The organism is Bradyrhizobium tropiciagri (genome assembly GCF_001189845.1).
GTDB lineage: Bacteria > Pseudomonadota > Alphaproteobacteria > Rhizobiales > Xanthobacteraceae > Bradyrhizobium > Bradyrhizobium tropiciagri.
This window is the reverse complement of record NZ_LFLZ01000038.1, coordinates 1-57,377: the sequence shown is the minus strand read 5'-3', so window position 1 is coordinate 57,377 and position 57,377 is coordinate 1. Positions and strand designations below refer to the sequence as shown.

The following is a 57,377-nucleotide window of genomic DNA, read 5'->3' as shown; positions in this document are numbered from 1 at the left end:
GGGCAAAGGAGAGTGCGCGCTCCGCCGGAACGAGCCGGCGGAGCGCGATCTTACCTCAGTGTTGCTCCTGCCGCTTCTCCTCTGCCGGATGACCTGCGGGTGCGGCATGCGGCGGCGCCTGAACGTGGGGCGCGGCCTGGACGTGGGGCGGGGCCTGCACGTGCGGCTCCGGCCGGGCCGCCTGCTGCGGATGCGCCTCGGCTGGCTGCGGATGCGCGGCCGGCGGCTGCGGAGCATGCGCCTCGGGGTGCGGCAACGCCTCAGGCCTTGCTGCCTGCTCAGGCCGCGCGGCCGGCTTCGCGGCTGGCTCGGGCCGCGGCTCCTCCTTGCGCACTTCCGGTGCGGCAGGCCGCGCTGCTTCCGTTGCAGGCCGCGGTTCGGCCTTGGGCGCGGCGGCAGGTGCTGCGCGCTTCTCTTCGACCGCGGGCTTGTTCACCTCGGCGGGTGGATGCGCGGCAACGCCCTTCTCGGGGACCGGAAGCGCGTGAGATCCGGCAGGTGCCGGTGCAGCAGGATGCGGCTCGACCTTCGTCTCGGGCGTGGGAGCTGCGTGCTTCTCCTCGACCGCAGGCTTGTTCTCCTGTGCGGTCGGATGCGCCGCGGGAACTTCCTTCCCCGGGACCGGGAGCGCGTGAGAGGCAGGCGGTGCATTCGCAGTCGCAGGCGCGGCTGGGGATCCAGGCCGCGCCGGCTCCCCGGCCGCCGGCTTAGCGGCGGTGGCAGGCACGGCCTCGCCGGCCGGACGCGCGCGGACCACGCCCGGTCCCTTCAACTCGCCAGGACGCGCGGTGGCGCCGACGGCGGGCACGCCGTTGTTGGCGCGCTTGAACAGGCTCGGATCCTGGCTTGCGGTCTCGACCTGCTTGCGTTGCAACGGCGTCGCCGCGAAATGCTGCTCCTTGGCGACCGCACGATCGGCAGCAGTCGGCCGCGCTTCGATACCGCCGGTGCCGCCATTGTAACTGACATTGTTGACGGTGGTCTGGTTGACCGTGACGTTCTTCTCGTAGACGTTGTTGATCTGCGCGCCCTGCAGATTGTTCACGGTGCGATTGTAGAAGAAGTTGCCGTGATCCCAGCGGCCGCCTTCATAGCCTGAACCACCGTAGCCGAAGCCGTAGTTGATGCCGCCGTAGAAGCCGACGCGATCACCCCAATAGCCCTGATGGAAAATGAAGCCGCCGCCGAACGCGCCCCAATAGCCAGGAGTCCACAGCAGCCCGACGCGCGGTGGCTGCACCCAGGTGCCCGGCACCCAGTAGTAATCGCCGCGATCATCGTCCCACGACCAATTGCCCGGCGACCACATGTAGCCGGGCCCAGGCACCGGCGGCTGATCGTACGTCGGCAGCGGCGGCGGCGGAGAGTCGACAGCAGAGACCGGCGCGCATGCCGCATCCTGCGCGATGGCTGGCACCGCGGTCACTGAGAACAGCGCCGTGGCAATCGCTGCACACGACACGGTCGAAAGGAGACGAGTTGTCATTGGGAGCCCTCTTCGATGAGCACGTTCAACGTGAGAACCGGAACAAAAGTTCCGTGCATCGGCAACGCACCGACACACTTCATCGCTAGCGCCTTGACCTTACACCAGCCTGAAACAGCTCGAAACACATCACGCAGCCATTCATCGCGGGTTCAGAGTGTGCAGTGACTCATCGTTGTGCGATTCAATGGAACATCGCGACGCTCGCCGGCATCATCGCGTGCACTCACCGCGTGCAAGATCATCGCTTTTCCAGAATGTGTCACGAATACGATTTTGGCGTTCGCACGATTGCAATGATTCGAGACTCGTCGCGCTGCTGAGTTTGCCGAGACGGTCGGCCAGCCAGCATCGGCGCGACGCGCGCCGGCACATCCCGTGGCAGTACCTCCGGGTGACTGCCAACAGCCGCGCTCCGCGATTGACACACCCCCGAAACGACCACACGATGCGGGCCGCGGCAGCCTCGAGCCCGCGGTTTTCCGCCGGCGCAAATGCACTGGGCTGCCATATGATGGATGTCATCGTTCCGCCATCTGTCGCCGGCGGCAATGCATGGCATACCTGATCTCGACCAGCCTGTGCCGCCCTGAGGTGCCACGATGAATATTGAAAAATATACCGATCGCGTCCGCGGCTTCATTCAGTCGGCACAATCGCTCGCGATGCGCGAGGGGCACCAGCAGTTCTCGACGCTCCACATCCTCAAGGTGCTGCTCGACGATCCCGAAGGCCTCGCGGCCGGCTTGATCGACCGGTCCGGCGGCAACTCGCGCGCGATCCTCAAGGCCACCGAAGAGGCGCTGGCGAAGGTGCCCAAAGTCAGCGGCGCCGGCTCCGGACAAATCTATCTGGCGCCGGAGACTGCGCGCGCCTTCGCCGCGGCGGAACAGGCCGCCGACAAGGCCGGCGACAGTTTTGTTTCGGTCGAACGCCTGCTGCAGGCCCTCGCCGCCGACAAGGACAGCGACGCCGGCAAGCTGCTCGCCAAGGGCGGCGTCAATCCGCAGAACCTGAATGCGGCGATCAACGCGCTGCGCAAGGGCCGCACTGCCGACAGCGCATCGGCCGAGAATGCCTATGATGCGCTGAAGAAATACGCCCGCGACCTCACCCAGGCGGCGCGCGACGGCAAGCTCGATCCGGTGATCGGCCGCGACGAGGAAATTCGCCGCACCATCCAGGTGCTGTCGCGCCGCACCAAGAACAATCCCGTCCTGATCGGCGAGCCCGGCGTCGGCAAGACCGCGATCGTCGAGGGCCTTGCGCTACGCATCGTCAATGGCGACGTGCCGGAAAGCCTGCAGGACAAGGCGCTGCTCGCGCTCGACCTCGGCGCGCTGATTGCCGGCGCAAAATATCGCGGCGAGTTCGAGGAACGGCTCAAGGCCGTGCTGCAGGAGGTGACATCAGCCGAGGGCGGCATCATCCTGTTCATCGACGAGATGCACACCCTGATCGGCGCCGGCAAGGGCGACGGCGCGATGGATGCGTCGAACCTGCTGAAGCCGGCACTCGCCCGCGGCGAGCTGCATTGCATCGGCGCCACCACGCTCGACGAATATCGCAAGCATGTCGAGAAGGACCCGGCGCTGGCCCGGCGTTTCCAGCCGGTGTTCGTCTCGGAGCCAACGGTCGAGGACACCATCTCGATCCTGCGCGGCTTGAAGGACAAATACGAGCAGCATCATGGCGTGCGCATCGCGGATTCGGCGCTGGTCGCCGCCGCCACGCTGTCGAACCGCTACATCACCGACCGTTTCCTGCCCGACAAGGCCATCGACCTGATGGACGAGGCCGCGGCACGGCTGAAGATGCAGGTCGATTCCAAACCTGAGGAACTCGATTCGCTCGACCGCGAGATCATTCGCCTCAAGATCGAGCAGGAGGCGCTCAAGAAAGAAACCGATCTCGGCTCCAAGAGCCGCCTGCAGACGCTCGAGAAGGATCTCGTCGATCTCGAGAAGAAATCGGCGGACATGACGTCGCGATGGCGCTCAGAGAAAAGCAAGCTCTCCGACGCGCAGAAGATGAAGGGTGAGCTCGAGCAGTTGCGCACCGAGCTCGCCAATGCGCAGCGCAAAGGCGAATTCCAGAAGGCGGGCGAGCTCGCCTATGGCCGCATTCCCGAGCTCGAGAAGAAGCTCGCGGCGGTCGAGGCCAGCGAGACCTCGTCAGCCAGCGAGACCGTGACCGCGGACAATATCGCGCAGGTGGTGTCGCGCTGGACCGGCGTGCCGGTCGACAAGATGCTGGAGGGCGAAAAGGACAAACTGCTGCGCATGGAGGAGATGCTCGGCAAGCGCGTCGTCGGCCAGGCCGAGGCCGTCCGCGCGGTGTCGACCGCGGTGCGCCGTGCCCGCGCCGGCCTGCAGGATCCGAACCGGCCGATCGGCTCGTTCATGTTCTTGGGTCCCACCGGCGTCGGCAAGACCGAGCTGGCAAAGGCGCTGGCCGAATATCTGTTCGACGACGAGACCGCGATGATCCGCCTCGACATGTCCGAATACATGGAGAAGCACTCGGTGTCGCGGCTGATCGGCGCGCCGCCCGGCTATGTCGGCTATGACGAGGGCGGCGCCTTGACCGAAGCGGTGCGGCGGCGGCCCTACCAGGTCGTGCTGTTCGACGAGATCGAGAAGGCCCACCCCGATGTCTTCAACGTGCTGCTGCAGGTGCTCGACGACGGCCGCCTCACCGACGGCCAGGGCCGCACCGTCGATTTCCGCAACACGCTGATCATCATGACCTCGAACATCGGCGCCGAATACCTCGTCAACCAGCCCGAGGGGCAGGGCACCAGCGCGGTGCGCGAACAGGTGATGAACATGGTGCGGGCGCATTTCCGCCCGGAATTCCTCAACCGCATCGACGAGATCATCCTGTTCCACCGGCTGCAGAAGAGCGACATGGGCCGCATCGTCGAGATCCAGTTCGCGCGGCTGCGCAGGCTGCTCGAGGATCGCAAGATCGATCTCGAGCTCGACCCGAAGGCGCGCGACTGGCTGGCCGAGAAGGGCTGGGACCCAGCCTATGGCGCCCGCCCGCTGAAGCGGGTGATCCAGCGCAGCGTGCAGGATCCGCTCGCCGAGATGATCCTTTCCGGTGACGTGCGCGACGGCTCGCAGGTCAAGCTCTCCGCGACCAAGGCCGGCCTCACCTTCAACGGCAAGAAACCCGAGAACGCGGCGGCCGACGAATTCGAGCCGGTCTGAAACAAGCCCCGGACTGCCAACGGCGCGCTGTCATCGCCGCGTCGTCCGGACGCATCATATGCAAGCTGAATATTCAAGCCGGATAGGCAAACTGACCTGCAACCAGGGAGAGCGCCATGACGCAGCAGAACATCAAGGACAACATGGAGGTCATCGGCGCCGACGGCGTGCATGTCGGCACCGTCGATCACGTCGAAGGCAACCGCATCAAGCTCAAGAAGAGCGAGAGCGACGGCTTCCACAAGGGCCACCACCACTATATCGAGCTCGGCTTCGTCGCCGGCGTCGAAGGCTCCAAGGTGCGGCTATCGGCCAACGCCGCGATTGCGGTGACACTCGAGGAGGAGAAATCCGGCAAGCCCGTCGATTGACGCGGGCGCGTTTGTACAAGAGTGAGCAATTCGAGCCCTTGTCAAGGTTCTGGTTGCGTGCTCCTCTGCCTTTGCCTGGACGTCGATCTGGCGTCCAGTAGCTATGTTTTTGCCCTCGTGGAATAGCCGCCCAGCAAGGAGACATGCGTGCCATCAGCCGTTCCGCAACCGGTCGCTGCGAAGCTGACGCGCGCGGCCATCTTCCTTGCGGTCACGATCAAGCCCGATCCGGAATATGATGCAGTGGTGCGGTCGCTCTGCGCCGATGTGGCCGCGCTGGTGCGCGCCGTCGGCTTCCGCGATCTCGAAGGACGGCTGTCCTGCGTCATGGGCATCGGCTCCGATGCGTGGGACCGGCTGTTCGGCGCGCCCAGGCCGCAAGGCTTGCACCCGTTCCGCGAGATCAACGGCGTTCACCACGCGGTTGCGACACCGGGCGACCTCTTGTTTCACATCCGCGCCGTGCCGATGGATCTGTGCTTTGAGCTGGCGACGCAGATCATGTCACGGCTCGGCGATGCTGTCGCCACCTCGGACGAGGTGCATGGCTTCAAGTATTTCGACGAGCGCGACCTGCTCGGCTTTGTCGACGGCACCGAGAACCCGCAGGACCAGGCGGCGCTGGAGGCCACGATCGTCGGCGACGAGGACGCGGCATTCGCCGGCGGCAGCTATGTGATCGTGCAAAAATACCTGCACGACATGAAGAAGTGGAACGAACTGCCGGTCGAGATGCAGGAGAAGATCATCGGCCGTACCAAGCTCTCCGATATCGAGCTCGACGATGCGGTGAAGCCGAGCTATGCCCACAACGCGCTGACGACGATCGTCGAGAACGGCGAGGAGCTCGACATCGTCCGCGACAACATGCCGTTCGGCAGCGTCAGCAAGGGCGAGTTCGGCACCTATTTCATCGGCTATGCAAAATCCCCGCACCGGATCGAGCAGATGCTCGAGAACATGTTCGTCGGCAAGCCGCCGGGCAATTACGACCGCCTGCTCGACTTCAGCCGCGCCGTGACCGGCACGTTGTACTTCGTGCCGTCGGCGACCTTCCTGGAGGATGTCACCAGCGAGGCGCCCGCAGCCGCGCCCGCTGAACCGTCCCCGGATGACGCCGGAGCCGACGAGACATCTGCACCAGGAATACCGCCGTCCGACGGCTCGCTCGGGATCGGCTCACTGAAAGGAGACGCTGGACATGAATAATCTTCATCGGGGACTCGCCCCCATCTCAGACGCGGCATGGGCCCAGATCGAAGAGGAAGCCTCGCGCACGTTGAAGCGCCATCTGGCGCGCGCCGTGTCGTCGACGTCGACGGTCCGAAGGGGACGGATTTCTCCGCGGTCGGCACCGGCCATCTCAAGAAGATTGCGACGCCCGGCGACGGGGTCGAGGCGACGCAGCGCGAGGTTCGCGCGCTGGTCGAGCTGCGCGTGCCGTTCGAGCTGTCGCGCCAGGCGATCGACGATGTCGAGCGCGGCTCGAATGATTCCGACTGGGATCCGCTCAAGCAAGCCGCGCGGAAGATCGCCTTCGCCGAGGATCGCGCGGTGTTCGATGGCTACGCCGCCGCCGGCATCCAGGGCATCCGTCAAGGCACCAGCAACCCGGTGCTGACGCTGCCGTCGAGCATCAAGAATTACCCCACCGTGGTCGCGCAGGCGGTCAGCCAGTTGCGGCTCGCCGGCGTCAACGGCCCCTATACGCTGCTGCTCGGCACCGAGCCCTACACTGCGATCGGCGGCGCGACCGACGACGGCTATCCGGTGCTGCAGCACATCCAGCGCCTGATCGACGGCAAGATCATCTGGGCTCCCGCGATCGCGGGCGGCGTCCTGCTCACCACCCGCGGCGGCGACTTCCAGCTCTCGATCGGCCAGGACCTGTCGATCGGCTATCTCAGCCACTCGGCGACCTCGGTCCAGCTCTATTTCCAGGAGACCATCACATTCCTGATGCTGACGAGCGAAGCGTCGGTAGTGCTGGCGCCGGAGGCGAAGAAACCCGCCTAGCCTGTCGGCGTTCACTCTTCCAGGAAGCTTCGGCCGTTGCCGGAGCTTCCGTTGAACTTCAACGGAGAGGACGCGCGCAATGGACTACGATCTCTACATCAACCCGAAGAAGGCATCGGTTGGCCTCTATGTTCGCAAGGGCGCCGGCCTTCCCGATCTCGCCGACGCCAAGGATTGGGTGTTCGACGGCACCTTCGGTCAGGCCAATCTGCCGGCGCAGCTCGTGAAGGAGATCGAGGCCAACGGCCACGCCTTCCGCGACATGGATTGAGCGCGGTTACTTCTCGCCGACCTTCACCGGGGCGGTCTCGGGCATCAGGCTCATCGCCACGATGCCGACCGCGGCCGCGAGCAAGAGATACCAGGACGGCGCCAGCGGATCTCCCGTCACGTGGAGCAGCCACGTGACCACGAGCTGCGCGGTGCCGCCGAACGTCGCGATCGCAACTGCGTAGATCGTGGCGAATACGCCGCCGCGAATGTTCTGCGGCAGCGCCTCGGTGAAGGCGGCATAGAACGCCGTGAACGGCAGCGAGCCGATGAACGACAGGATGCCGAAACCGAACAGCAGCGACCACGCGCCGGGGTCGCGGACGATCCACAGGAAGGCCGGATAAGTCAGCACCAGCACCACCAGCTGCGGCCAGATCATGATCGGCTTGCGGCCAAGCCGGTCGGCGAGCCAGCCGCCCAGCACCGCGCCGATGATCTGAAGCCCGTTGCTGACCAGCGACACGGTGAACGCGAGCGACGGCGACACATGCAGCGTGTTCTTGGCATAGGTCGTCATGTATTGCGTCACATAGGTCGAGATCGTGCCGCTGGCCAGGATCATCACCGCCAACACGATCACGCGAAGGTGCCGGCGCGCCAGCGCGAGATGGCTTGAGCTTTCGACCTGCCCGGCGACGTGCTCGCCATGCGAGACCGTTTCCGGCAGCGTGCGGCGCATCCAGATGCCGAACGGCAGGCAGACCGCCCCGAGCAGGAAAGCGACCCGCCATCCGTAAGCCTGCAGCATGTCGGGCGCCATCGTGCTGCTCAGGATGACGCCGACGAGGGCGCCGACCGTCGCCGCGATCTCCTGGCTCGCAGGTTGCCATGCCACCACGAGGCCGCGATTCCGGGGCGCGGCAATCTCGATCAGATAGGCTGTGGTCGGACCGACCTCGCCGCCGAGCGCAAAGCCCTGCACCATCCGCGCCAGGATCACGATAACAGGCGCCACGATGCCGATCGCGGCATAGGACGGCGTCAGCGCGATGGTCAGGATCGCGCCCCCCATCAGCGCGAAGCTCAGCAGCATCGCCGGCCGCCGGCCGACCCGGTCGGAGAAGATGCCGAGCACGATGCCGCCAATGGGGCGCGTCAGGAAACCGGCGCCGAAGGTCGCAAGCGACAGCATCAGGCTGCCATACTCGCTTTGCGCGGGAAAGAACGTGTGCCCGATCTCGGTCGCAAAGAAGCTGTAGGTGATGAAGTCGTAGAACTCCAGCATGTTGCCGATGGTCGCGGCAAAGGCTGCGCGCTTGACATCGAATTCCCTGCTCGCAATGTCCGGCAACGCTGTCAGTTCCCATTCTGTCTCGCCGGAGCGAGTATGATTCCTCCGCTCTTGTTAGGCAAGGCAACGCTTGGACAGGACTGGCACGCCGGACGAATGCGGCGCAAGCGACAAGCCTCAGCGGGCCGGAGCAATGATCGCGCGGAGGATATCTTCGTTCCAGCGCTGTCGCGCGCCGTCGAAGGCCGCGAAATCGTGATCGAATTGCCAATAGGCCCACGGCCAGCCGTTCCGTTCCGCGCTCCTCGTCATGAACGACAGGTACCTCGCCCGGCTCTCCGCCGGCGCGCGCTCATAGACACCGAACTCGCCGAGATAGATCGGGCGCTTCTCCTTCTCCGCCCAGGCGCGGATCTTGTCGAAATCGGCGGCGGCGCTGGCTTCGTCCTCCGCAGAGCCCCAGCTCAACGGGCCGATCTTCGAGAACGTCGCCGACCACGGCGCGCCTTGATGGGTGAATTGCAGCGGCAGGTAATAGTGGAATGTGACGATCAGGTTCCGGTCGCCGGCCGGCAACGCCAACGCGCCGATCGGCAGTTCCTCGGTGTTCAGGATGGCGGCCACGACATTGCGCTTCGGATTGGCGCTCCTGACGATGGCCAGGCATTCACCGAGCAGCGCATTCCACTCGGCTGACGTCATGTTGCCGCCGGGCTCGTTCAGGATCTCGAACACCAGCGCCGGATATTTGCCCGCGTAGCGCGAAGCGACCTGACGCCAGAACGCCTTGAGCTTGGCGGTGCATTCCGGCACGTCGCGCTGGCAGAGATCGGTGTCGTGCTCATCGAGGATCGGGATCAGCCTGTGCGCCAGGACCTGCTCGATCACAGCATCGAGGCGCCGCAACACGGCTTCATCCAGCATGTTGCCGGAATCCATGTGCCTGAAGCCGAAGAAGTTGATCCGGACATGCGCGAAGCCGGCCTTGCGAATGGCGGCGAGGTTTTCCAGACGGAACGGCGCATTTTGGTAACCTTCCCAGATTCCGTCATAGCCGAGAATGTTGATGCCGCGCCCCAGCGCCGCGACGTTCGGAGACGCCGCCTGCCCGGCCGCACCCGCGGGCGAGATCAGCGCGGCGGACAGCACCGCGGCCAGCAGCAGGTGAACGGCTCCTTGCAGAAGCAATCGAAGCGCTCTCATGACCGCTCCAACTCGTACAGCTGCACGCGCGACGATGGCAACGACCGGCACACGGCGAGGAAGAAGGCGATCAACAGCACCGATGTGAACATCGTCGAGCGAAGGAAGACCGTCTCGGTAAAATTGGTCTGGCAGTTCAGGAAGACGAACCCGATGATCAGCGCACAATGCAGGCGGTCGATCGCGCGTCCCGCGATCAGGCAGAGCACCTTGTAGGAGAACAGAAAGACGCTCGCCGTGAACAGGAAATAGCCGATGAACCCGGTCTCGACCAGAATGGCGACATAGCCGTTATGGTAGTTGTCGAGCACCCAGCCGTGGTTCTGGTTGAAATAGTCGTAGATCTCGGGCCTGGTCCAGAACCCGTTGATGCCGAATCCGATCAGCGGCGCATCATCGAAATGGCTGATGGCGTACTGCCAGATGAAGGTCCGCTCGGTGAGATTGATCGCCGTGTCGAAGACATGGATCGAATCGTAGCCGGTCGCGTAGAAGTACAGCATCAGCAATGCGGCCACGACGCACATCGCGCACGGCAGCATCGCATAGACCTGCATGCACCTGACCGACCACAGGGAGCTCAGCAGCAGCCCACAGGCGACCAGCGACAACGCGCCGGCGCCGCGCGACTCCGAAAAGATGACGCAGGTCGACGCGAGCGCAAAGGTCACCAGGAACGGCAGCCATCCCTGTCCGGTCACCTTTCGAAAACAGGCAAAGAACATCAGATAGGCCCCGGCGAAGCCCAGCGTCTGCTTCGATTCGAAGACGCCCTGCCATTGCCCATTATGCATCCAGGTCTGGTCCACGCCGATGTCCGGGAGGATCACCGCACAAAACGCCGAGCCTGCGATCAGGACGAAGAGGCCGCGGGTGGTCGACTTCACGATGTCGTCGAGGCCGACGCGGGTGACCATGCAGAACGCGCCGAGCGTCGTGATCGCGAGCGCGGCGGCCTTCATCAGGGCGGAAACGTCCAGATCGGTCCAGAATACCGAAATCGTGGCGAACGCATAGAATGCGACGATCACCAGCGTGTCGAGATTGAAGGCGAGCCGCAGGCGGGGACGGATGAACAGGCTCGCATAGATCAGCACGCCCCACATCGCGAGGGCGACGACCTGCTGCACCAGCGTCACCCCGGCTGGAAGCAGCGCGGGGTGGAACGTTCCCATCGACATGATCACGTTGATGGTGATCGACCAGTTGACGACGGTTCGTGCAAGATTTTCCGCTTCAATGCCCGGCGCTTGCCAGACCGAGCTATCGAGCGCTCGTCCGTCCATATCAGTTGTACTCCGCTCACTGAAGAGCTCGCCGCTCCGGTGGATCGGAGCGGCACATTGCACGCGGTAGACAATCTAGTCCCTGGTCGGCGAGGACCGGGTCCGGTTGAACAGCAGATAGAGAGCGTGGGGATTGGTCGTCAGATAGCGCCAGAACAACCGGCGCGGCTCGAGCCAGAGACGCCAGGCCCATTCGAGCCCGACGATCTGCATCCATCTCGGCGCGCGCGGCCGCGAGCCGGACAGGAAGTTGAACAATCCGCCCGAGGTCTTGATGACGCCAACGTTGCCAAGCCGCGAGATGAATTCGTCGACGAAGGCCTGCTCGTAGGGCACGCCGAGCGCGACCCAGAGAAAGTCCGGCGCCAGCGCGTTGATCTCGTCCACCTTGGCCCGCAGCGCGTCGCCACGCAGATAGCCGTGCGAATGGCCGACGATCTTGAGGGCCGGATAGGCCCGGCGGACATTGGCGATTGCCGCCTTGTTTTCGGCTTCGTTCGCGCCGAACAAATAGAAGGTCAGCCCGAGCTTCTCCGCCTTGCACGCGACGTCATGAAACAGATCTGTAGTCGCGACGCGCTCGGGCAGCGGCTTCGACGACCGGAGCTTCGACACCATGACCAGCGGCTGCCCATCGGCATTGATCAGGTCGGCGGCCCGGAATAGCCGATCGGTCATCGGCTCGGTCGAGCAGCGCGACAATACTTCTCCGTTGGCCGAGGTCAGATAGAGCGGACGATTGGCGCGCCGGTTCGGGTACACGGCCTCGACCATGAAGTCGGCGGTCTGCTCGCGATCGAGCACGGCGAGCCGCAACCCACCGATGGTTTCCCGCGGGACACCCGCAGTCATGGCCCTGCCAACAGGATTGGTCCGACGCTCCCGCATGCCGTTCGGCAGGGACGACCGGCTCGGCACACTCGTCGCGTGCGCCGGCTGCTCGCCACGCGAAGTGTCGCAAATTCGGACAGGCGGAACAGCGATATCTGAATCGAGACTCTGGGTCCCTTCGCGATCGGCGCGCGCAGACGAAATCGCATCGGAAACGCGGGCGTTTTGGCTATGACTCAACATTTCAGCAAGGGCTCCAGTGCTTACATGCCCTTAACTGCAATATCCGGTCCAGACAACGCGCGATGCCTCGTCGCACCCTCGATGAGTCGAGGCCGCAAAGAGGTCGTTAACCATGCTCGCTTCGCACGGCACGGCAATCTTGCGCCGACGGCAAGCCGCTATCGTTTCAGCCACGGCGACGCTTGCACCAGCAACAATATGCAAAGGTCGAGGCACGACATTAATACAAATCGTATTCTACCAGTGCGCGCCGTCATCGGCCTTTGCTATAAGGATGAGAGGCCGGCTCGATCGGCGTTTTGAAAACTCGTTTGTTTTTGGTTTCACATGAACAAGAATGATGACGCGTTCGATGTCTGCATCGACGACGCATTCGACTTCCTGTCTGAAGAATACGCGACATTGTTCGAAGGCTCGGACGCGACCGCCTTCCAACATCCGCTATGGCTGGACAGCCTGTATCGCAAGCTCGCTCCCGCCGCAGCAGCGAAGCCCTTGGTCGTCGTCGTCCGCTCGCGCGCAAGCGGCGCGCTGGCGGCGGTGCTCCCGATGCTGCGCGTGCGACGCGGGCCGATGCGAACGATCGAATTCGCCGACCTTCGCGTGTCCGACTACCTGGCGCCGGTGTGCAGCATCAAGACATTTGCCGAGCTGCTCCAGGACGGACGCACCTGCCAGAAGCTTCGGCAACTGCTCCGGCCATTCGACCTGCTGCGCATACCCAAGCTGCTCGATGCAAAGATGCCGATCGAGAACTTGTTCGGAGCGCCGCATCGCAGCCTGATGGATACCAATGCCTATGCCACGGTGCTGGCCGCGCCGTTCGAGCAATGGCAGCTCAACGCATTGGGCAAGTCTTATATGAAGGAGCTGGCAAAGAAATGGCGCCAGATCCACAAGAAGGGCACGCTCACCTTCTCATGCTGTGGCGACGCAGCTTCCATCGGCGAGGCCATGGAGACGATGCGGAAGTTTCGCGGTCCGCGCTTCCATGCCCACGGTGACGGCGACCTGTTGCAGCGTCCGGCGTATTTCGATTTCTATTCGAGCGTCGCGCTTCGCGGCATGGGCTCCTTTACCCGGCTCTATGCCATGAAGATGGACGGCAACGTGATCGCGACCGCGCTTGGGCTGGTCCACCGCGACAGCCTCCTCGTCGTCATGACGGCGTTCGATGTCGAGGGATACAAGAGTCAATCGATCGGCGCGCTGACGTTCGAGAGCGTCGCCAAGGATTGCATCGAGCGCGGCCGCCGGGTGCTGGATTTCACCATCGGCGACGAGCCCTACAAGATGCAGTTCGGCGGTCAGCCCACGCCGATGTCGAGCGTGACGCAGGCCGGTAGCGCCGCCGGCTCGCTGGCATTGTTTACCCTGAAGCAGGCGCCCTGGATCAAGCAGGCCGCCAAGCGCGTCATCGACCTCAGACCGATCCGCACCTCGACCGGCACGCGCTAAGGCGCGATTGGTTCGCGCTGAACCATCATCGCGCTTCAATGGTTTGAGCGGGAGCTCGGGCCAGACGCCGCGCGTTTGCCGCGAGGGAAGTCCGCTTCGCATTTTCGGATGATGCGATGGAACGGCTTCCACCTACCGGAGCGCGCTGCGAACGCGCATGACCCATCCCGGATGAATCCGGTCCACTTGATGCGTGATCATGCGGCGCAGGAAGTGCAGCTGCCGCTGCAGCGTCCAGCGCACATCGGTGTTCGAGGTCAAGGCCTCCCGGTAACGCGCCAGTTGCAGCGAGTGGCGGTCGGCGGCGAGCTTGTCCTGATCGGAATAGAACTGCTCGATCTTCTCCGTGCCCATGCCGTCGGTCTCGAGCCAGCGCGGCACATATTCGGTGCAAAGCCGCTCGACATCCACCAGCAGGCGGCTCACGCCGGTGCCGGCCGCGGGGCAATTGGTCTGGAATGCATCGCCGATCAGCACGATACCCGGCTGCAGATGGCCCTCGGTCACCGACAGGTCCATGACCCAGTTGTGCACCTGGCCGACGATCTCGAAATCACCGAGATAGGGTTCAAGTCCCGGCATCAGGCGAAGCAGCGTCCGCTTGGTGTCGCGGCGCAGCTCGCGCATGATCGGATCGGTCGGATCGCGGAACATGAACAGGTTCGCCCGCATGCCGCCCGACATCGGAAACAGGCTGAGATAGTCGACGCCGTCAGCCGCCTCCTTGCCGTAGCAGGTCAGCGCGTCGAAGCCGAAGGGCGCGTTATCCGGCCGCGCGATCGTAAAGCCGAACGTGACCGAGTGCCGCGCGGCAATCATCTGCCGGCGCATTCCGAGAGTGTAGCCAAGCGCGCTCGCCATGCCGGTCGCCAGAATGACCAGGCGCGAGACGACGCGCTTGCCGGAGGCCAGCGTCAGTTGCTGGCGATCTTCACTGCAGCTGATGTTGGTCACCAGGTCGAGCCGGAAGCTCGATGGATCAGGCATCAGGCCACGCGCCATGTTGACGAGGTCTGCATAGGAAACCCCATAGGATCGCCCGACGCCGATATCGACCAGTCTGCCGCCCCTGATGTTGAGCACGTGGTCATAGGAGGAGGAGACGGCCTCGACGTCGTCGAGGAAGCCGAGGCGGCGGAAGATATCGATCTGCCGTCCCGCAACCTTCTCGACACGGAATTCATCTGGCGGGATCGAGCGCTTGTCGATCAGGATGACCCGATACCCGGCCCGGACCAGCACAGCTCGCGCGAGCGAGCCTGCCAAACCAGCGCCAACGATGGCAATGTCCGTTTCGATAATCTCAGCCTCGCAAGCTGCGATCGGCTGGGTCGTGCTTTCCTCGGCAATCATCTTTGTCCGCTCCGACGGCTAATGGGCCATCGAACTGCAATTCCCTTGCCTGCCCTGCCGCCACGCCGAGCGAGCAGGACGAGTTCCGCTATTGAGGTTAACGAAACGGCCTCGATGGCGATTGACGGGTTCCCGGCACATGGCTTGCAGCAAAAGCGGCCATGAAACTGAGGCTCCGCAGCAGGCAGACGGGAGCATTGCCTGGCCGTGGAGCTTCGACGGGCGCCGCTCGCGCGCTATGCGACCTCAACCAGCACGGCTCACGCTGCTGGCGATGCGGTGGAGTGCGACCCGACCTGCACCGTTTGGAGACAGCGAGGACGACGGCGTTCCAGAATGGAGCAGCGCGACATATTGGCCGGGTGCACAACTGTCTGCGCACAGGCCGCCGGAAGGAACGGAATCTTAGCAAGACAACATTAACACTCCTGGCTTCACCGATTGCTACGGTCCGCAGCCTGACAGGATATTGAGACGTCTCTGGTGATTGCCTCTATGCTCCAAATGTTTCGGCGCGATGTCACGCGCGGCGTTGCCGGGACCATCCTCCTCAAGGTCGGCAGCGGCGGGCTTGCGTTTGCCTTGTTCTCGCTGGCCGCGCGGGCGATGACGCCTGACGCGTTCGGCGACTTCGCGACCTTGCTCTCCATCGCCCAGATCGCCTCGGTCGTGGGCCTTGCCGGCCAGGAGCTGCTCCTGGTTCGTTTCCTCAATGAATACGAGGTGCGCGGTCAGGCCGAGTTCACCAAGGGCGTGCTGCTGTCGAGCTTGAGGAATTCGGCGATCGGGATGCTGATCTCGATCGCTGCGATCGCCGCAGTGGCAACCCTTCGCGGCGAATGGTGGCTGCTGATCCTCTCGGTCTCGGCGTTCACCGCTGTCAATGCCGGGCTCATGCTCGGCAGCCAGATCGCGCGATCCCTGGTCAGCATCCTGATGGGCGAAGGCAATCGCGAGTTCTTCTGGCGGGTTGCCGTTGTGCTGGTCCTGATCGCAGTGCTGTTCGGCCACCGCCAGCTCACCCCTGCCGAACTGTTCACCGCGATGAGCGTCGCGATGGCTCTCGGGCTGGTCGTGCAGATCGTGTCGATCGTGCGCGTGCTGCCGAACCTGCGTTCGGTCACCGCGTGCTTCGAGACCTCGCGCTGGAACCGCAGCGCATTCCGCTTTTGGCTCGCATCCATTCTCGAAGCGGCGAACCAGTATTTCGACGTCATCCTGGTCTACTGGATGCTGGATCCGGCCACCGCGGGCGTCTATTTCGCCGCCTCGCGCCTCGCGAACATCTTCGCGATGCTTTCCGCTGCGCTCTATACGTTCGGCGCGCGCCGGCTGCCGTCGCTGTATTTCAGCAAGAACCACCGCGAGCTCGAACATACGCTGAAGCTGATGGCCGAGGTGACCGCGCTCTGCGTGCTCACCGGGCTCGTCATCGTCTGGGTCGGCGCTCCCTACCTTCTCGGCCTGTTCGGACCGCATTTCGCCGCGCAACAGTGGGTATTGATCGTGCTCGCGATCGGAACCGCGTTCCAGGCGGCCGGCGGGCCGTCGGCCGCGGTCCTGCAGCTGACCGGGCATGAGCGCGATTACGTTCCGGTGGTCGCCGCCAACGTCGCGTTGCGGCTGCTGGGATTCGTCGTGCTGATCCCCTGGCTCGGCGTGCTCGGCGCCGCGATCTCCGCGACGTCATCTCTTGTCATCGCCACCATCGCGCTCAACGTGCTGTGCCGCCGCCGGACCGGCGTCGACCCGTCAGTTCTGGTGCTGTCGCATCTGTCGTCGTCGAAGGACAGCGCCTACACCGTCCGCGTTGCGGATAGCAACGACTAGAGCTTCTGTTCAGACGCGCTTCGTTCTCCGAACCGGCGCTCGCTTCGCACGAAAGGCGCTTGGCCCGGCTGAGCAGCCTTCAGCTCGCCAGTCCCAGGGCTTCGCCCTGAGGGCTGCGGGCCGTGGCGTTGGCCGCCACGCGATTGACGACCAGCGCAGTCGGGACCGAGCCGAACCTCGACAGGTCGGCCCGCGCCTTGTCGATCGCGGCCGGATTGGCGGCGCCCTCGCGAACCACAAGGATCACGAGGTCGGCATGGCCGGCCAGCGCCACCGCGGCCGGCTGCGTGGCAAGCGACGACGCGTCGACAATGATCAGGCCGAAATCGGCGCGAATATCGTCCGGCGGATAAGGTGGCGCCTTGCTGCTGGCGCCGAGCAGTTCGACGACGGACGGCAGATCGGCCTTGATGATCCCCGAGCCTTGCGGCGATACGACGTCGGCGCGCTTCGATTCCATCTCGATCAGGACGCTGAGCATCCCGTTCTTGACGGCGGACCGGTTGAGCGACCGCGCGACGGTGCTGCCGCCCGCACCAGTCTCGACCGACAGCAGCAGCGCCACCTTGCCGTGGTCACCCGGAAGCTGCTCGATGTTCTCGATCAGCAGTTGAAGATGCGGGCTGAGGTCGGGCTCGGCCGTCGTCGAAATCGGGGTCTGCCAGACGCTCTTGACGGCATCCGGCGACACCATGTTGGGAATGCGGGCCAGCACCGGCAATTCCGGCGGCAAGGCGGATTGCGGCGCGACCGGGGCCGGTGCCGGCATCGATACGGGCGCCTCGGCGCTGCGCAGCGGCGGAATGGTCTTGATCGGGAGCTTCAGATTCAGGCCGGGAACGGCCACGATCGCGGTCGACGTCAGCAGCGAGACGATCGCGAGCACGACGAGCAGCAGCGGGAGCGGCGGAAGCGTCGAACGGATCGGCGGCGTCGCCGGAGATGCGACCTTGGTCTGCGAGGCCTGCAGCAGCCGCTGCTCGTCGGTCGTCTTGTAGCGCGAGAGGAACTGCTCGTAGATGTTCTTGTTGGCGTCGGCGTCGCGCTGCAACTCCTGCAACTTAACGAACGCCTGACCGTCAACCAGGATCTGCGATTCGACCGCCTTTAACTGGTCCTCGAGCGCCTTTTGCTGGTCGCACTGCGCCTCGTATTCCGACTTCGCAGTGTCGATGTTCTTCTTGCGCTCGATGTCGATCTGCCGGTTGAGGTCGCTGAGCTGGCTGAGCGCCATCACGAGGTCGGGATGACGATCGCCGAGCACCCCGCGCTTCTGCGCGATCTGGTCGTTGAGCGCGGAGCGCTGGGCGCGCAGCGCGCTCAGCAGGTCCTGCTTGACCGGCCCGTCGACATTGGCCTTCAGGTCGCGCTGCAACTGCTCATAGCGCGCCTTGGCCTCCTCGGTGCGGGCGCGCGCGGCGGCGACCTGCTGCGTCAGGTCGGTGACGCGCAATTGCTGCGTGGTGGATTCCTTGCCGGCGTTGACGATGCGGTGCTCGAGCTTGAACTTGGCGACGGCATCTTCCGAAGACCGCAGCCGGTCGTTCAACGTCTTGAGCCGGCTCTTCAGCCAGTCGGCGGCCTCGTCGGTCGCAACGGTGCGCGTCCCGCGCTGGCTGGCGACGAACGCCTCGGCGATCGCATTGGCGTAGTACGCCGCACGCTGCGGGTTGTTGGACGTGAATTTGATGGCGATGACATAGGTTAATCCGCGCCTTGAGATATCGAGCCGGTTGCGAAACCGGTCGAGCAGACGCGTGGTGTCGGTCTTGCCGCCGGAGATGTCACTGTCCTCGGCGACCTTGAGCTGGTCGATCAGCGGCCCGAGAAATCCATCGGACTTGGCGATCTCGACAGCGCTCTGCAGTGCTGCGGCATCTTGACCGATCCCGGGCAGGACGTCCTGGTCGGTGGTCACCCGCTGCTCGCGCGGGTCGACGACGACGAGCGCCGTCGCGGCGTAACGCGCCGGGATCAACATCAACAAGATGATTCCGACCGCGAAGATGACCGCGGCGAGCATCAGGATGCGTTGACCTCTCTCGCGGAAAAAGGCCACCACCCCCGGAATGCTTAGGACGCCTTTGGTGGTCTCTGCGGAGGATTGGCCGGCCGGCACGCCGGCAGTTTCCCACGACGCTGCGGGTTCCGTGACTTCGGAACGTCTCGGGCCTGCGCGGCTACCGAACTTCATGGGTTCTGACTCGAATTCAACTGACAGTACTGCCCCAACGTAAATATCCATGGTTAATCGCCGGTTACCCCCTCTCTGTGCTGCCGTAACCAATTAGTTAACGAGCCGGCGGTACCCTGTTTGTGAGATAATAACTCTTGATTGCTGACATATGTCTGATTGCTAAATGAGCAGTAACCTCAACACGCGCTACTCGATGCACGAGCACGCTCCGCGTGATAGTTACGCGCGCAAAAATGAAGGGGGCGAATCCACTCCTTCAACGGGTGGGGAATCCGTGCTCCAATACACGCCAAGCACAGAATTGCGCGCGACATCGAGCGCATCACGCGATCGACCGAACGCGCGGAAGCTGCGTGTCGTCCTGGTGCAGACCCAGGCCGAGAACGCCGGCGCGCAGGAGATCTCGCGGCTGCTCGGCGCCGGCCTCAGCGCGCGCGGCTATGACGTCGCCAACCTGTTCTTCTTCCGCAAATCGGATTCCTTCGACGAGCCTCCCAACACGTTCTATTGCGCGCAGACCCGGCCCGGAAATCCGGTGGCGCTGCTGCGCATGCTGTGGACGCTCGCCGGTCATCTCAGGACCATCAGGCCCGACGCTGTCCTGACCTTTCAGCATTTCGGCAATGTGATCGGCGCAGGCGTGTCGCGGCTCGTCAGCCGCGCCCCGGTCATTGCCAACCAGGTATCATCGGCACTGTCGATGAGCATGCCGGTGCGGACCGCCGACATCATCATGGGCTCGACCGGCTTCTTCCAGAGCATCACGCTGAACTCGCGCGACATGGAGCGCGAGTACGCGCGCTATCCTGCTCCCTACCGGTCGCGCATGAAGCACGTCCCGCACGGCTTCGACGACAAGTCGCATAGCCTGCCGAAGGACCGCGCGCGGCAGCAGTTCAAGCTGCCGCCGGACCGCACCCTGCTCGGCTGCGCGGCAAGGCTGCACCCGCACAAGCGGCTCGATGCGGCAATCCGCCTGCTGGCGGCCGCCCCATCCTGGCACCTTGCCCTCGCGGGCCAGGGCGCGGATGAAGGGCGGCTTCGGGCCTTGGCGGACGAGCTGAAAGTATCGGACCGGCTGCACTTCATCGGCGAGATTCCACCGCGTCAGATGGCCGATTTTCTGGCCTGCCTCGACGTCTTCGTCTTCCCGACGCAGGCGGAAACCTTCGGCCTCGCCGCAGTCGAGGCCGCGAGCGCCGGCATTCCCTGCGTCGTCAACGATCTGCCCGTGCTGCGCGAGGTGCTGTCCTACCAGGGGCAGCCCGCAGCGGTGTTCGTCGACGCTGCTGACGAAGCCGAATTCTCGGCCGCCGTGTCGAAGGTCCTGACAGATCGTGTGTTGAGTGATCAGCTGCGGCAAAGCGCCGTGGGCCTGAAGTCGCGCTATTCGTTGGATGCCATGATAGAGGAATACGTCCGCATTCTCGGCGACGCTGTGGGGGCGGACGCGTACTAGGAAGTTGGGCTGGCCATGATTATCGAGTTTCGCTGCGATCGCGAGCAGCCGCGGCTCTGGATGTGCCGTGAGTCACTGCGCGTCAACGATCAGGATATTCCCGTTCAAATCAGCTGGATTACGACGCCGGCACCGCGACCCGCCGGCCTCGACATGCTGTTCGAGCTCGAACGCATCGTGCTGCGCAAGGGCAAGGCCGGCGGCGCCGACAGGCTGAAGACACATCCGGAGCGGCTGCGCGCGGGCAGCCCCGATGTGGTGGTCGACTTCACCACCGCCGAGCGGGATCCGAACTGCTCCGCGAAACTGTATCTCCGTCCACGGTTCAACGGACACGCGGGAGAAGGCGCGGCACTGGCGGCCATTCTCGCCGGCGATCTGCCGGTGATCGAAATCGTCAACGAGCTCGACGGCGCCGTGATGGACCGCGGCCACCCCTCGGCGGAAATAGCCGCCGGCCTGAGCGGCGGGCTCGACACGGTGATGGCACGCACGCTGTCGATGCTGCCGCCGATCCTGTCAGGGGCTCCGCGGCTGGTGCCGCAACTGCCTGTTCCGGCGAACGGCGGCGCAGCGCCCAATCCCGCGCCGTTTGTGCTGCGCGGCGTGGCGACGTCGATCGCAAAGGAGATCTATCGCCTGTGCTGCTACGCGCCGCACTGGCATGTCGGTTGGCGCTTCGCAGGGAATACGGATATCTGGCGCACTGGCGACCTGTCGGGACCGGCCTGGAACGTGCTCGCCGATCCCGGCAACCACTTCTATGCCGATCCCGTACCGGTGAAATGGCAGGGCCGGACCTTCGTGTTCTTCGAAGACCTCGACCACCGAACCAACAAGGGCATCATCTCCGCGATCGAATTCGACGGCAACGGGCCGATCGGCACGGTGGTGCCGGTGCTGGAGGAGCCCTGGCATCTGTCCTACCCGTTCATGATCGAGCACAATGGCGAGCTCTGGATGATCCCGGAAAGCACCGCGCATCGGGACGTTCCGCTCTACAAATGCATCCGCTTTCCGGACAAATGGGAGCGGCAGTCAACGCTGCTGTCCGGGCTCGAGCTTGCCGACGTGACGATCACGCAACATGAGGGCTGCTACTACATGTTCGGGGCCTGGCGCGATGGCACCGGCGGATATTCCGACACGCTGGCGATCTATTACGCCGAGCGATTGCTCGGGCCCTGGCGGCCGCATGCGGCCAATCCGATCCTGATGGATCGCGCCACCACACGGCCGGCCGGCAACTTCGTGACCGTGAATGGCAAGCTGTGGCGGCCGGTGCAGGACTGCACCAACGGATACGGCGCAGCGCTTGGACTAGCGGAAGTGCTCGAACTGTCGCCGACGACGTACAGGCAGGCGGTTCGGCATCTGCTCCAGCCCGGGCCGCTATGGACCGGGCGCAAGCTGCACACGCTCAACCGCTGCGGCCGGCTCGAGGTGATCGACGGCTCGCGGGTGCAGCCGAAGACCACGGCCTTTCTGGCGAGCCTGCGGTCGAGCGGCCAATCATCGCCATGGGATTGGCACAGCACGCTGGCGAAGCCGATCGCACGCCGGCTTCACTAGCACGCAGCCAATCGATGTGGCAGCTCAGTTCGTGTCGGCACTCAGCACGCCGCCGAACTGCTCCCATGAGCTTCCCGTCCAGCGCTGCAGCTGAAGCTGGGTGTAGGCCATGCTGTTGCCGGGGCCGGTGTTGATCGTGATCCCCGGCATCAGGGTCGGCAGCACCAGTCCCTTGATGTTGCGCGCCTGCTTCACGATGTTCTCGCGCGACAGGTCGTCGCCGCACTGTTTGAGCACCTGTTCCAGGATCTGGCCCTGCTGGGTGCCGAACAGATAGTTGTTGTCGCCGATATCGGCGCCGGGAAGATATTTCTCGAAGTGGGCGCGATACCACTTCATGCCGGGATCGTCGGCCCACTTCTTGTCGTTCGGATCCTTGGTGATGGTTGCGACCACCACGCCCACCGCCTTGTCGGCTCCCGCGGGCACGATGGTGGCGGAGACCGAGCTCGATACGTAGTTGACGATGGTGAGCGGCGTCCAGCCGATCTCGCTCGCCTTCTTGATCGCCTGTGCCGCGAATTTCGGCGTACCGGCGACCAGGAAGGCCTGGGCGCCCGACGCCTTCAGCGTCACCACATGCGATTCGATGGTGGGCTCGGTGACCTCATAGGCAGACGTCACGACCTTCTTGTCGAAATCGGCCTTCAGGGTTTCCTTGAAGGCGGCCACGAAGTCCCGGCCGAGGTCGTCATTCTGGTAGAGGATCGCGATCTTCGCATCGGGCGCCGTTTGCGCGATGTATTTGGCGTAGATCTTTCCTTCGGTGTTGTAGCTCGGCAGTCCCGTGGTGGTCAGCGGAAACTCGTTGAAGTTCGTGAACTTGGTCACGCCGCTGACGACGAAGAGATGCGGCACCTTCTTCGCGGTGACGTATTTGATGGTTGCGCCGATCCCGGGCGTCCCGAGCGGGCTGAACAGGAACGCCACCTCGTCGCTCTCGATCAGCTTGCGGGTCTGCTCCACCGCCTTGGGCGGCGTATAGGCATCGTCATAGGTGATGAGGTTGATCTTGCGGCCGTTGACACCGCCGCGATCATTGACGGAATGGACGTAGGCGATGAGGCCCTTGCCGGTGTTGCTGAGCGGGGATGCCGGGCCGCTGAACGGGAATGTCGCGCCGACCTTGATCTCCGATTCCGAGATGCCAGGCGTTTCGGCGCGGACCGGAGCGCCAGCAAACGCGACGAGCATTGCAACGGATACCGCAAGCTTCCTCAACGACATCGAATTCCCCCTTGGCCTTTTGTGAATTGATCGACTCTCACCACCGCCGCGCAGCGCCTACCAGATTTCACCGAACGGCCTGATCTCGACATTGAACGACCACGCGCTGCGATCCTGGTGGGTGACGTGCCAGATCTCGTCCGCGATCGCTTTCGGCTTGATGAAGAAGTCGTCCGGCCGCTCAGGCCAGCGCTTCCGCGTCCACTCCAGATCGATCACCGCATCGATCACGATGTAGGCAACGTGAACGCCTTGCGGCCCGAGATCGCGCGCCATCGCTTCGGCGAGGATCCGCTGCGCCGCCTTGGTCGGCGCGAACCCTGCGAAGCCGGCTTTGCCGCGCAACGCCGAGGTGTTTCCGCTCGCAACGATGGCGCCCTTTCCGGCGCTGATCATCGCCGGGGCGAACCGCCGTGCCAGATACAGCAAGCCCATCGTGTTGACCTGGAAGTTACGATTGAGGATCTGCGGATCGATCTCGCGGAAGGTGCCGAATGCGCCGCCAACGGCATTGTGGATCACGACGCCGGGGCTGCCGAGATCGCGCTCCACGGCCGAGGCCACTGTTTCGACCTGCGCGGGATCGGAGACATCGCATCGATAGGCCTTCGCGCCCGGCAGCTGCTTCTCGAGCGCGGCGAGCCGCTCCTCGTTCCTGGCAAGCAGCGCGACGCGGTAGCCGCCCTCGGCGAACCTCCTGGCAAGCGCCGAGCCGGTGCCGGGCCCAACGCCGGATATCAGGCAAACAGGTGCGGACATGCGATCAATCCTCCGCGTTAGAGCCAACAGGTGTCATGGTCAGGCCGCTGCCTTCGATCGCAGCTTCTCGACATAGGGCTTGAGGTCCGGCGCGAAATGCGCGTGCGCGACCAGCCGGGCAAAGTGAGCGAACATCAGCGGATACACATCCTGCACCCCGGGATGCAGGATCCTGGTCAATCCCTGCTTGTCCAATTGCTCGCTCCGCCCGTACTCGTTCATGAACAGCGCGAGCTCGGCGGCGAAGCAGATGTCGGCAAGCGAGATACCGTCCCCGACCAGCATCCCGCGCCGTGGCGACAGCGCCTGCTCGATTCCGGACGCGTAGATCGCGAACGCATCCCTGGCGCGGGCATGAATGGCTGCGTCGACCGTGCCGCCCGACAGCGCGAGCAAATAGATCTGCGAATCCCGCGCAAAGACCAGGCTGACATCGAGAAAGCTGTCGATCCTTGATGCCTCGTAGGCGTCACGCCCGTAGAGCGGAAACGTCGCCTCGCCGAGCCGCGCCACCGCCCGCATGATGCTGTTGGATTCGAAGATCCCGACCTTGCCGTCGGCGCCGAACGCGGCAGGCACATTGCCGAACGGATGCGCTGCCATGAACGCATCGGTCTTGAACAGCTGCGCGCCGGTCAGCCCGACCTTCCCGGTCCGCGCCAGCGAGGCGAATTCAGCGCGCTCCTGCTCCGACAGTGGATGGGCATCGTAATCCCATAACCAGTTCCGCAATTCCTTTCCCGAGGCGCCTCGGACCTCGACAGCGACGCCGCAGAACCGGGCCGCGATGGTCGCCTTCCAGACCCGCGGGTTCGGCAGATAGGAGAAGATGCGCAAGGCGGCCATGGCGGCTGCTCCAGGTGCTGTTGCCTCAGGCGGCGAGCTTCAGGATCTTGACGACGTCAGCGGGCTCGCGGATCGGCTGCGGGTTGGTGCGGGTGAAGATCGACAGCATCGCGTTCCTGCCGATCAGCTCGAAGCGGTCTTCACCGACACCGACATCGGCAAGGCGCCGCGGCAGGCCGAGCTCCGCAATGAACGCCGCGAACGCCTCGCTGGCGTCACGCCCCGGCGCGCCGAGCGCGGCGGCGATCGATTGCTGGGCCGCCTCCGTCGCCGGGCGGTTGTAGCGCAGCACGCTCGGCATCATCACCGCCGTGCAGAAATAGTGCGGCACGTCGCAGGTGCCGCCGAGCACATGGCCGATGGCGTGGCTGGCGCCCATCGGCACCCGCGACTGCAATCCGAATGCCGACAGCCAGGAGCCCAGTTGCAGCTCAGCCGTGCCGCCTCGTCGCCGGGATTGGCCTTGGTGCGCAGCAGACCGTGGTGCAGATAGCGCAGGCCCTGCTGGCACACCGCATCGACCAGCACGTTGGGCCGGCTGGAGCAGATCGCCTCGATGCCGTGATCCATCGCACGCGTGCCCGAGCCGAGCCAGAGCTTCTCCGGCGTGTACTTCGTCATCGCGGGATCGAGGATGATGCTGCGCGGCATCATCATCGGATGGTTGAATATCTGCTTCAGCCTGCGGCTGGTGTCGGTGACCAGCGCGCCGGAATTGTACTCGCCACCCGACAGCGTGCTGGGGATCGCGATCATACGGACTTTCGGGTTGCGGAACGGGCCGAACCGGCGCTCCGGCGTGGTCTCGAAACCGTCGAGCCCCGCCGGTTCGAAGATTTCATTCTCCATGCACATCAGCACGATCTTCGCGGCATCGACCACCGAACCGCCGCCGATCGCTACGACGAGGTCGGCCCTGGCCTCGCTGGCCTGCCGCGCGATCAGCGTCACCACGTCGCGCGTGGTGTGCTGCGGCACGCCGTCGAAGGTTGCGGCATGGCGATCGCCGAGACCCTTGCGGATCTTCTCGATCTCGTCGGTCGTGGTGTTCAGCGTGCGGCTGGCGATCAGGTAGACGCGTTTGGCGCCCAGCCGCTCGGCCTCCTCGCGCAGCGCTTCGGCTGCCGGTTTGCCGTAGATCACGGTTTCCATGGCGGGATATTGATGGCTGCCGACGACGTGCATGCTTGTCACTCCCTCGATGGTTCCGTGAATTTCGCTGCCGGTTCAGGCCGACAGCTTGGTGAAGTCAGGCTGACGCCGTTCGGCGAAGGCGGCAAAGGCCTCGCGGGCCTCGGGCGTGGTCAGGCGTTGCTTGAACAGCACGCCCTCCTCGGCGATCTGTGCCGCGATCCGCTGCTGCTCGCGCATCAGCGCCTTGGTCATGCTGAGCGAGCCGGCCGGCCGCTTGGTCAGCGCGATCGCCGCGTCATGCGCCTTCTTGCGCAGATCGGCCTGCGGCACCACGGCATTGGCGAGGCCCGATGCCAGCGCGCCCTGCGCATCCATCGGCTCGCCGAGCGCAAACATCGCATAGGCGCGCGCGTGCCCGATCCGCAAGGGGAGCAGCCAGCTCGACGCCGCCTCCGGCACCAGAGCGAGATTGACGAACGGCGTGATCAGCCGCGCGGTCTCGGCGAGATAGACCAGGTCGCAATGCAGCAGCATGGTGGTGCCGACGCCGACCGCATTGCCCTGCACGGCCGCGACCAGCGGCTTGCCGACCTTGCTGATGGTCTCGATGAAGCGATGCGCGGGACTATCCACCGCGCTTTCGCCGCGCGCCTGGCTCGCGAAATCGGCCAGGTCGTTGCCCGCGGTAAAGCTGTCGCCATCGCCCTGGAACAGGATGACGCGGACGGACGGATCCGCCTCGGCCTGTTTCAGCGCACCCGACATCGCGTCATACATGGCGCCGGTGAGGGCGTTCTTCTTCTCCGGCCGCTGCAGCGTCAGCGTCATGACGCCGGCGGCGATTTCGACTTTGACATGCTCGGTCATGACACTCTCCCGTTCAGGCGACCGCGCGGGCCGGCTTGGTTTCGAATGTGCCGTCGAGGAAGCCGGTCAGGCGCTGCCGGATGATCGCTTCGGCATCAGTCATGATGCGGTCGATCAGTTCCTTGACGGTCGGTATGTCGTTGATCAGGCCGACCACCATGCCGCAGCTCCAGGCGCCGGCATCCATCTCGCCCTCGATCATCACCTTCGGGTAGACGCCGGCGACCTGCTCGTGGATGTCCTCGATCTTGAGCTTGGCGCCCTTCTCGCGCTCGATCTCGAGCAGCTCATCGACGCCCTTGTTCTTCAGCACCCGCTCGGTGTTGCGCAGCGCGCGCATCACAAGGCGCGTGTCGAGCTCGTCGGCATCGAGCAGCGCCTGCTTCACGTTGGGATGAACAGGCGCTTCCTTGGTGGCGATGAAGCGGGTGCCCATGTTCATGCCGGCCGCGCCCATCGACAGCGCCGCAACGAGGCTGCGCGCATCCGCCATGCCGCCAGAGGCAACGAACGGGATTGTCAATTCGTCTGCCGCGCGCGGCAGCAGGATCATGTTCGGGATATCGTCCTCGCCGGGATGGCCGCCGCACTCGAAGCCGTCGACGCTGACCGCATCGCAGCCGATCTTCTCGGCCTTCAGCGAATGGCGCACCGAGGTGCATTTGTGGATCACCTTGATGCCGGCGGCCTTCAACGCCGGCATATACTGCTCCGGGCTGCGGCCCGCGGTCTCCACCGCCTTGACGCCGCCCTCGCGGATCGCTGCGATATATTCCGGATAGGGCGGCGCGGTGAAGCTCGGCAGGAAGGTGAGGTTCACCCCGATCGGCTTGTCGGTCATGTCGCGGCAGCGCGCGATCTCCTTCGCGAGCAGGTCCGGGGTCCGCTGGGTCAGGCCGGTGATGATCCCAAGGCCGCCGGCGTTCGACACCGCGGCCGCCATCTCGGCGAAGCGACATAATGCATGCCGCCCTGGATGATCGGATGCTGGATACCGAATAGTTCAGTGATTGCTGTCTTCACAAGTCTCTCCCACGCTTCCGGTCAGTGGACGATTTCAAACAAGCCCGCCGCGCCCATGCCGCCGCCAATGCACATGGTCACCACCCCGTATTTCGCCTTGCGCCGCCGGCCCTCGATCAGGAGGTGGCCGGTGAGCCGCGCGCCGGTCATGCCATAGGGATGGCCGATCGCGATCGAGCCGCCATTGACGTTCAGCTTGTCCGGATCGATGCCGAGCTTGTGGCGGCAGTAGATCACCTGCACCGCGTAGGCCTCGTTGAGCTCCCAGAGATCGATGTCGTCGATCTTGAGGTTGTGTCGCTTCAACAGCCGCGGGATCGCGGCGACCGGACCGACGCCCATCTCGTCGGGCTCGACACCGGCGGCGACGAAGCCGCGGAAGATGCCGAGCGGCTTGATGCCCTTCTGCGCGGCGACCTTGTCGCTCATGATCACGCAAGCGGAGGCACCGTCCGAGAGCTGGCTGGCATTGCCGGCGCTGATGGTCTTGCCCTCGAACACCGGCTTGATCTTGGCGAGCCCCTCGGCCGTGGTGTCCGGCCGCGGGCCTTCGTCCTTGGAGAGCGTCACCTGCTGGAAGCTGACTTCCTTGGTGTCCTTGTTGACCACCGCCATTTTGGTCGTGAACGGCACGATCTCGTCGTTGAAGCGGCCGCCCTGCAGCGCGGCACCGACGCGACGCTGGCACTCGAGGCTGTATTCGTCCTGCTTGTCGCGGCCGATCCCGTAGCGCTCGGCGACGACTTCGGCGGTCTCCAGCATCGACATGTACATCTCGGGCTTCATCGCCATCAGCTCGTCGTCGACCGCATGGAACCGGTTCATGTGCTCGTTCTGCACCAGGCTGATCGACTCGATGCCGCCGCCGATCGCGATCTCGACGCCATCCAGCATCACCGAGCGCGCGGCGACCGCGATCGCCTGCAGGCCGGAGGCGCATTGCCGGTCGATCGTGGTGCCGGCAACGGTGACCGGAAGTCCGGCGCGGATCGCGCCCTTGCGCGCGACGTTCATCACCATGGTGCCCTGCTGCATGGCGCAGCCCATCACCACGTCCTCGACCTCGCCCGGCGCGATGCCGGCGCGCTTCACGGCTTCGGCCATCACATGGCCGGCCAGGGTCGGTCCGTCGGTGTTGTTGAGCGCGCCGCGATAGGCCTTGCCGACGCCGGTGCGCGCGGTGGAAACGATGACAGCTTCGGGTGATGACATGCTTGCCTCTCTGGCTTAGGCGACCGCGTCGAGCTGCGCGTAACGCAACACGTGGTAGGCGGGATCGCCGAACTGGATGTTGATGGAGGAAATCCGCTTGAAGTAGTGGCCGACGTTCAGCTCGTCGGTCATGCCCATGCCGCCATGCAGCTGCACCGCCTGGTCGGCCACGAACTTGCCGGCATAGCCGATCTTGGATTTTGCACCCGACGCCAGCCGGGAGAGGCCGGCCTTGCCCTCGCTGAGGCTGAGCGACAGATGCTGCATCAGGGACAGCGCCTCCTGATGCGCGATGAACATATCGACCATCCGGTGCTGCAGCACCTGGAAGCTGCCGATCGTGACACCGAACTGCTTGCGCGTCTTGGAATAGTCCAGTGTCGCGTCGTTCAGCTCGCCGATCGCACCGACCGCCTCGGCACAGAGCGCGCCAATGGCGCGGTTTCGGCAGGCCTCCAGCGCGGCGACACCCTCGCCTTCCAGGCCCAACAGTTCCCCGCGAACGCCGCGCAGGCTGATCTCCGCCGCCCGGCGGCCGTCGATGGTCCTGAAGCTTTGCAGGTCGAGATTGGCGGCGCGGCGATCGACCACGAACAGGCTGACGCCGCCGCGATCGTGGCGATGGCCCGAGGTGCGCGCGGAGACGATGAGATAGTCCGCCCAGGGCGCGGCGATGACAGCGGTCTTCTCCCCGCTGAGGACATAGTCGTCACCGTCCCGGCGCGCCGTGGTCGTGACAGTCGCAAGATCGAAGCGCGAGCCCTTCTCGGTCCAGGCCAGCGCCCAGAGCTTCGATCCCGCGATGATGTCGGCGATATGGGCCTGTTTCTGCGCGTCGGAACCCGCCCGCTCGATCAGGCCGCCGGCCACCACGACCGTCTCGACGAACGGCTCGACCACGAGATGCCGACCGAACTCGTGCATGATGATCATGGTCGACAGCGGCCCGCCGCCGAACCCGCCGACGGCTTCCGAGAACGGCGCGGCGAGCAGGCCAAGCTCGGCGAATTCATCCCATTGCCTGCGGCCAAGCCCCTCTTCGCTCGCAACGATCTTGCGGCGAGCGTCGAAATCATACTGGTCACGCAGCAGCCGCTGCACGCTGGACCGCAACAATTCCTGCTCTTCCGTGAACTGGATATCCATCCGATCCTCTCGTGCCGCAGCCGTTAAAGTCCAAGCACCGCCTTGGCGATGATGTTGCGCTGGATCTCGTTCGATCCGCCGTAGATCGAGAGCTTGCGCGAGTTGAGATATTTCTCCGACGCCGTGTGGCCGTAGTCGGGGCCCGGCATGAAGTGATTGGCGCTGACCGGATGCTCGCGGATCGCAAGCCCGTAATTGCCGATCGCCCGATGGGTCAGCTCGGTGATATCCTGGAAGATCTCGGTGCCGCGGATCTTGAACAGCGAGGCCGCAGGCCCCGGATCGATGCCGCGCGCCATCTGCGCGACGACGCGAAGCTCGGTCGCCTCCAGTGCCAGCACGTCGAGCTCGATGCGGGCGATGTCCCTGATGAACTCGAGGTGCGCCGGATCATCTTCCGGGATTTCGGCCTTCACGATCTTCTTCAACCGCTCGATGTAGCGCGTCGAGCGGCCGATGCCGGCCATGCTGGTGCGCTCATTGCCGAGCAGGAACTTTGCGTAGGTCCAGCCCTTGTTCTCCTCGCCGATCAGGTTCCCGGCGGGGACGCGGACGTTCTCCAGGAAGACGTCATTGACCTCGTGCGAGCCGTCGATTGTGATGATCGGCCGCACGGTGACGCCCGGCGACTTCATGTCGATCAAGAGGAACGAGATGCCGGATTGCGGCTTCGCCGTAGGATCGGTGCGGACCAGGCAGAAGATCCAGTCGGCGTGCTGCGCCAGCGTGGTCCAGGTCTTGTGGCCGTTGACGATATAGTGGTCGCCGTCGCGCACCGCCTTGGTGCGAACGGTGGCGAGATCGGAGCCGGAGCCCGGCTCCGAATAGCCCTGGCACCACCAATCCTCGCCGGACAGGATACGCGGCAAGAATTTTGTCTTCTGCGCCGCGTTACCGAACGTGTAGATGACGGGGCCTACCATGGTGACGCTGAACGCCAATGGCGGCATGGTGCCGGCGCGCGTCGTCTCCTGCTCGAAGATGAAGCGGCGGGTGATCGACCAGCCCGGTCCGCCATATTCCTTGGGCCAGAGCGGCGCGATCCAGCCCTTGTCGTGCAGGATGCGATGCCACAGCAGCATCTGCTCCTTGGAGAGATCGGTCTCCGGATTGGCGACGCGCATCTCCGCCGGATAATTGTCCTTGATGAAGGCGCGAACCTCGTCGCGAAACGCCGCATCTTCAGGGGATAGCGCCAGCTCCATCTGCCGTGCTCCCTACCACTTCTCGCCGAAGGGGCGGATTTCCAGCTCGAAGGTCCAGGCGCTCTTCGGCTGCTGGTAGAGCTGCCAGTAGGACGCGGCAACCGAGGCCGGCGGCATCAAAAGATCGGGATTGTCGAGCGCGTTCGGGCCGAGCGCCTCGATGCGACGCTGCCGCACCCATTCGGTGTCAACGCCGGAATCGATGATCAGATGCGCGACATGGATGTTCTTCGGTCCCAGTTCGCGGGCCATCGCCTGCGCCACGGCGCGCAGGCCGAATTTTGCGCTGGCAAACGCGGCATAGCCGCTGCCGCCGCGCAGCGACGCGGTGGCCCCGGTGAAGAAGATGTTGCCCGCGCCGCGGGCAGTCATCAGCCGCGCCGCCTCGCGCCCGGCCAGGAAGCCGGAATAGCAGGCCATCTCCCAGACCTTGCGGAACACGCGCTCGGTGGTCTCCAGGATCGGGAAATTGACGTTGGCGCCGATGTTGAAGATGCAGACCTCGAGCGGCGCATGCTTGTCGGCGTCGTTGAGAAAGGCGGTGATCTCCTCCTCCTTGCGCGCGTCGAGTGAGCGGGCATGGATCTCGCCGCCCGCGGCCTCGATCTCCTTGACCAGTGGCGCGAGCTTGTCGCCGTTGCGGCGGCCGGCGAAGATCGTGAAGCCTTCCGAGGCGAACTTCTTGGCGATCTCGCCGCCGATGAAATCACCGGCACCAATGACGGCGACCGTCCTGTTTCTCTTCTGCATGGTGTACTCCGGTCTCTTGCTTGAGTGAATTGTCGTGGAGACGCTGCGCCAGACTCAGCTGCGCAGCGACTCCGCCAGCTTGTGCTTCAACAGCTTGCCCGTCGATGTCGCGGGCAGCGCGTCCATCAGGATAATCTCCGTCGGGCGCTTGTACGAGGTGAGTTGCGGAGCAACATGAGCCATCAAGTCCTGCACGGTGGCCGTCGAGCCCTTGATCAGCTGCACGAAGGCGACCACTTCCTCATTGCCCTCGACCGCCCGGCCGACCACGGCGCACTGCACAACAGCGTCATGCGTGCTCAGCACCGCCTCGATCTCGGCCGGATAAACGTTGAACCCGGAGCGGATGATCATCTCCTTGGTCCGCCCGACGATATAAAGTGCGTCGTTCTCGAAGCGGGCCAGATCGCCGGTGTTGAACCAGCCGTCGGGGTCGATCGCCTTGGCGGTCAGATCGGGGGCGCGGTAATAACCACGCATCACGTTCGGGCCGCGGACGTGGAGCTCGCCGACTTCGCCTGCCGCGACCGGCTTGAGGTCGCGACCGACCAGCCTCGCCTCGATACCCGCCATGACGGTGCCGACCGCGTGGTCGGCCCGCGGATTGTCGGGCCGGACGCCGGAGATCCCCGGCGAGCATTCGGTGATGCCGTAACCGTTGAGCAACGGCAGGCCGAGCTCCTGCTCGACCCGGTTCTTGAGATCGAGGTCGAGCGGCGCGCCGGCCACCGAGATCACGCGCAGCCGGCCGCGATCGAGCTTCGGCAGGCCGGCATTGCGCCGGTACTCAAGCAGACGCTGGTAGGTGGCGGGCACGCCGTTCAGGATCGTGATGCCCTCTTCGGTCATCGCCTTGACCAGCGCGGCCGGATCGTATTTTGCGACGAGGCGCACCGTGGCGCCGACCATCAAGGTCATCGTCAGCAGCGAAATGCCGACGATATGCGAGATCGGCAGCACGCAATATTGCACGTCGTCGGCCGCCATCTTGCGGAAGCCCGCGGTGCCGCGAGCGCTGAACAGGAGATTGCGGTGGGTCAGCATCACGCCCTTTGGCGTGCCGGTGGTGCCGGACGTGTAGATCAGGACCGCGACCTGGTTGGCGCCGTCGGCTTCGACGGGCTCAGCCGCGGTTGCCAGATTCAAGCTGGTGACGGCGACGCCATGGAGCGGGCCGACATCCTGAATGGTAGCTTCGTAACGCGCGGCATGCGCGGCCGCCTCCTGCGACACCTCGGACGTCAACAACACGCGGCGGGCGCCACTGTGATCCCGGATCTGATCCAGCTCCCGCGGCGACAGCCGCGGATTGACCACGATCGACCAGACATCGAGTCGGCTCGCTGCCAGCAGCAGGCAGGCTAACGGAATCGAATTCTCGCTCACGATCATCATGCGGTCGCCGGCGCGGATACCGAGTACCTGCAATGCGGCGGCGACGCGATCGACCGCTTGATCGAGCTCGCGATAGGTCAGCCGCATCGTGTCGTCGATCAACGCCGGATGATCCGGCGTCGCCACAACGTGATGATTGATCACCTCGTGGATACGGTTGGGCAAGCCCTCCACACTTCCTTCGGCAAACTGGGTCAACGCCTGCACTGAAACCTCCCTGTCGTAGCCGTTTCTGCTTGATTTGTTGGCTTGAGGAATCTTAGGCTCAGGCGGTCTTGCGCTGCCTCGCCGCCAACTGAGCGACGATCTCCTCCTCGACCTCGCGCAGTCGGTCCTTGCCGAAGAATATCTCCTCGCCAACGAAGAAGGTCGGCGAACCGAACGAGCCGCGTGCCACCGCATTGTTGGTGTTGTCGATCAGCTTCTTCTTCACCTCGTCCTGCTGGGCACGGGCGATGATGCGATCGATATCGAGGCCCGAGGACAGGAACGCTTCGCGGAACACCTGCGGATCGTCCATCTTCTTGGGCTCGGACCACATGTGGTGGTAGGCGGCGCGGAAATAGGGCTCGAACAACCCCTCGAAATCGGCGGCGACGACGCCGCGCATCAGCATCAAGGTGTTGACCGGGAAGAACGGGTTCGTCTTGAAGGACGTGATGTTGTGGCGGCGCAGGAAGCGCTCGGTCTCGAGCGCGTTGTATTCGGGCTTGTTCTTGATCCCGCGCAGGGACTCGCCGGGCGACATGTTGCCGGTGGCCTTGTAGACGCCGCCGAGCAGCACCGGGACGTAGTCGAACTTCACGCCGGTGCGCTTCTCGATCCCCGGCAGCGCGAGTTCGGCGAGATAGGCGTTGGGGCTTCCGAAATCGAAGTGAAATTCGACCTTGAGCGGAGCAGCCATGGAACGCCCTTCCCTTCGAGTGGCAGCAATCGCCTGTCGCTGCCGGTTGATCGTGACTCGGACCATAAGTTCTATTTTAGAACTGTCAATATGATATTTGTAATCCAATAGCTTGGTGCGAAGCATCCTATTGAAATGACGTAAGTTCTGATTTAGAATTTAATTCACGTGTCGTCGCAGACCGCTGGAGACGCTGATGAAATGGGATGCCCTCGAGGAGGAGCCGTGCTCGCTCGCCCGCACAGTCGCCGTGATCGGCGATCGCTGGAGCCTGTTGATCCTGCGCGAATGCTTCCTGCGCATCCGCAGGTTCGATGACTTCCAAGCATCGCTCGGCATCACCCGGCATCTGCTCGCCGACCGGCTGAAGAAGTTGGTGCGCTTCGGCGTGCTGCGCAAGATTCCCTATCAGGAGGCGCCGAAGCGCTACGAATACATCCTGACGCAGAAGGGGCTCGATCTCTATCCGATCATCATGTCGATCGTGCACTGGGGCAACATCCACATGGTCGACGCGCGCGGCCGGCCGTTGCTGCACGAACACAAGAGCTGCGGGAAGATGTTCGATCCCGTCATGGTCTGCTCGGAATGCGGCGAGCCGCTGAGCGCCAAGCACGTCCATGTGCATCCGGGCCCCGGCGTCCGGCGATCGTCGCCGCTGCACGCCAGCGCGCGGGAGCGCACCAAGAGGAACGCCGAGCAGGCCTAGATATTCTCTGTAGGGCCGGCGCCCCGCGCGGCCGATCGAGCCCGCTACTTGACCAGCGTCGCGCCGGTCTCCGGATGCTGCAGCCAGCCGAGCAGCGCCTCGTGGAAACGCGCCGGCGCCTGGATTTGCGGCGAATGACCGAGGTCGGGGAATTCGATCAGCTGGATATGCGGGATCCGCTTGGCGGCTTCCTTGCCCAGCACCGGATAATTGCCGAGCGTCTTGCGAATCTCGGCCGGCGCAGTGTCCTTGGCGATCGCGGTGGTGTCCTTGTCGCCGACGAATAGCAGCGTCGGCGGCTTGATCTGCTCGAACTCGTAGAACACCGGCTGGGTCGCGATCATGTCGTAGAGCCGCGCCGAGCTCGACGCCACGGCAGCGCGGCCCTCCCCGCGATACATGCCGGCCAGCATCTGCACCCAGGTCTCGTAGGACGGATCCCAGGTGTCGGCATAGTAAGTGGCGCGCTCATAGGCGCGGATGCTGTCGGCGGTGACGCGGGTCTCGCGCTGCACCCAGCCGTCGAGGCTGAGCCACGGCACGCCCTTGGCCTTCCAGTCTTCGAGCCCGATCGGATCGACCAGCACCAGGCGGTCGGTGGCGTCCGGATACATCAGCGCGTAGCGCATCGCGAGCATCCCGCCGGTCGAATGGCCGACCATGATCGAATGTTGGATCCCGAGCGAGGCCAGCAGCGCGCGGCTGTTGCCGGCGAGTTGCTGGAAGGTGAACTGGTAGCGTTCGGGCTTACTGGATTTGCAGAAGCCGATCTGGTCCAGCGCGATCACGCGATAGCCGGCGCCGCTGAGCGCCTTGATGGTGCCGTCCCAGGTCGCGGCGCAGAAATTCTTGCCGTGCAGCAGCACCGCGGTCTGGCCGTTCGGCGTCGCAGGCTTGACGTCGAGATAGGCCATGTCGAGCTCCTGCCCCTGCGAGCTGAAGCGATAGTGCTGCACCGGATAGGGATATTCGAAACCCTGCAACTCCGGCCCATAGGCTGGCTCGGCGGCCGATTGCGCCCACGCACCAGACGAACCGAACGCGACGGACGCAGCGATGGCAAGATAAGACAGGGTTTTCAGGTGCATCTCAGCAAATCCGGAAATCAGGGCCAATCTGATGATTGCCGTAGCCGAACGGCTGGACGCCATCCAGCATCCAGCGATGATTTATTCGTGATCCGGCCTCCCCGGGATCATGCTCTACGCCGGATCGAACGCGCGGATCGGCGGCAGATTGCCGTTGAAACGCTCCACCTCGACGGTCGTGAGCTGCCCGGTGCAGCCCTGCGCGAAAGACGACGTGCCGATATCGCGCGTCAGCACGTTCGGATTGCCGTGGACGCAGAGCGGCGCCTCGTCCTCGGGGTCCATCGGGTCGTACCAGGCGCCGGTCGGCAGCTGCACCACGCCGGGCGCGATGCCGTCGGTGACGTGCACCGCGGCAAGGCAGGCGCCGCGCACGTTGAAGATGCGGATAATGTCGCCGTCGGCGATGCCGCGCGCCGCGGCATCGCGCGGGTTCATGCGCGCGACCTCGCGGCCGCGATGCTTGGCCTCGAGCGAGTGCCCGCCGAAATCGAGCTGGCTGTGCAGGCGCGTCACCGGCTGGTTGGCGACCAGGAAGCACGGCGACTCTGATGTGGGCGTGTCGGTCTTCTCGAGCCAGACGGGATGGCCCGGGCAATCCGCATCGCCATGGTCCGCGATCTTCTGCGAGAAGATCTCGATGCGGCCGCTCGGCGTCGGCAGCGGCCGCGCGACCGGGTCTTCGCGGAAACGGCGCAGCGAGCCGCCGTCGTCGAGATGCTGCGGCACCACCAGGCTGCCGCGTTCCCAGAATTCCTCGAAGCTGGGCGCTTCGAGCCCGCGCGCGGCGAGCGCCTTGCGGGTCGGCTCGTAGAGATGCTCCAGCCACTCGCGCGACGTGCGCCCCTCGGTGAAGGGCTCGCGGGCCCCTAGCCGCTCGGCGAGATCGGCGAAGATGTCGTAGTCGTCGCGGGCGAGGCCGAACGGCTCGGCGATCCGGTGCATCGCGACCATCAGGGGATCGTTGCTGGAATAGCCGATGTCCTCGCGCTCCAGCGTCATGGTCGAGGGCAGCACGATGTCGGCGTGGCGGGCGGTGGCGGTCCAGGCGAGCTCGTGCACGACCAGCGTGTCGAGCCGCGCAAACGCCTTGCGCAGGCGGTTGAGATCCTGGTGGTGGTGGAACGGATTGCCGCCGGCCCAATAGACGAGGCGGATATCCGGATAGGTGCGCGTCTCGCCGTTGTAGCGATAGCTGGTGCCGGGATTGAGCAACATGTCGGCGATGCGCGCCACCGGAATGAAGTCGGCGACGCCGTTCTTGCCCTGCCCGAGCGTCGGCCCCGGCACGGCGTTGACGCGGCGCCCGTAATAGCCGATCGCGCCGAGCGAATAGGCGTAGCCGCCGCCGGGCAGGCCGATCTGGCCGAGCGCCGCCGCCAGCACCATGCCCATCCACACCGGCTGCTCGCCATGCTCAGCGCGCTGCAGCGAATGCGAGACGGTGATGAGCGCGCGCCGCCCGGCGAGCCGGCGTGCGAGCGCCTTGATCGTGCCGGCATCGATGCCGCAGATCGTAGCTGCCCATTCGGCGCGCTTCGGCACGCCATCGGCCTCACCGGTCAGATAGCGCAAGAACACCGGCCAGCCCTCGGTGTAGCGATCGAGGAAGGCCTGGTCGTGCAGGCCTTCGCTGACGAGCGTATGGACGATGCCGAGCATCAGCGCGGTATCGGTGCCGGGTACAGCCGTCAGCCATTCGGCGCCGGCCTCGACGGGCAGATCGTCGCGCAGCGGGCTGACCAGGATGAACTGGCAGCCGCGCCGCTGCGCGGCCTGCATCGCGCCGCGCTCGACATGCTTGCTGATCGAGCCGCCGGCGACCATCGAGTTCTTCAGCGCCATGCCGCCGAACGCCAGCACGATGTCGGTCTCATCAGCGATCTGCTCCCAGGTGACGTTGCGCTTGGTGATGTCCTCATAGCCGGTGAGGATCTGCGGCAGCAGCACCGAGGACGCGCCCGAGGAATAGGTGTTCACCGAGCGGACATAGCCGCCGAGCGCGATGTTGAGGAAGCGATGCACCTGGCTCTGCGCGTGATGGAAGCGGCCCGCGCTCGACCAGCCATAGGAGCCGCCGAACACCGCGCCGGGGCCGATCGTGTCGCGGATCCGCGAAAGCTCGCCGCCGAGCAGATCGAGCGCCTGCTCCCAGCTAACCGACACGAACTCGTCGCGGCCGCGGCGCTCGTCGGGCCCCGGCCCGCGCTCGAGCCAGCCGCGGCGGATCGTCGGCTGCGCGATACGCGCCTGGTGGCGCAGCGCGCCGGGAAAGTTGTTGATGATGCCGTTCGGATCGGGATCGCCGGCATAGGGCCGGACTTCGAGACCGGCCTGGCCGAGCCGCGCCGAGAACACGCCCCAATGCGAGGTGTGCGGCTTGAAACCATCGGACAGATCGAGGCCGGGATCGGGGTGGCCAATGGTCTCACTCATTCAGCAGCGTCCTCAGATGCGGGTCTCGAGCCCTGTCGCAACGATGTCGGCAGTATAACGATCCTCACCCCGATGTCTTCGGATTGTGGGTTGCGGGACGCGCAGGCGGCCACGCGCACGGCACCCGTGACCGCAGATGTCGCACCGCGCCTTGCCGGGATCATCGCTGCCGACGGTGGCGGAACTCGCCGCAATGGAGGCGCGCGGCCAAAAACTCGAAAACAACCCCATGCAAAGGAGCAGGCCCGCCGCGGCGTTCGAACGGCCCGCTTGACACGTCGGGCAAATCAGGGGCATATTTCCAATATTCCGAAATCGTGCAAGCGCCCCTACAGGCGCCCCCTCGCCCGCAGCAGCGGGCTCGCCGGCTGTGATCGCGGCCGGACATCCTCAACCCACATCGCCACCGCCGCCCGCAGCGAACGATCGCCTGCGCGCGCCGCGCGTTCCAGGGAACATCGACATGACCACTGCACCCGATCTCACCGTGCCGACGCTGGCCGCCGCACCCGGCGAGCCGCAAGCGGCCATACTCCCGCGCATCAGACTCTCGCGGCGCGGCTACGCCATCGACCACCCTGACCGGAAGCTCGGCGAGCAGCTGATGGCGAACGCGCTCGGGGCCGCCGATCGCGACGCGATGGACGGCATCCTCAGGCAATTGGTCAGGGCCAGCGTGAGCGGCGGCAAGCCCAGCGAGGTCAACCTCGCTTTCATGCTCTCGATGGTGAAGAGCATTCGCCCGCGGGATGCCGTCGAGGCCATGCTGGTGGCGCAGATGGTTTCGGTGCATGTGATGGCGATGCGCTGCGCCCAGCACCTCGCACATGCCGACGACCTCGCCCAGCACGACAGCGCCGCGCGCGCCCTCGGCCGGCTCGCCCGCACCTTTCCCGCCCAGATCGAGGCGCTGAACCGCTACCGCAGCCATGGCGAGCCCACCATCACCGTGCAGAACGTGAAGGTGGAGGACGGCGGCAACGCCATCGTCGGCAACGTCACCCAGCATGCGAACGTGATCGTCGCCGACAAGATCCCGGCACCCGCGGCGCGGGCGCCGAAAGCCGCGGGCGCCAGGCGCGCGCATGAGCCCGCCGATGCCGGGCAGGACGCCCGGGCATGAGCGCTCACATCGGCACGACCGGCGCGATGCTGGCGAGCCCGCGCTGCGGCGCCAGAACCCGCAGCGGCGGCGCGTGCCGTTCACCGGCGGTGCGCGGCAAGACGCGCTGCCGCATGCACGGCGGCGCAAAGGGATCCGGCGCGCCAAGGGCCAACCGGAACGCGCGCAAGCACGGCCTGTTCACTGGGGATGCGATCGCCGAGCGGCAGCAGATTCGGGAGTTGCTGGGGGAAGCGCGGCAGTTGCTGAAGGGAATGAGATTTAGACCATGACCGCGTCGTCCACTAGGTGGTGACTATCGCGACATCCACCTAGCTGGGTCCAAAAATCATGTAGAGCAGCATCGTCCCCACAACGGCTGTCCAGCCGATCGAAGCTGCAATGGCCCACACCTGTATCGGCATTGGAGGATCCCTCCGCAAATTCAATGAAGCAAAACGAAGAGGTCGCTGGCGCTGACAGCGACCTCCTGGACCCGATCTCAAATGAACATCTTGGAAATACAATCGCCGCCGAAGGTCCGTCATGACTAGAGAATGAATCCGCGGTCCGGTGAAGAGCAAACACGCCCGTTCCCCAGCGGAACAATTGCAACGTTGCGAGGGCGACACACTTCCCTCAGGGCTGAGCGAGCAATCCCTCGAACAGCCGGCTACGACGCCGGCGCGGCACGGCCACGACAGGCATGGGCCTGTTGCCGCGGCGGGATCATTTCCCATACCTTCCCGGTACAGTCAGCGCGCGTCGATTGCAAAATCCCGCGCATGCGCACGACATACGGCCGTGGGCGTCGCGTTCAGCGTGACGTGAGCACGCGTTTCACTCAGTGTGGAACTTGACGCCGACCCACCCGTCTTTGCGCCAAATCACATGGCACAACCAGGTCTTGCTCGGCGGAATGATGAGGGTGGTCTGCCCACACAGCGGCGCCGTCTTCTGTGATGTCCCGCACGGTACAGCACAGCGACAGGTCGTCAAACCTGATCAGGGCATCATCCAAAGACGGATTGCGCGCAGACTTGCGTCTGTCGGGAAGGATAAGGTCGCTCGGCACCGGCGTTCTTGCCCTCCGACGCAATCTTCTTGATGAACGCCTCCAGCTCCTCGTTCTCGTAGAGGTAGGAGACGATATCTGTTTGGGACGTCAGAGGCGTCTGCGTGACGATCCGGGGATTCCGGTCATCCAAAGCGATATCCTTGAGCGCAACGCTCTCGTACTTGAACTTCTCAAACATTCCGATGGCCCCTCCCGACGGCAATGAAGCACGAAGGGGCCAAAAGCTGCAACTGACGGTAGTCAATCGGTCCACAAGCACTTAGTCGGGTGCGAGCAAACGCTGGGATTCCAAAATCGGAGCGGTCGGCCCCCATACCTGGTGGGGCCGCAACCTAGTGCAAAGCACAGCGGACTGCAGAACGGCTGTACTCAGCGGAACTGGCGCGCCGCTTAGAATAGAACCGCGAACTTCTATTGCATTGAAATCGCAACGCAAATTCAAACTGGCTCTCTCACGAGCTTTACCGTTGATCCCCCTCGCCCTGCTCGCATCGATCAGCAACTTCGCGACCGTGAGTGCCGATTCCGCCCGGCCTCCTTCCGACTGTTGGCTCGTGCTGAGATGCCTTCGAAGCCCCGGCAAACGACATGACCCAACGCCTTGACGCACGACCGGTCGAGATAATAGATGATGACCGTCATACATTAAATCAGCCTCGAAGCCCCACCAGTTCGAGTCCCGGCCACGCCGGCAAGCGCCACAGGAGCACCATGCGTCGAATTGTTGTGACGGGCCTGGGGACGGTGTCCCCGCTGGGCTGTGGCACTGAACTGGTCTGGTCGCGGTTGCTGGCGGGGCATTCCGGGCTCCGGGCATTGCCGGAGTGGGCGATGAGCCTTCCGGCGCGGGTCGCAGGCCAGGTGCCTGACAAGGCCTCCGATGCCGAGGGCGGGTTCGATCCTGATCTGGCGGCGCCGCGCAAGGACCAGAAGAAGATGGACCGGTTCATCCTGTTCGCGCTGCTGGCGGCGGCGGAGGCCACAGCGCAGGCCGGCTGGATGCCGGCCGAGGCGCGGGCGCAAGAGCGCACCGCGACCGTGATCGCAACCGGGATCGGCGGGTTTCCCGCAATCGCGGACGCGGTGCGCACGGTGGAGAAGAGCGGCACGCGCCGCCTGTCGCCGTTCACCGTGCCCGCCTTCCTGGCCAATCTCGCGGCCGGGCACATCAGCATCCGCTATGGCTACAAGGGTGCGATCGGCGCGCCGGTGACCGCGTGCGCGGCGAGCGTTCAGGCGATCGGCGATGCCGCGCGCCTGATCAGGTCCGATGAGGCCGACGTCGCGATCTGCGGCGGCGCGGAGGCGTGCATCGATCCGGTGAGCCTTGGCGGCTTTGCTGCGGCGCGGGCGCTTTCGACGTCGTTCAACGATGAGCCGGCCCGGGCGTCGCGGCCGTTCGACCGCGACCGCGACGGTTTCGTGATGGGCGAAGGCGCTGGTGTCCTCGTGATCGAGGAGCTCGAGCATGCCTTGCGGCGCGGCGCGCAGCCGATCGCCGAGATCGTCGGCTACGGCACGACGGCGGACGCCTATCACATCACCGCGGGGCCGGAAGATGGCGACGGCGCCCGCCGCGCCATGGAGATCGCGCTGGCGCAGGCCGGCTTGCGCGCGAGCGAGATCCAGCATCTCAACGCGCATTCGACATCGACGCCGGTCGGCGATCTCGGCGAACTCGAGGCGATCAAGCGCGTGTTCGGGCGCGAGGGCGGGATTGTCGTCAGCGCGACCAAGTCGGCGACGGGCCATCTGCTTGGGGCTGCCGGCGGCGTCGAGGCGATCTTCACGATCCTGGCGCTGCGCGATCAGGTCGCGCCGCCGACGCTCAACCTGGAGAACGCCGATCCGGCCGCGCAGGGTATCGACCTCGTCGCGAACGTCGCGCGGCCGATGACGATCGAGCACGCGATCTCGAACGGCTTCGGATTTGGCGGCGTCAACGCCAGTCTCGTGTTTCGACGGTGGGCTTGAAGCGGCGGGCGGTTCACCTCTCCCCGGCGGGGAGAGGTCGATTTGCGAAGCAAATCGGGTGAGGGCCGCAGGTCTCACGAGGGACCGTCACCCCTCACCCGGCGCTGCGCGCGACCTCTCCCAAGGGAGAGGTGGACCTTCGACGCGGCTCAACTTGATGTCATTACGCTCCAAAGCGCGATGGGGTTGGCACCAGTTGCCGGCATGAGCGCAGCGACATGCGGGGACGCACCATTCCCCGGCATCGCAGGCTAGAGCACGATCCGGAAAAGTGCGAAGCGGTTTTCCGAAAAGATCATGCTTAAACAAGAATCCAAAGCGCGATGACGATTCAACCTGATCTCATCACGCTTTAGGGCCCGGATGGTCCGGTGTCGCTGGACCGGCGACGGGACCGCCGGGCGGAAAGCCGAGCCGCCGCCGAGGCTGCGATGGCCGCATGCGCCGGGCGGTGCTTCGCAAGGTTCTCCGACAGCGTCCTGCTCTGCTGGCGCAGCCGTTCGATCATGGTCCGGTCCTCCGGCCTGCGAGCGCGCACGCGGGAGATTGCCGGCGCGGCGCGCGGCGAAGGATCGGACGGCTCGGGCGGCAGCTCCGAAAGGCGCGAGGCGCTGGCGCAGAGCAGGAGAAACAGCGCGCGCTGCGCCTTGTATCGCGCTGCGGCCTGACTGCATTCCGAGCCGCACATGATGGCATGCCCGCCGGTGCCGCAGACGGCCCATTTCCACCTGCCGCGTCCGCGCCGCTTCAGCTCGATGTCGAACGCCGCGAAGCGCCCGTCGCCGGTCATGCCGCGAACCGCTCCGGCAAGCCGCCCTGGAGCTCGTCCAGCAGGCGCTGCTCGCGCTCGATCCGGCTTCGGTAAAGTTCGCGTTCCTTCTCGGTCGCAGCGCTCGCCAGCAGCAGGCGATAGTGGCCGATGACCTTCTCGCTGCCGCGGATCAGCAGGTCGCGGAGGTCGGTCATGACGACGCCTCCGCGCGCGACGTGGCGCTTGGGTCTTTCGGCAAGGTGAACGCGACGGGGAATGTTTCGGAAACCAGCGCCTCGACGGCGGCCTGCTCCTCCGACAGACGCCGTTCGATGAACCGGCGTTCGAGGTCGGACAGCCTCGTCTTCAGCAGGCGTCGATAGCGGTGGATGTTGTTGCGGTGGGTGCGGATGCGGGCGAGATCCTGATCGAACATCATCGTCACTCCAGACGGTCGTCGTTGTCCTTTTCGGTTTCGAAAAACCGGAAACGAATTCCGGTGCGAGACGAAAAACCGGAAACGAATTCCGGTGCGAGAAAATTTATTCAGGCCGCTCGCACTGTCAAGCGTTGCCGCTCGCGTTGCGCGCCAATCCTTCTTGCGCGCCAATCCTTAACGGCCCGCATCGCCTAGCGCCATGCTGCGGCGCAGTGTCCGTGTCATCCAAAAATCCGGCATCAAAAAAATCTGGCAAAATTCTCGGACCCTCTTGAATCGACCGGTGGTTTTTCTAAGTCATTTTTCGCCGCGAGAGCGGTGTGCCGGGCGCCTTGCAGGGCCCGGCGCGGGCGCCGGGCGGACGGTCTTGCGACCTTTCGTCTTGCGTTCCTTCGTAACCATCTTGCTCTTTGGAGGACTTGGTATGAGGACCACCTTCGACTTCGCGCCCCTGTGGCGCTCCACCATCGGCTTCGATCATCTGGCCAGCCTTGCCGACAGCGCGCTGCGCCAGGCGAGCGAGGACAACTACCCGCCCTACAACATCGAGCGCTCCGGCGAAGATCATTACCGGATCTCGCTTGCGGTGGCGGGTTTCGGCGCCGACGACATCACCGTCACCGCCGAGCAGAACGCGCTGACCATCGAGGGCAGGAAGCCCGAGAAGGCCGCCGGCGAATACCTGTACCAGGGCATCGCGGCGCGTCCGTTCCGGCGCGTGTTCAACCTCGCCGACTATGTCCAGGTCAAGCAGGCCTCGTTCAGGGACGGCCTGCTGATCATCGACCTGGTCCGCGAGGTCCCGGAGGCCATGAAGCCGCGCAGGATCAATATCGCGGCCGGCAACTCCGCCTCGCCGCAGATCGAGCAGAAGCAGGCGGCCTGACCGCGCGACCGAGGCGACGGTGGAACGCGGCGCGCCGATGCGCGTCCGCGCTCCCTCGCCCCATGCATGAAGGAGAGAAGACATCTGAAGGAGAAGAGCATGGCAATTCGTGATCTCGTTCCCTGGTCGAGAAACCAGGAGCTCGTACCCTCGCGCGGCAGCTATGATCCGTTCATGACGCTGCACCGCGAGATGAACCGGCTGTTCGACGACGCCTTCCGCGGCTTCGGCGCGCCAAGCCTGTCCCCCCTGATGGAAGGGCGGTTCGGTTGGCCGCAGCTCGAGGTCAGCGACACCGACAAGGCGCTGACGATCTCGGCCGAGCTTCCCGGCATGACGGAGAAGGACGTGCAGATCGAAATCGCAAACGGCGTCCTGGCCATCCGTGGCGAGAAGAAGGACGAGCGCAAGGACGAAGGCAAGCACTTCACCGAGCGCACCTACGGCGCCTTCGAGCGGCAGATTGCGCTTGATGGCGTCGAGGAGGACAAGGCGGAGGCCTCGTTCAAGAACGGCGTCCTGACGATCTCGCTGCCGAAGTCCGAAAACCCGCGGGCCGGCGTCAAGCGCATCGCCGTCAAGACCCAATAGTGCGACCACGGGCGGCGGCATCTGCCGCCGTCCGATCTGCGACAACAATCGTCCCCTTCGGAAAGGAGCGTAAAGGGAGGCAAGCAATGACCGACGCCAACACGAACTCCGGCAAACTCCATCCCCTGTTCCACCCGGCTGCGCACTACGCGTCGCCAGACGAGGTCCTGAACGACGAGGCGCTCTCCGTGCCCGAAAAGCGGATCATCCTGTCGTCATGGGCGTCCGACATGTTCGCGGTCGAATCCTGTCCCTCGCTGCGCGAGATCCCGGGCATGGATCATCCGATCCGGCTCGCCGACATTCTCGCGGCGCTGCGCCGCCTCGATGGCGAGGACGACGATCCGCCGCGGCCCGGCGGCGTCCCGATGCGGCTGCGGCGGCCTTGGGCCGCCGCGTTGCGAAGAACACAATGATGTTCACGCAAGCCGTTCTGAGCTTGGTGCTGCTCAGCAATTCGGCGGCGGCGTGGGTCGTGCCCCTTGTCGTCCTCATGAGCGGTCGTACCGCGCCCCGAACACGGTGAAAGTCGACGAGCAAGTCGCCCGCATGAGCGCCGCGACATGCGATGGCGGTCCACTCCCGGATATCGCGGAGCCTGTCATCGGGCGCGCCGGTCACCCGCCTTACGGCTTCGGCACGCTCGCATCGATCAGCAGCTTCGCCACCGCGAGCGCCGACTGCGCCGGCCCGTCTTCGGACTGTTGGCCGGTGCTGTAGATGCCTTCGATCAGCAGCAACAGCGCATCGCCGAGCACGGCGGGGTGACGCGCGCCCATGCTGCTTGCGAGTTCGCGCAGGCGCTTGCGGAGCACCTTCTTGTGCGCTTCGGCGACCTGCCGCGCGGGATTGTCGCGCGCCGGATATTCCACGGTGGCGTTGCTGAGGCCGCAGCCGCGATAGCCCTCGCGCACCGCGCGCGTCGACAGCACCCGGATGTAGGCGAGCACGTGCTCGCGCGGATCGCTGTATGACTTGCCGCCGGGGTTCTCGAACTTCTCCCAGAAATCGAGGTCATAGTCGCGCATATAGGCGGCGGCGAGTTCGTCCTTGGAGGCGAAGCTGCGATAGAGGCTCGGCTTGGTGACGCCGGCCCGCTCGACCACCTCGTCGACGCCGACGGCGCGGATGCCCTCGCGATAGAACAGCTCGCTTGCGGAGGCGCGGATGCGGTCGGCGGCCCTGGGGCCTTTTTCGTTCCGATGCGATCGGAACGGGGCTCCAGATTCTTGTTTTGACGCGTTTTCTCTACGCGAACCGGTAGCCACTTCGCTCGAAAACGCTTTGGCCGGGCGGTCCACTGACTGTTCGACGGCTTTCTTCATGATGGCTCTCCCGACCTTCCCTCAATCCTCTTGACAATGTTACTGACCGGTACGTATACACGCCGCATCGCAACACGTACCGGTCAGTAACATGCCTAGCACCACCGTTCAAGAAGCTCCCGTGCGCCGACCCCCGTTCGGCCAGAACTACGCGTTCGTCGTCGTCGCCGTGATCTTCCTGGCGCTGCTCGCCTCGGCCGGCTGCGTGCGACGCCGGGCGTCCTGATGCTGCCGCTGCAAGCGGCGTTCGGCTGGGACGTCGGCGTGATCTCGTCGTCAGCCGCGGTCGGCATCTTCCTCTACGGCCTCGCCGGCCCGTTCGCCGCGGCCGTGATGCAGCGCTTCGGCATCCGCCGCACGGTGCTCGGCGCGCTGCTGCTGATGTCGGCCTCGACCGGCGCGAGCTATTTCATGACCGCGCCGTGGCAATTGTTCATGAGCTGGGGGTTATTGTCCGGCATCGGCTCGGGCGCGGTCGCCAACGTGCTCGGCGCCACCATCGTCAATCGCTGGTTCACCACCAATCGCGGCCTCGTCATGGGGCTTTTGACCGCGTCGACCGCGACCGGCATGCTGATCTTCATGCCGGGCCTTGCGGCATTGGTGGCGTGGGGCGGCTGGAAGCCGGTGGTGCTGACGGTCGCCGCATGCTGCGCGGCGCTGATCCCGCTGGTGTATTTCCTGGTGCCGGAGCGGCCCGCCGCGGTCGGCCTGCGTTCGTTCGGCAGCGCGCATGACGATCATCCGGCGCCGCCCGCGCAAGGCAATCCGTTCGTCGCCGCGATCAGCAATCTGGTGCGCGCCGCGCAGACGCGCGCGTTCTGGTTCCTGTTCGCCACCTTCTTCATCTGCGGCTTCACCACCAATGGCCTGGTCGGCACCCACCTGATCGCGTTCTGCGGCGATCACGGCATCGTCGAGGTGCAGGCGGCGGGCCTGCTCGCGCTGATGGGGTTCTTCGACCTGTTCGGCACCACGCTGTCGGGCTGGCTCACCGACCGCTTCGATCCGCGCAAGCTGCTGTTCTTCTATTACGGGCTGCGCGGCCTGTCGCTGATCTACCTGCCCTATTCGGATTTCTCGCTGGTGAGCCTGTCGGTGTTCGCGGTGTTCTATGGTCTCGACTGGATCGCGACCGTGCCGCCGACCGTGCGCATCGCCAACGAGGCGTTCGGCGACAAGAACGCGCCCTTGGTGTTCGGCTGGGTCGTCGCCGGCCATCAGTTAGGTGCCGCCTGCGCCGCGTTCTTCGCCGGCTTCATGCGCTCGAGCCAGGGCGATTATCTGCAGGCCTTCATGATCGCGGGCCTGACCGGCATCATCGCTGCCGTGCTGTCGCTTTTGATCACGCGGCGGCCGGCGCAACCGGTGCTGGCTGCGGCGTGAAACCGGGCGGACGTCGGCGCTACAGCAATGTCTCTACAGGATGTCTTGGGGAAAATGGCGCGCCACTCAGGACAAAACTGCGAAGTCTTGTGTTATTGAATTCGCGATATGATCTTGAGCTGAGCCCAACCGTAGTGCCGCGTTCGGGAGCACTAATGGCCGGAGGAACGTCGATTCATGTCCTCCAAAAGCTCGCGCATTGCATCGAACTGCGTGCCAAAGCCCTTCCAGTCGCCGGACCGCAATCGTTCAACGGCCTGATTGTAGCGATCGAGCGCCTCCCTCGCCTGGCTCGTCGACGGGCCTGTGAGAGGCATGTCCTCATGCGCACCTGGGACCGGCCGCGCCGCGCCAGGCTCGACGAACAGAGCCGACAAGGCCTCGCCGAGCGTCTCCTTCATCACCACATGTTCGCCATAGGCCGCGATCACGCGTTTCAGCTCCGGCAAGTGCCCGTACTCCGCGCGCAAATAGAGCGGCGATACGTAAAGGATCGAATTCTCGATCGGAATCGCCAGCAAGTTCGCCCCACGTATCACCCGCGAGCCCATCTGATTCCACAACGTCAGCTGCTGCGATATCTCCGTGTTCTGATTGATCCGCGCCTCGATCTGGAACGGCCCGTAGACGAGCTTGTCCTTCGGGAATTCGTACACGATCAGCTTGCCGTAGTCGGGCGCGTCACAACGCGCCGCCAACCACGCGATCATGTTGTCGCGGCGGCTCGGCACCATGGGAACCATGAGGAAGAACTCGGCCCGCGCCTCGCCGGGCAGCCGCATGATGATGTAATATGGGCTCATTACCGAGGTGCCGCCGCCGCTGCCCGGCTGGCGCGGGAATTGCCAGAGATCCTCGCGATTGTAGAACACTTCGGCGGCCTCCATGTGGTAGGTCTGGAACAGCCGCGCCTGGATCAGGAACAGGTCCTCCGGATATCGAATGTGCTTCTGCAAGTCCGCAGGCATCGCCGCGAACGGCTTGAACAGGCGCGGAAAGATGCGCGCGTAGGTCGCCGCAATCGGGTCCTTGGGATCCATCAAATAGAAATCGACGGTCCCGTGATAGGCATCGATGATGACCTTCACCGAATTCCTGATGTAGTTGAGATCGAAATCCTGCACAGGCGGCGCCGACGGAAAATAGGAACTCGTCGTATACGCGTCCTGTATCCAGAACATCCGCCCGCCGCTGATCACCAGATAGGGATCATGATCGAGCATGAGGAACGGCGCGATCGCGGGTACCCGCTCCCGAATATTGCGCCAGATCATGATCCGGCTCTCCGGCGTGATGTAGGTCGAGAGCAAAAGGTTCGGATCGTTCAAGTAGTACGCGAACAGCGTTCGCCGTGCCACTGAGCCGATCGGAATCCCGCCAGCGCCCTCATACTCCGCGTAGACGTTGTCTTTGCCTTTCGGATAATCGAACTCCGGCGCACCTCCCTTGACAATGACGTAGTCGTCGCTCTCCTCGCCGAAATAAATGCGCGGCTCGACGATCCTGGGGCCTCCGTCCGCAACCGGCGGAATGTCCCGCAAATAGAACAGCGGCAGACCCTCGGTGCTCTTGCGGGTGACCGGGCTCATCACCGCGCCATTGCCGTGGGTGAACAGCACGTGGCGGTTGACCCATGTCTGCGCATTTGGCGGCAGGAGCGAGGAGCGCAGCTCGCGCGCCGAGAGCATCACACTCTGGTAGGAATCGTCGAGCCAGTAGCGGTCGACGTCGAGATCGTGGAATCTGTAGTAGGTGCGGATCTCCTGCAACTGCGCGTAGGTATCCGACAGGGGCAGCCAGTCCCACAGCCTGATATTGTCGATTGTCGCCTTGTTGGCGTCGAGCGTCTTGAGGGTAAGCTTCTGTTCGGCGGCAAAGGGCTTGGCTACGATCTTGTCGAGATCGTACGCCTGCCGGGTGAGCGCGATATTGCGTTCGATGTAGGGCTTCTCCAGCTCCAGCTCGCTTGGCTTGACGAAGAATTGCCGGAACAGGGCGGGGACGACGCCGGACAATGCCGGGGCGCCGATGACGAAGAGCATGACCGCCGCCGCCGGAAGCCGGTAGCCGCGCGTCCGCAGGTTTGCCCACGCGACGAGCGCCGCGGTGATCGAGAGGGCGATCATGAGCCACAGGGCCGGCAACCCCACATGCACATCGGTGTAGCTTGCGCCGACGACAACGCCGTTGTCGCCGTAGAGCAGCAGATAGCGGTCGAGAACATAGGACCAGGCCTTCACCGCGAAGAGAAGGCCGAGCAATGCCGAACCGTGGGCGATCGCCATGGGCGACATCGACCGGTGATGAACGTCGTATTCGATATCGCCGCGAGCCCAATAGATCGCTGCGGCGAACAGCGCGCTCAGGACCAGGGTGAGCAGGATCCAGTTCTTGATCAGGACATAGGCGGGCAGCGAGAACAGGTAGAAGCCGAGGTCCTTGTTGAAGAGCGGATCGTCTGCGCCATAGGGCGCCTGATAGAGATACCTCAGGAAGATGCCCCAATGGCCGACTTCGGCCGCCGCGACGAGCAGCGCGAGCAAGGCTGCCCCGCCTGCGACGATCGCGGGCCACGGCAGTCGATCCAACAGCTGCGCAAACGGATCCGGCGGCGCGCTGCCCGCGACCTGCCAGACGGGCGCCGCGGCAACCTGTGTCGACCGCTTGCCGGCTAAACGCAGCGCGAGACACCCGTTCACCCCGAGGATGAGAGCCGTTCCCGTCCAGGCCGCAGCAAAGGTAGCCACCTTGGCGCCGATGGTTGTCCAGAAGATTTGCAAATAGCCGACCGACGAAAACCACAGCCAGTCGACCAGGAAATCGCTCGCGAGCGCGAGCAGGATCAAGCAGATCACAATGGCAATGGTCGCAAGGATGAGCCTGACCACGCCAGTTTGTCGTGGGGCCTTCCGTTCGGGTCCGGTAATCCCGATCGTCATGCCGCAATCATAGCGGAAAGCAGGGCCGTCTGCCCGCCTGATTGGGACCGGGATTCCACGGAGTGCAAAACAGCCCGCGCGAAATCACGCTCCCGCGACGAAGCCGCTTCGGGACAAGGCTATGGAATGGCGCGGCTTTGGCGCGCCATTCAGAATAAAACTACGAACTCGTATGTGATTGAGATTCCGACATAATCCAGCAAATGGCGGTTGGCCAAGTCCTGGCACCACCCGACATGCGGGCTTGTATGGGGTTAACCAAGCCTGGCGCGGCCACCCAATGCGGTGAGAAGTGGCTCAAGCTGGTCCTCATAGACCCGCCAACGTCCGACTGCGCTCCGATAAATGGGCTTGCGGACCTGCGTCGCGCTCGCGGTGCGGACCGGACGCTCGGTTCTGTGAAACGACAGGCAGCGGTCATCCCAAGGCAAGCCGCAATGGGCGATGATGCGCCGCGCCTGGCTCTCCAGATCACCCACCACGTCTTCATAACGGACGTCCAGGACGCTGCCGGCCGGCAGGACGCGGCACCAATGCGCCATCAGCCGCTCGTAGCGCCGGTAATAGCGGCCGAGTTCGCCGAGATCGTAGGTATGGTTTTGCTCGGCGGAAAACAGCTTGGAAAAGCACGACACACAGGTGTCGACCGGATCGCGCACGGCGTGAATGATCTTCGCTTGCGGTAGCGCCAAATGAATAAGCCCGAGGAAATAATAGTTCGACGGCATCTTGTCGGTGACGCGCTGTACGGTTGTACTTGCCTCTCGCCGCGCAATCTCGCCGAGCCGCGCGACATAATCTCTTCCGATTTGCCGCAAGGCGGCCTCATCCAGCGCAGGCACGAATTCCGGATATGGGATCGTACAGCCGTCCGTCCCGCGGACGGTACGAACGACGTCATGGAGGGTCTGCAGCTCGCCGGCGCCGTGCACCATGGGATGGCTGGCGATGATCTGTTCGATCAACGTCGTGCCCGAACGCGGCATGCCGACGACAAAGATCGGCACCTGTGAAAGATCGCCGCCGCCGGACTTCGCTTCGATCATGTCCGGAACGAAAATACGCTCGATGTGATCAAACAGCGCGAAGGCCGCCGTCTCGTCATAGCCAATCGTCGCGCGCTTGGCCGCATTGCCGGCATGCAAATGCCGGAACGAACGCGGGTAGTCTTGAAGGTCCGCATAGGCTTTGCCGAGCGCGAAGTCGATCTGCATGCGATCGGTCTTCGATAGGCGCTCGCTCTTCGCTGCAAGCGCTTCCATGGCGACAAGATGCGGGTCGCCGGCGACGAATTTCCTGGAGTCGGCAAGATTGACATAGACGCTCGCGACGGCCGGATCGAGCCGCAGCGCCTCGAGATAAGCGTTCTCCGCTTCGTCCAATCGGCCCAGCTCCTTCAGCACGTTGCCCATGTTGTTATAGGCGTCCGCCAGATCCGGCTTGAGCGCGAGTGCGCGCTGATGAGAGGCGAGCGCGCCATCGAGGTCGCCGCGCTCGAACGCGATCCGTCCCATCAGATTGACGGCGTCGTGATTGTTCATATTGAGCGAGAGCGCCCGGCTGGCCGCCACTTCCGCCTCATCCACTTTCTTCTGGTCGAGCAGCACAGTGCCGTAGTGCAGATGAATCTTGTCACTGTTCTGCTCGATGACGAGCGCGCGGCGCAACAGCTCGGCGGCTTCGTCGAGCCGCTCGAGATCCTTCACCGCAAGCGCCAGATTATCGAGCGTATCGGCACTGTTGGGCGCAATCTCGAGCGCCTTGCGGTAAACCGTCTCGGCCTCTTCGGCGCGCTTGAGCTCACGCAGGCAGGTACCGAGATTGTTCCAGCCGTCGGCGAAGTCCGGTTGCAATTCGACGGCGCGGCGATAGGACGGCTCCGCCTCGGCAAAGCGTTTCAATCGCTGCAGGGCGTTACCGCGATTGCTGTGAGCTTGCACGAAATGGGCCTGCAGCGCGATGGCGCGTTCGTGCAACGAGAGCGCCTCCTCGAACTTGCCCTGATCGAACAGCGCGATGCCGAGATTGCTGTGGGCGCCGGCATTGCCCGGATCAAGCGCGATGGCGCGGCGGCTCGCCGCAATGGCTTCGTCGACGCGGCCGGCAAGTCGGCACATTTCACCGAGATTGGCGTGATAGAGCGCAACATTCGGATTGATCGCTATCGCTTGCTGTACGTGTTACGATGGCATCGGACAATTTGCCGGACTGGTGCGCAATGATGCCGAGCATGTGGGCAGCCTCGGCATTGTCGGGCTCGGCTTCAATCGCGCGGCGCGTCAACTCGTCTGCATCGGCCAGGAATCCGTTGCGGCGCTTCTGTTCGGCGACAATGAGCGCCTGGCCGGGCGGCATTGCCGTCACCGGCGCAGTGATTGGCTCCGCAACCTGCGCAGCTTCCGCCGCCATGATCGCCGCGGCATGCGCGGCGCGGCGCACGCCTTCGGCCTTGAACGGCGTGAGCCGCGCGAGGTCGCCCTGCACGACAGCCGCAAGATCCTCGACGATGCGCGGCACGATATCGGCCCAGCTCTCGCCGCGCTTTTGCCGAAACAGGCGCATGGTCGGATACCAGGGATTGTCCTCGCGATTGAGCATCCAGCGCCAATCACTCACCCAGGGCAGCAACACCCAGACAGGCTTGCCGAGCGCGCCGGCAAGGTGCGCAACCGATGTGTCGACCGTGATGACGAGGTCGAGCGCATCGACCGCGCCAGCCGTATCGGCAAAATCCTCAAATCGCGCGCCGAGATCCTCGATCGCGGGCTTGCCCTTTCGCTTCTTCAGATCAGCCGTACGCGGCCCAAACTGCAGGCTCGCGAATGAAGCGCCCTGCACTTCGAACAGCGCCGCCAGGACTTCTAGATCAAGGGAGCGGCGGCTGTCGTTGACGTGTTCGGGATTGCCGGCCCACACCAGGCCGACCTTGAGGCCTCGCATCTTGGCAAGGTGCTTGCCCCAGCGTTGCGCGGCATCGGCAGGCGCGCGCAGATAACGCACGTCGCCAGGAATGGATTCAAGCCGGGTCCTGAACAGCCGCGGCAGGCTGAGCAGCACGGCATCGCATTGATACGGCGCCGGATTGCCGCGATCGCCGAGCACGGTGATGCCTGGCAGGCTCTCGCGGAAAAGCGTCACCAGCTGCTGATGCACGCGCAAGGTGACGCGGCTCGCGCGCCGGGCAAGCGGCGGGATGTAACGCGCGAATTGCAGCGTATCGCCGAAACCCTGTTCGGCTTGAACATAGATGTGCTTGCCGGCAAGGCTGCCGCCTGCCCAGGGAATTTCCGGAAAACGCGGCCCCTTGCGTTCGGTCGAGCGAAGCCGCCATTCATATTCGTCAAGACCCTCGCCGAATTCGCCGCGCATGAGCAGGAGAATGCCGAGGCCGGAACGGGCATTGGCGTGATGCGGCGTCAGCGCGATCGCGCGGCGCAGCGCGGCAATGCCTTCGTCGAAGCTGCCGCTGTGATGCAGCGTCGTGCCGTAATTGGCCCAGCCGTCGGCATAATCCGGCTTGAGCTCGACGGCGCGGCGAAAAGCGGCGATCGCCTCGTCGAATTTCCGCAGAGCGTGGAGCGCATTGCCGAGATTGCCGTGGGCTTCGGCGAAGTCCGGCGCGGCCGCGATTGCCTTACGTTGTGCGCGCGCCGCCTCTTCGTAGTCTTTCAGCTCGTAGAGCGCGACGCCGAGATTGCTCAGCGCCGCCGGCAGATCCGGCTCGATGGCAAGCGCACGCCGTGCCTCGTCAACGGCGAGCTTGGGCCGCCCGGCAAGGCGAAGCATCTCGCCGAGATTGGCGTGAAACACCGCGATCTGCGACGCGAGCTTGGTCGCGCGCTGCACATGCTGGATAGCTTCGGCAAGCTTGCGTTTTGATGCGCGATGACGCCGAGGAGGTGTTCGGCTTCCGGCGTGTTCGGCTGCACCTGGAGGATCTGACGGCACACCGCCTCGGCTTCGATCAGCCGGCCGTCGTTGCGGCAGCGCTCGGCGTATTGCAATGCCTCACCGAGCGGCATGAACGCCGGTTGTGTCTGCCCGCCCATATTGTTCATTGCCTGGATGCACCGCCGTCTTAAGCCGCCTCACCACGAATAGCGCAGCGTCCCCGTCCCGCCATAGGTTTGCGCGCCGGCGCCGAAATCGCCGTCGAATTTGACGATCGCGGTCCAGCTCTGTGTGATGTGCAATTCGGCGGCGGCGGTCGTCAGCGCGGAGTCCTTCGGCGGCGCCGCGCCGTTCACCGTGAAATTCGAGCCGGGCAAGGCCTGGAAAGCGGCGTTCAACGCCGTCGCATTCGTGTACCAATCGTGCGCCCAGGCGAAGCGGCCGCGCAGCACCAGCGGCATGCCGTTGACGACTTGCAGATTGTCGAAGCGCATGCCGAGCTCACTGCGCGTGTCGGTCGCGTTCGCCGACGCATAAGACAATCCGAAGCCACCGCCGGTGAGATCGGTTTCGCTGTAGCTCGGCGTGCGGAAGCCTTGCGCCTGCAATGCGGCGTAAGGTGTCACGCCAATGATAGCGCCGGTGACCGGCACGGCATAGCGATAGCCGACTTCGCCGCGCGCCGCGTAGCTCTGGCCCGTGAACGTCGCGCGCAACTGATCGCCGAGCGCGATGCGATCCGTGGTGAACCAGTGATTGGCGAAGGCCAGCGCACCGGACAGATAGAGCGGCCCCCAATGCGTCTTGGTGTAGAGGCCGGCCTGGAAGGCGTCGCTGCGTCCAGAGCCGAGCGCCTGCGCGAGCGTCCAATTGGTGCCGCCGCCGGCAAGGCCGAAGCCGTAGACCGTGTCCGGCGTGAGGTGCCGCTCCATGCCGGCCGCGAAGCCGTAATCGCTCGCCGTGACATTATTGGGGCCGATCGCCACATTGCCATCGGTATGGCTCGCGCCACCGAAAGCCGCGCCCCACACCGTCCAGCGCGGATCGAAGCTCTGCGGCGCATTGGATTGCGGCGCCTTCAGCGCCTTGGCGTAAGCGAGCGCCACATCTGCCGGCAAGGTCGTGTCCTGCTCCGGCGCAAATCTTGCGGCGCCGCCACCGCCGCTGATGCCGCCGCCGCCCGCCGTCGGATCGAGCATCAGCTCCAGGAAATGCGTCATCAGCTGATCGGCACCCTTGCCCGCTGCGGTCGCCGCTTCGCCGGAGAGCTGGGTCAGCCCATATTGCAATTGCGCCGGAGAAAGATTGAACAGATTGGCAAAGCCCGCCGGCGGCGTAACGCCGCTCTGGATCGCGGCGTCGATCGCGGTGGCGACATTGACGACATTGACGGGCGGATTGGGTGGCAACAGCGGCAGCAGCGAGTTGTATCTGACCGTCAGATCGACGTCGTCGCCGGTATAGCTGAGCACGCCTCTGTAGATGCCGAAAACGACGTCCTGGTTGGTGAACGTTCCGATCACGCCGCCGCTGGCGGCAAGCACCGTATAGGTAGAGTTGACAACGGGCATGCTGCCGCCGGCGACGGCGAAGCGCGCGCCGCTCGCGATCGTCGCCGTCCCGGACACGTTGGCGCGGCCCGCCGCCGCGCCGTTGAGCGTCACCATGTAGACCGCCGCCGACTGCAGCGTGAGGCTGCCATTGATCGTCATCGACGTGCCGGGCGCCAGCGTGCCGCCGGCATTGACGTTGACCGCGTTGAACGTGCCGGTGCCGGTGAGCGTGCCGCCGTCGACGTTCCAGGCCTGGGACTGGCCGAAGACGCCGGTCGCCGTCCACACGCCGCCCACCACGTTGAAGGCGGTGAAGCCGGTATATTGCGTGCCGATATTCGACAGGTTGAAAGCGCCGCTGCCGGTGCCGCCGAGCTGAAACGTGTCGCTGCCCTGGCCCTTGACGAGGCCGGTGATGTTGTAGCCCGGCCCCAGCGTAAAACTGTTGCCGGCGGCATTGCCTGACAGATCCACCGCCGTGCCGCTCGTCCCGACGATGACGCCGGAATCGAAAACGGCGACCGGGCTTGCGCTGCTGACCGAGATGCCGGTGGCGGCCGAGATCGTGCCGCTATTGGTGATCCCGTCAGCGAAGGCCATGACATGGTCGACCTTGATGCCGGTGCCGCCGGCCAAGATCGTACCGGAATTGCTGATGCCGCCGCTAAAGGTCGAGATCGTCATCGACGCACCAAAGAAGGCGTCGCCGCCGACCCAAATGCCGTTGCCGCCCAACC

At 64.6% G+C, this 57,377-nt stretch carries 46 protein-coding genes and 4 pseudogenes; 18 read left to right on the top strand and 32 right to left on the bottom strand.

Annotated features, from left to right (window positions below):
* Positions 1-55 precede the first annotated feature (55 nt).
* Positions 56-1,486 (bottom strand): YXWGXW repeat-containing protein, encoded by a 1,431-nt coding sequence (locus AKN84_RS26710; RefSeq protein ID WP_128971188.1) that lies wholly within the window; start codon positions 1,484-1,486, stop codon positions 56-58.
* Positions 1,487-2,088: 602 nt separating this feature from the next.
* Here AKN84_RS26710 and clpB point away from each other — a divergent pair.
* The 5 genes and pseudogenes from clpB (at position 2,089) to AKN84_RS26685 (ending at position 7,359) form a co-directional block, all read left to right on the top strand.
* Entirely contained in the window at positions 2,089-4,701 is a 2,613-nt protein-coding gene (clpB, locus tag AKN84_RS26705) for an ATP-dependent chaperone ClpB (protein WP_050423551.1), read from the top strand.
* Between the two features lie 116 nt (positions 4,702-4,817).
* Positions 4,818-5,072, top strand: a complete 255-nt coding sequence (locus AKN84_RS26700) for a DUF2171 domain-containing protein (RefSeq protein WP_050423550.1) — start codon at positions 4,818-4,820, stop codon at positions 5,070-5,072.
* 147 nt (positions 5,073-5,219) lie between these two features.
* Positions 5,220-6,281 carry a Dyp-type peroxidase gene (locus tag AKN84_RS26695; RefSeq protein ID WP_050423549.1) on the top strand — a complete coding sequence of 354 codons (1,062 nt, stop codon included), beginning with the start codon at positions 5,220-5,222 and terminating at the stop codon, positions 6,279-6,281.
* A pseudogene (locus AKN84_RS26690) lies at positions 6,274-7,088 on the top strand (family 1 encapsulin nanocompartment shell protein). The gene AKN84_RS26695 and the pseudogene AKN84_RS26690 overlap by 8 nt, the downstream one beginning before the upstream one ends.
* A 79-nt stretch (positions 7,089-7,167) precedes the next feature.
* Positions 7,168-7,359, top strand: a complete 192-nt coding sequence (locus AKN84_RS26685) for a hypothetical protein (protein WP_050423548.1) — start codon at positions 7,168-7,170, stop codon at positions 7,357-7,359.
* A 6-nt stretch (positions 7,360-7,365) separates the two neighbouring features.
* On the opposite strand, the gene AKN84_RS26680 is transcribed toward AKN84_RS26685, so the two are convergent.
* From AKN84_RS26680 to AKN84_RS26665, 4 genes are all read right to left on the bottom strand, one after another.
* Positions 7,366-8,652, bottom strand: a complete 1,287-nt coding sequence (locus AKN84_RS26680; RefSeq protein WP_050423547.1) for an MFS transporter — start codon at positions 8,650-8,652, stop codon at positions 7,366-7,368.
* A 117-nt stretch (positions 8,653-8,769) separates the two neighbouring features.
* On the bottom strand, positions 8,770-9,795 hold the full coding sequence (locus tag AKN84_RS26675; protein WP_050423546.1) for a glycoside hydrolase family 5 protein: 1,026 nt from the start codon (positions 9,793-9,795) through the stop codon (positions 8,770-8,772).
* Complete coding sequence (locus AKN84_RS26670) at positions 9,792-11,081, bottom strand: O-antigen ligase family protein (RefSeq protein WP_050423545.1); 1,290 nt, start codon at positions 11,079-11,081, stop codon at positions 9,792-9,794. The genes AKN84_RS26675 and AKN84_RS26670 overlap by 4 nt, the downstream gene beginning before the upstream one ends.
* A 75-nt stretch (positions 11,082-11,156) precedes the next feature.
* Positions 11,157-11,969: a WecB/TagA/CpsF family glycosyltransferase gene (locus tag AKN84_RS26665; protein WP_050423544.1), complete on the bottom strand. Its 813-nt coding sequence runs from the start codon at positions 11,967-11,969 to the stop codon at positions 11,157-11,159.
* Positions 11,970-12,482: 513 nt separating this feature from the next.
* Here AKN84_RS26665 and AKN84_RS26660 point away from each other — a divergent pair.
* A complete protein-coding gene (locus tag AKN84_RS26660; protein ID WP_050423543.1) occupies positions 12,483-13,613 on the top strand; it encodes a GNAT family N-acetyltransferase in 1,131 nt (376 codons plus the stop codon).
* Positions 13,614-13,745: 132 nt separating this feature from the next.
* On the opposite strand, the gene AKN84_RS26655 is transcribed toward AKN84_RS26660, so the two are convergent.
* The gene (locus AKN84_RS26655; RefSeq protein WP_050423542.1) at positions 13,746-14,966 is read right to left on the bottom strand and encodes an FAD-dependent oxidoreductase; all 1,221 of its coding nucleotides are present in this window, start codon (positions 14,964-14,966) and stop codon (positions 13,746-13,748) included.
* A gap of 504 nt (positions 14,967-15,470) precedes the next feature.
* On the opposite strand from AKN84_RS26655, the gene AKN84_RS26650 reads away from it, so the two are divergent.
* Positions 15,471-16,796 (top strand): lipopolysaccharide biosynthesis protein, encoded by a 1,326-nt coding sequence (locus tag AKN84_RS26650; RefSeq protein WP_430649935.1) that lies wholly within the window; start codon positions 15,471-15,473, stop codon positions 16,794-16,796.
* A 79-nt stretch (positions 16,797-16,875) separates the two neighbouring features.
* Here the strand turns inward: AKN84_RS26650 and AKN84_RS26645 are convergent, their stop codons facing one another.
* Positions 16,876-18,990, bottom strand: a complete 2,115-nt coding sequence (locus AKN84_RS26645; RefSeq protein WP_050423540.1) for a GumC family protein — start codon at positions 18,988-18,990, stop codon at positions 16,876-16,878.
* 277 nt (positions 18,991-19,267) lie between these two features.
* Here AKN84_RS26645 and AKN84_RS26640 point away from each other — a divergent pair, with 277 nt between their 5' ends.
* The gene (locus tag AKN84_RS26640; protein ID WP_050423539.1) at positions 19,268-20,452 is read left to right on the top strand and encodes a glycosyltransferase family 4 protein; all 1,185 of its coding nucleotides are present in this window, start codon (positions 19,268-19,270) and stop codon (positions 20,450-20,452) included.
* 15 nt (positions 20,453-20,467) lie between these two features.
* A complete protein-coding gene (locus AKN84_RS26635; RefSeq protein ID WP_050423538.1) occupies positions 20,468-22,024 on the top strand; it encodes a glucosamine inositolphosphorylceramide transferase family protein in 1,557 nt (518 codons plus the stop codon).
* A 24-nt stretch (positions 22,025-22,048) separates the two neighbouring features.
* Here the strand turns inward: AKN84_RS26635 and AKN84_RS26630 are convergent, their stop codons facing one another.
* From AKN84_RS26630 to AKN84_RS26575, 13 genes and pseudogenes are all read right to left on the bottom strand, one after another.
* The gene (locus tag AKN84_RS26630; RefSeq protein ID WP_050423537.1) at positions 22,049-23,251 is read right to left on the bottom strand and encodes an ABC transporter substrate-binding protein; all 1,203 of its coding nucleotides are present in this window, start codon (positions 23,249-23,251) and stop codon (positions 22,049-22,051) included.
* A 57-nt stretch (positions 23,252-23,308) separates the two neighbouring features.
* A complete protein-coding gene (locus AKN84_RS26625) occupies positions 23,309-24,010 on the bottom strand; it encodes an SDR family NAD(P)-dependent oxidoreductase (protein ID WP_050423536.1) in 702 nt (233 codons plus the stop codon).
* Between the two features lie 39 nt (positions 24,011-24,049).
* Complete coding sequence (locus AKN84_RS26620) at positions 24,050-24,856, bottom strand: glutathione S-transferase family protein (protein ID WP_050423535.1); 807 nt, start codon at positions 24,854-24,856, stop codon at positions 24,050-24,052.
* 25 nt (positions 24,857-24,881) lie between these two features.
* Positions 24,882-25,235 carry a dehydroquinate synthase/iron-containing alcohol dehydrogenase family protein gene (locus AKN84_RS50785; protein ID WP_430649934.1) on the bottom strand — a complete coding sequence of 118 codons (354 nt, stop codon included), beginning with the start codon at positions 25,233-25,235 and terminating at the stop codon, positions 24,882-24,884.
* Positions 25,160-26,041, bottom strand: coding sequence for an iron-containing alcohol dehydrogenase (locus AKN84_RS26615; protein ID WP_430649933.1), 882 nt, complete (start codon positions 26,039-26,041; stop codon positions 25,160-25,162). Before AKN84_RS26615 ends, AKN84_RS50785 begins: the two co-directional genes overlap by 76 nt.
* Positions 26,042-26,083: 42 nt before the next feature.
* Positions 26,084-26,857: an enoyl-CoA hydratase-related protein gene (locus AKN84_RS26610; RefSeq protein ID WP_050423534.1), complete on the bottom strand. Its 774-nt coding sequence runs from the start codon at positions 26,855-26,857 to the stop codon at positions 26,084-26,086.
* Between the two features lie 13 nt (positions 26,858-26,870).
* Positions 26,871-27,880: pseudogene (locus AKN84_RS26605) on the bottom strand (NAD(P)H-dependent flavin oxidoreductase).
* Positions 27,881-27,901: 21 nt separating this feature from the next.
* Complete coding sequence (locus AKN84_RS26600) at positions 27,902-29,092, bottom strand: acetyl-CoA C-acyltransferase (protein ID WP_050423533.1); 1,191 nt, start codon at positions 29,090-29,092, stop codon at positions 27,902-27,904.
* Positions 29,093-29,107: 15 nt separating this feature from the next.
* Positions 29,108-30,238 carry an acyl-CoA dehydrogenase family protein gene (locus AKN84_RS26595; RefSeq protein WP_050423532.1) on the bottom strand — a complete coding sequence of 377 codons (1,131 nt, stop codon included), beginning with the start codon at positions 30,236-30,238 and terminating at the stop codon, positions 29,108-29,110.
* 23 nt (positions 30,239-30,261) lie between these two features.
* Positions 30,262-31,443, bottom strand: a complete 1,182-nt coding sequence (locus AKN84_RS26590; protein WP_050423531.1) for an acyl-CoA dehydrogenase family protein — start codon at positions 31,441-31,443, stop codon at positions 30,262-30,264.
* Positions 31,444-31,455: 12 nt separating this feature from the next.
* Positions 31,456-32,193, bottom strand: a complete 738-nt coding sequence (locus AKN84_RS26585; RefSeq protein ID WP_050423530.1) for an SDR family oxidoreductase — start codon at positions 32,191-32,193, stop codon at positions 31,456-31,458.
* 54 nt (positions 32,194-32,247) lie between these two features.
* Entirely contained in the window at positions 32,248-33,795 is a 1,548-nt protein-coding gene (locus AKN84_RS26580; protein WP_244485498.1) for a class I adenylate-forming enzyme family protein, read from the bottom strand.
* Positions 33,796-33,853: 58 nt separating this feature from the next.
* Positions 33,854-34,492 (bottom strand): 2-hydroxychromene-2-carboxylate isomerase, encoded by a 639-nt coding sequence (locus AKN84_RS26575; RefSeq protein ID WP_050423528.1) that lies wholly within the window; start codon positions 34,490-34,492, stop codon positions 33,854-33,856.
* 196 nt (positions 34,493-34,688) lie between these two features.
* On the opposite strand from AKN84_RS26575, the gene AKN84_RS26570 reads away from it, so the two are divergent.
* The gene (locus tag AKN84_RS26570; RefSeq protein WP_050423527.1) at positions 34,689-35,201 is read left to right on the top strand and encodes a winged helix-turn-helix transcriptional regulator; all 513 of its coding nucleotides are present in this window, start codon (positions 34,689-34,691) and stop codon (positions 35,199-35,201) included.
* Between the two features lie 44 nt (positions 35,202-35,245).
* On the opposite strand, the gene AKN84_RS26565 is transcribed toward AKN84_RS26570, so the two are convergent.
* Together AKN84_RS26565 and AKN84_RS26560 are read right to left on the bottom strand one after the other, a co-directional pair.
* The gene (locus AKN84_RS26565; RefSeq protein WP_050423526.1) at positions 35,246-36,289 is read right to left on the bottom strand and encodes an alpha/beta fold hydrolase; all 1,044 of its coding nucleotides are present in this window, start codon (positions 36,287-36,289) and stop codon (positions 35,246-35,248) included.
* Between the two features lie 114 nt (positions 36,290-36,403).
* Positions 36,404-38,725: a molybdopterin guanine dinucleotide-containing S/N-oxide reductase gene (locus tag AKN84_RS26560; RefSeq protein WP_050423525.1), complete on the bottom strand. Its 2,322-nt coding sequence runs from the start codon at positions 38,723-38,725 to the stop codon at positions 36,404-36,406.
* 463 nt (positions 38,726-39,188) lie between these two features.
* Here AKN84_RS26560 and AKN84_RS26555 point away from each other — a divergent pair, with 463 nt between their 5' ends.
* Together AKN84_RS26555 and AKN84_RS26550 are read left to right on the top strand one after the other, a co-directional pair.
* Positions 39,189-39,848, top strand: a complete 660-nt coding sequence (locus AKN84_RS26555; protein WP_050423524.1) for a hypothetical protein — start codon at positions 39,189-39,191, stop codon at positions 39,846-39,848.
* The gene (locus AKN84_RS26550) at positions 39,845-40,120 is read left to right on the top strand and encodes an HGGxSTG domain-containing protein (protein WP_050423523.1); all 276 of its coding nucleotides are present in this window, start codon (positions 39,845-39,847) and stop codon (positions 40,118-40,120) included. Before AKN84_RS26555 ends, AKN84_RS26550 begins: the two co-directional genes overlap by 4 nt.
* Before the next feature lie 720 nt (positions 40,121-40,840).
* Here the strand turns inward: AKN84_RS26550 and AKN84_RS26545 are convergent.
* Positions 40,841-41,083: a hypothetical protein gene (locus AKN84_RS26545; protein WP_050423522.1), complete on the bottom strand. Its 243-nt coding sequence runs from the start codon at positions 41,081-41,083 to the stop codon at positions 40,841-40,843.
* A gap of 533 nt (positions 41,084-41,616) precedes the next feature.
* Here AKN84_RS26545 and fabF point away from each other — a divergent pair.
* Positions 41,617-42,879: a beta-ketoacyl-ACP synthase II gene (gene fabF, locus AKN84_RS26540; protein ID WP_050423521.1), complete on the top strand. Its 1,263-nt coding sequence runs from the start codon at positions 41,617-41,619 to the stop codon at positions 42,877-42,879.
* 352 nt (positions 42,880-43,231) lie between these two features.
* Here the strand turns inward: fabF and AKN84_RS26535 are convergent, their stop codons facing one another.
* Genes AKN84_RS26535 through AKN84_RS26525 form a run of 3 tightly spaced genes read right to left on the bottom strand, consistent with a single transcriptional unit; the run spans position 43,232 to position 44,066 of the window.
* A complete protein-coding gene (locus AKN84_RS26535; protein WP_050423520.1) occupies positions 43,232-43,669 on the bottom strand; it encodes a hypothetical protein in 438 nt (145 codons plus the stop codon).
* Entirely contained in the window at positions 43,666-43,845 is a 180-nt protein-coding gene (locus AKN84_RS26530) for a hypothetical protein (RefSeq protein ID WP_050423519.1), read from the bottom strand. Before AKN84_RS26530 ends, AKN84_RS26535 begins: the two co-directional genes overlap by 4 nt.
* A complete protein-coding gene (locus AKN84_RS26525; protein ID WP_050423575.1) occupies positions 43,842-44,066 on the bottom strand; it encodes a hypothetical protein in 225 nt (74 codons plus the stop codon). The genes AKN84_RS26530 and AKN84_RS26525 overlap by 4 nt, the downstream gene beginning before the upstream one ends.
* Before the next feature lie 427 nt (positions 44,067-44,493).
* Between AKN84_RS26525 and AKN84_RS26520 the strand changes: the two genes are divergently transcribed.
* The 3 genes from AKN84_RS26520 to AKN84_RS26510 all read left to right on the top strand — a co-directional run bounded on the left by AKN84_RS26520 (position 44,494) and on the right by AKN84_RS26510 (position 45,962).
* Positions 44,494-44,955 carry an Hsp20 family protein gene (locus AKN84_RS26520; RefSeq protein ID WP_050423518.1) on the top strand — a complete coding sequence of 154 codons (462 nt, stop codon included), beginning with the start codon at positions 44,494-44,496 and terminating at the stop codon, positions 44,953-44,955.
* 99 nt (positions 44,956-45,054) lie between these two features.
* Positions 45,055-45,546 carry an Hsp20/alpha crystallin family protein gene (locus AKN84_RS26515; protein ID WP_050423517.1) on the top strand — a complete coding sequence of 164 codons (492 nt, stop codon included), beginning with the start codon at positions 45,055-45,057 and terminating at the stop codon, positions 45,544-45,546.
* An 86-nt stretch (positions 45,547-45,632) separates the two neighbouring features.
* Positions 45,633-45,962, top strand: a complete 330-nt coding sequence (locus AKN84_RS26510; RefSeq protein WP_050423516.1) for a hypothetical protein — start codon at positions 45,633-45,635, stop codon at positions 45,960-45,962.
* Between the two features lie 210 nt (positions 45,963-46,172).
* Here the strand turns inward: AKN84_RS26510 and AKN84_RS26505 are convergent, their stop codons facing one another.
* The gene (locus AKN84_RS26505) at positions 46,173-46,871 is read right to left on the bottom strand and encodes a TetR/AcrR family transcriptional regulator (protein ID WP_128971187.1); all 699 of its coding nucleotides are present in this window, start codon (positions 46,869-46,871) and stop codon (positions 46,173-46,175) included.
* Between the two features lie 91 nt (positions 46,872-46,962).
* On the opposite strand from AKN84_RS26505, the pseudogene AKN84_RS26500 reads away from it, so the two are divergent.
* A pseudogene (locus AKN84_RS26500) lies at positions 46,963-48,257 on the top strand (MFS transporter).
* Positions 48,258-48,409: 152 nt separating this feature from the next.
* On the opposite strand, the gene AKN84_RS26495 reads toward AKN84_RS26500, so the two are convergent.
* The 4 genes and pseudogenes from AKN84_RS26495 to AKN84_RS26485 form a co-directional block, all read right to left on the bottom strand.
* Positions 48,410-51,196: a UPF0182 family membrane protein gene (locus AKN84_RS26495; protein WP_050423515.1), complete on the bottom strand. Its 2,787-nt coding sequence runs from the start codon at positions 51,194-51,196 to the stop codon at positions 48,410-48,412.
* A 254-nt stretch (positions 51,197-51,450) separates the two neighbouring features.
* Positions 51,451-52,863, bottom strand: a complete 1,413-nt coding sequence (locus AKN84_RS26490) for a tetratricopeptide repeat-containing sulfotransferase family protein (RefSeq protein WP_128971186.1) — start codon at positions 52,861-52,863, stop codon at positions 51,451-51,453.
* Between the two features lie 21 nt (positions 52,864-52,884).
* A pseudogene (locus AKN84_RS50780) lies at positions 52,885-53,313 on the bottom strand (tetratricopeptide repeat protein); the annotation flags it as partial.
* Between the two features lies 1 nt (position 53,314).
* Positions 53,315-55,144: a tetratricopeptide repeat protein gene (locus AKN84_RS26485; protein ID WP_430649932.1), complete on the bottom strand. Its 1,830-nt coding sequence runs from the start codon at positions 55,142-55,144 to the stop codon at positions 53,315-53,317.
* Here AKN84_RS26485 and AKN84_RS26480 point away from each other — a divergent pair.
* A complete protein-coding gene (locus AKN84_RS26480) occupies positions 55,075-55,278 on the top strand; it encodes a hypothetical protein (RefSeq protein WP_050423512.1) in 204 nt (67 codons plus the stop codon). The two genes, AKN84_RS26485 and AKN84_RS26480, sit on opposite strands and share 70 nt — an antisense overlap.
* Positions 55,279-55,284: 6 nt before the next feature.
* Here the strand turns inward: AKN84_RS26480 and AKN84_RS26475 are convergent.
* Positions 55,285-57,377 (bottom strand): autotransporter outer membrane beta-barrel domain-containing protein (locus tag AKN84_RS26475; protein ID WP_157863339.1); only part of this gene is annotated, 2,093 nt, incomplete at its 5' end.

What these genes read in the sequence shown, in the direction of transcription:
- AKN84_RS26615 (WP_430649933.1), bottom strand. Translation starts at nt 26,041, where the DNA reads ATGCACGTCGTCGGCAGCCATCAATATCCCGCCATGGAAACCGTGATC.
- AKN84_RS26595 (WP_050423532.1), bottom strand. Translation starts at nt 30,238, where the DNA reads ATGGATATCCAGTTCACGGAAGAGCAGGAATTGTTGCGGTCCAGCGTG.
- clpB (WP_050423551.1), top strand. Translation starts at nt 2,089, where the DNA reads ATGAATATTGAAAAATATACCGATCGCGTCCGCGGCTTCATTCAGTCG.
- AKN84_RS26670 (WP_050423545.1), bottom strand. Translation starts at nt 11,081, where the DNA reads ATGGACGGACGAGCGCTCGATAGCTCGGTCTGGCAAGCGCCGGGCATT.
- AKN84_RS26610 (WP_050423534.1), bottom strand. Translation starts at nt 26,857, where the DNA reads ATGACCGAGCATGTCAAAGTCGAAATCGCCGCCGGCGTCATGACGCTG.
- AKN84_RS26515 (WP_050423517.1), top strand. Translation starts at nt 45,055, where the DNA reads ATGGCAATTCGTGATCTCGTTCCCTGGTCGAGAAACCAGGAGCTCGTA.
- AKN84_RS26635 (WP_050423538.1), top strand. Translation starts at nt 20,468, where the DNA reads ATGATTATCGAGTTTCGCTGCGATCGCGAGCAGCCGCGGCTCTGGATG.
- AKN84_RS26685 (WP_050423548.1), top strand. Translation starts at nt 7,168, where the DNA reads ATGGACTACGATCTCTACATCAACCCGAAGAAGGCATCGGTTGGCCTC.
- AKN84_RS26645 (WP_050423540.1), bottom strand. Translation starts at nt 18,990, where the DNA reads ATGAAGTTCGGTAGCCGCGCAGGCCCGAGACGTTCCGAAGTCACGGAA.
- AKN84_RS26545 (WP_050423522.1), bottom strand. Translation starts at nt 41,083, where the DNA reads ATGTTTGAGAAGTTCAAGTACGAGAGCGTTGCGCTCAAGGATATCGCT.
- AKN84_RS26625 (WP_050423536.1), bottom strand. Translation starts at nt 24,010, where the DNA reads ATGTCCGCACCTGTTTGCCTGATATCCGGCGTTGGGCCCGGCACCGGC.
- AKN84_RS26530 (WP_050423519.1), bottom strand. Translation starts at nt 43,845, where the DNA reads ATGACCGACCTCCGCGACCTGCTGATCCGCGGCAGCGAGAAGGTCATC.
- AKN84_RS26590 (WP_050423531.1), bottom strand. Translation starts at nt 31,443, where the DNA reads ATGGAGCTGGCGCTATCCCCTGAAGATGCGGCGTTTCGCGACGAGGTT.
- AKN84_RS26495 (WP_050423515.1), bottom strand. Translation starts at nt 51,196, where the DNA reads ATGACGATCGGGATTACCGGACCCGAACGGAAGGCCCCACGACAAACT.
- AKN84_RS26525 (WP_050423575.1), bottom strand. Translation starts at nt 44,066, where the DNA reads ATGTTCGATCAGGATCTCGCCCGCATCCGCACCCACCGCAACAACATC.
- AKN84_RS26510 (WP_050423516.1), top strand. Translation starts at nt 45,633, where the DNA reads ATGACCGACGCCAACACGAACTCCGGCAAACTCCATCCCCTGTTCCAC.
- AKN84_RS26700 (WP_050423550.1), top strand. Translation starts at nt 4,818, where the DNA reads ATGACGCAGCAGAACATCAAGGACAACATGGAGGTCATCGGCGCCGAC.
- AKN84_RS26655 (WP_050423542.1), bottom strand. Translation starts at nt 14,966, where the DNA reads ATGATTGCCGAGGAAAGCACGACCCAGCCGATCGCAGCTTGCGAGGCT.
- AKN84_RS26650 (WP_430649935.1), top strand. Translation starts at nt 15,471, where the DNA reads ATGTTTCGGCGCGATGTCACGCGCGGCGTTGCCGGGACCATCCTCCTC.
- AKN84_RS26535 (WP_050423520.1), bottom strand. Translation starts at nt 43,669, where the DNA reads ATGACCGGCGACGGGCGCTTCGCGGCGTTCGACATCGAGCTGAAGCGG.
- AKN84_RS26600 (WP_050423533.1), bottom strand. Translation starts at nt 29,092, where the DNA reads ATGTCATCACCCGAAGCTGTCATCGTTTCCACCGCGCGCACCGGCGTC.
- AKN84_RS26570 (WP_050423527.1), top strand. Translation starts at nt 34,689, where the DNA reads ATGAAATGGGATGCCCTCGAGGAGGAGCCGTGCTCGCTCGCCCGCACA.
- AKN84_RS26480 (WP_050423512.1), top strand. Translation starts at nt 55,075, where the DNA reads ATGCGCGATGACGCCGAGGAGGTGTTCGGCTTCCGGCGTGTTCGGCTG.
- AKN84_RS50785 (WP_430649934.1), bottom strand. Translation starts at nt 25,235, where the DNA reads ATGGGCGCCAGCCACGCCATCGGCCATGTGCTCGGCGGCACCTGCGAC.
- AKN84_RS26560 (WP_050423525.1), bottom strand. Translation starts at nt 38,725, where the DNA reads ATGAGTGAGACCATTGGCCACCCCGATCCCGGCCTCGATCTGTCCGAT.
- AKN84_RS26665 (WP_050423544.1), bottom strand. Translation starts at nt 11,969, where the DNA reads ATGCGGGAGCGTCGGACCAATCCTGTTGGCAGGGCCATGACTGCGGGT.
- AKN84_RS26620 (WP_050423535.1), bottom strand. Translation starts at nt 24,856, where the DNA reads ATGGCCGCCTTGCGCATCTTCTCCTATCTGCCGAACCCGCGGGTCTGG.
- AKN84_RS26710 (WP_128971188.1), bottom strand. Translation starts at nt 1,486, where the DNA reads ATGACAACTCGTCTCCTTTCGACCGTGTCGTGTGCAGCGATTGCCACG.
- AKN84_RS26660 (WP_050423543.1), top strand. Translation starts at nt 12,483, where the DNA reads ATGAACAAGAATGATGACGCGTTCGATGTCTGCATCGACGACGCATTC.
- fabF (WP_050423521.1), top strand. Translation starts at nt 41,617, where the DNA reads ATGCGTCGAATTGTTGTGACGGGCCTGGGGACGGTGTCCCCGCTGGGC.
- AKN84_RS26520 (WP_050423518.1), top strand. Translation starts at nt 44,494, where the DNA reads ATGAGGACCACCTTCGACTTCGCGCCCCTGTGGCGCTCCACCATCGGC.
- AKN84_RS26550 (WP_050423523.1), top strand. Translation starts at nt 39,845, where the DNA reads ATGAGCGCTCACATCGGCACGACCGGCGCGATGCTGGCGAGCCCGCGC.
- AKN84_RS26575 (WP_050423528.1), bottom strand. Translation starts at nt 34,492, where the DNA reads ATGGCTGCTCCGCTCAAGGTCGAATTTCACTTCGATTTCGGAAGCCCC.
- AKN84_RS26555 (WP_050423524.1), top strand. Translation starts at nt 39,189, where the DNA reads ATGACCACTGCACCCGATCTCACCGTGCCGACGCTGGCCGCCGCACCC.
- AKN84_RS26585 (WP_050423530.1), bottom strand. Translation starts at nt 32,193, where the DNA reads ATGCAGAAGAGAAACAGGACGGTCGCCGTCATTGGTGCCGGTGATTTC.
- AKN84_RS26675 (WP_050423546.1), bottom strand. Translation starts at nt 9,795, where the DNA reads ATGAGAGCGCTTCGATTGCTTCTGCAAGGAGCCGTTCACCTGCTGCTG.
- AKN84_RS26630 (WP_050423537.1), bottom strand. Translation starts at nt 23,251, where the DNA reads ATGTCGTTGAGGAAGCTTGCGGTATCCGTTGCAATGCTCGTCGCGTTT.
- AKN84_RS26565 (WP_050423526.1), bottom strand. Translation starts at nt 36,289, where the DNA reads ATGCACCTGAAAACCCTGTCTTATCTTGCCATCGCTGCGTCCGTCGCG.
- AKN84_RS26505 (WP_128971187.1), bottom strand. Translation starts at nt 46,871, where the DNA reads ATGAAGAAAGCCGTCGAACAGTCAGTGGACCGCCCGGCCAAAGCGTTT.